Here is a 57,671-nt window from a genome sequence, read left to right on the forward strand (position 1 = left end):
TGCGCCTTCATGCTGTGCTCCTTGCGCTGTAGAGGTGTGCTTGCCGGTCGTCCGGGGCAGGGCCCGGCTGTCGCACCGGCGGATGTTCGCCGGTCAATCGGGTTGTCCGGCAGCCCAACGGGCCATCAGCGAGTGGCGGCGAGGCCGATCCGGGCTTCGGCGTCACTCCTTGTTCCGTCGGCCGGCCGCCGTCGTCCGTGCACTCCCCAACGCGGTGCACGAACCGGACGGCTGCCTGAGGCGAGTCTCGGTCTGCGTGATCTTCCTTTCCAGGGTGTGGACGTGCAGATAATTGGGCCGTCGCTGCCGGTGGGTGCGCGCGTCCGCCGCAGGGGGCGGTGGACCCCTGTGCGCGTGCACGGCACGACTTCTTTCTCGTCGTGGCGGGCCGCAGGACGAAGGCGTGGCACTTCTTCGACCCGCACGTGCCTGAAGACCTGCACGGCACGGCATGGCATGGCACGGCACCGCCCTGCCGATCGCCCCCGAGAGGACGTCCCAGGTGGCGATGCCCGAATCGCCGGATAATCGGTTCACCCAGACCCGCCACCGCTGCACAGAGCCCGACCGGAAGGCACACGGATGCTGCTCCCTGAAAGTGACCGAGACTGTCTGCAGCGGATCCTGAAGGAGCGCCGGGCCGCCCTCGACCCCGTGACGATGGGGTTTCCCGCGCGCAGATCCGGACCCGGCAGGCGGACGGCTGGGCTGAGCCAGGAGCAGATGGATGAGCTTCTGAAGAGGACCCAAGGTACCTACAACCGGTTCGAGAACGGCCGCATCGCCAGTCCGAGCACCGAATTCCTGACGGCGGTGGCGAGGGTCCTGCAACTGAGCCAACATGAATGGGCGTTCCTGTGGCGGTCGACCCGCAAGGAGCTCCCGCCGGCACCGCTGCATCCGCTCACGGACACAGCCGTCGTCGGGGGAGCATGGCAGCACGCGATCCGACGGATCTCGGGCGCGGCCGCGTACATCCACGACGTGGAGTGGAACGTCATCGCCCACAACGACGACTTCCGGCGCCTGTTCCCCGGCGAGCGCGCCCCGTCCAACATGATGCGCTGGCTGCTCCTGGATCCCGCGGCCCGCACGGAACTCATGCTGCAGTGGGAAGCCCGATGGGCGCCCGCCGTCATGCCCCACCTCAGGCACGCGGCAGGTCTGCATCCTCAGGTTCCCGGACTCGCCGGTCTCGAGCGCGACGTCCTCGACGACCCGGTGGCGGGCCCCGTCTACCGACGGTGTGCCTCGGGCCCGGTTCCCCATTTCGACGGTGAGGAGCTCCCCTTCCGGCACGCCGTACACGGGCCCGGCCGTCTCATCAACTGCCTTGCCGAACCCGTGTCTTCACCCGGCGGCCGACTCATGATCGCGTTCTACACTCCGGACGCACCCCAGGTGTCCGGCGGATCGACGGACAAGGCGAAATCACCGGCGCCGTGACGACCGGCCGGACTTCGCCGTGTGGGCGGCGCCGTACTGATGCTGCCTCGGGAGCTTTGCTCCGGGGCGGTGACGGGCCTGGGTGTGTCGGGCGTGTCGGGCAGGCCGGGAGGCGTCGGGCCGAAGGATGGTGGCGGCCGCGGGACCGGCCTCGACGACAATTCCGACCTCCAAGGTGAAATGGGACGTGGTGTGGCCAGAAGACACAAGGGACACCGGGGTTTCGCCACTGTGGGTGTGGCCGTAGCCCTCGTCTGGGGCTGTGGCGCCGCTGGGTACGCCCGACCCTCCGACGCGACCCCCGGCGGCTTCGAGCGGGCGGCCGAGCAGGCGGCAGCAGAGTTCGGTGTGCCGACGGAAGTGCTTCTGGGCGTCAGCTACGAGTCCTCGTGGTGGGAGGGCCATCACGGCCGCCCCAGCACCAAGGGCGGCTACGGTCCGATGCACCTGACGGACACGACGTCCGGGAAGACGTACGCCCACCGCCCGGGCGAGGGGCCGGTGGACGCCACGGGCACCGACGACCCGTCCGAGCACACGTTGCAGGCCGCCGCCGCGATGCTCGGCGTCGCACCCCGGACGCTCGAGCGGGACGAACGGCAGAACCTCCGGGGCGGCGCTGCTCTGCTCGCCTCGTACCAACGGCAGATCACCCGTGACATCCCGACAGACCCGGGTAGCTGGTACGGGGCCGTGGCGCGCTACAGCCAGGCCGCCGACACCGCCACGGCCGGACGGTTCGCCGACGGCGTGTTCACGGTGATCCGCACCGGCAAGCAGCGGGTGCGCGAGGACGGCCAGACGGTGTCGCTGCAGAAGAGACCGGCCGTCCGTCCGGCGAGGTCGCAGCTCGCGTCCCTGAGGCTGCGGGCGCCGGCAGGGGCGGCGGTGCCGGAGTGCCCCAGCGAGCTGCACTGCCGGTTCGTTCCCGCTGCCGCCTCGAACTACCAGGTGTCCACGCGGAAGTCGAACGGCATGGACGTCGACTTCATCGTCATCCATGACCTGGAAGGGTCCTACGACGGGGGAGTCAGCTGGTTCCAGGACCCCGTCAGTGGGGTCTCCGCGCATTACGTGATGAAGGCCGACGGCAGTGAGGCGACGCAGATGGTCGCCACCAAGGACATCGCTTTCCACGCCGGAAACTACTGGGTCAACCTGCACGGCGTCGGCATCGAACTGGAGGGATACGCTGCCCAGGGGCCCACGTGGTTCACTCCGGCCCAGTACAAGGCCACGGCAGCGCTCGTGGGCTACCTGGCACGGCGCTTCGACGTCCCACTGGACCGAAAGCACATCATCGGCCACGACAACATCCTTCCACCGAGGCCGGCCCGCGCACCGGACGCACACTGGGACCCCGGCCCCTACTGGGACTGGGAGAAGTTCATGTCGCTCCTCGACGCCGATCACCGCCAGGATCCCGAGACCGAGCGGGGCGCGACGGGCGGAAACGTCGGGATCGGGCAGGCGGTCACGATCGCCCCGACGTACGGCGAGAACGCGCAGACGGTGACGGTGTGCGCCCCGAAGTGCCGGACTCAGACGCAGCCTTCGAACTTCCTCTTCGTCCGCACGGAGCCCCGTGACGGTGCCCCGCTCGTCTCCGACCCCGCCCTCCACCCGGACGGGTCGGCGGGGACCGACCGCATCGACGACTGGGGAGCCACCGTGGTGTGGGGGCAGGAATTCGTGGTCGCCGACGTGCGAGGGGACTGGACGGCCATCTGGTTCGGTGGGCGGAAGGGATGGATCCACAACCCGGCGGGTGCGCACACCCGCCCCGCCCCGAACGCGCGGGTCATCCGTCCCGCGAGCGGGACGAAGTCGGTGTCCGTCTACACGACGGCCTACCCTCGCGCCGACGAGTACCCCCGGGGAGTGACCGCTTCCGAACAGACGCGGTTCAACATGTACACGTTCCCCCAGGGACAGGCGTACGTGGCCGCTCGCACACCGGTGGCCGCCGACGACTTCTTCCCCGCCACGCCCACGCGCCCGGAAGTCGTGGTCACGGGTGACCAGAAGTACGAGGTGATCCAGTACAGCCGCCGCCTGGCCACCGTGAACACCGCGGAGACGCGCCGATGACCTAGGCTCCCCCTGCGGGCCGTCGCGGCAGTGCGCCTTCGTCCACCCCGGCCATCGCAATCTAGCCCGGCCGGGCCCCTGCGAGGGGCCGGCGCACCGGCGCCCGGGGCCTGGTGGACGGCGCGGCATGACGGCGAGTTCGTTGCCGGGTCCGACGCTCCACCACAAGGCCCGCCAGGAGACTCGGGCGTCCTCTGACGGCAAGGCCACACACGAGGCGGGGGCGCCAGGCGTCGTCGGCATCAATCCTGCCTCCTGACTCCAGGCCCTGACGCCGGCCCGAAGGCGCGCTACGGGGCGGGTCGGCGGTGTGGGGAAGCATGTGACGCGCGTCATAGCGCTTGTTCTTCTGATTCTCGTTATCCGGCCCCGGGTGTCGGCTCTCCCATGCGTACGGGTTTTCACGAGAGGTACGGAAGGGCGTGCGGCGTGCAGCGAGTTTCGGTATTTGAGCGGTTGGCGGATGTGGAGCTCATACGGGCGGCGCAGTACGGGGACAGCTGGGCGCGCGAGCAGCTCATAGGCGGTCACGAGCCCGTCGTGCACGCGCTCGCTGCCCGTGCCCTCGAGGGCCGTCCCGGTGCCGACGCCGCGGTGCGCGCCATCGTGAGGGACACCCTGGGGCGCGCCGAGTTCGCACTCGGCACCCTCGCCTCGCCGGACGCGTTCCGACCCTGGCTCATCGGGATCGGCGTGGCGAGCACCCTCGCTCACGCGGCGGGCCTTCCGCTCCAGGCCGCGCCCGGCGCCGGTGTCGCCGACGCCGCGTGTTGGCTCGACGTGGAGGACGCGGTGCTGGCGGCCCTGTGGTCGCTGGAGCAGGACGGGGTCGTGGGGCGCGACGAGACGGCGGCGGCGCTGAACTGGTCCTTGCAGGACACGGCGCTGCGCTTCGAGGCGATGCGCGTACGCGTGGACGCGGCCCGGTCGGTGACCATCGCGCTCGCCCACGCCCCCCGCTGCCCCGTCCTCGATGAGCAGGCTGCCGGCTGGGACGGCTACCCCGGCGCCGCGTGGCGTGACCAACTGGCCCAGCACACCACCTATTGCGGTCACTGCGCCACCGGGTTCGCCGGGACCGACGGCAGCCGGCGTCCTGCGTACGCGGCGGCCGTCCCGGACGCCGGTGGCCCGGACGCCTGGGCGCTGGGCGCCGCGGACCGCTCCGACCCGGCCGGTGTGGCCGCCCCCTCCGGTGTGGCCGGGGCCGCAGGCATGGCCGGACCCGCCGGTGTGGCCGGGGCCGAAGCCCTCGCCCCGACCGAGACGTTCGGGGCCGTCCCGGTCGATGCTTCGGGCCACCACGTGCCCGAGGGGCGGGACGCCGTCGTTGCCGCGGGTGGACGGCGAGGTACCAGGGCTGATCGCCGTAGGCGTCGTCAGGCCGACGAACGTACTCGGCGCCGTGTGGCGGTCGCGGCCGGTCTGGCCGTCGTTGCGGTCACCGGCGGTGCCTTCGCCCTGAACACGGGACGCGGCAGCGGCGACCTCGTGGAAGCCAACCGGGCCGCCGCTCCGGACCTCGACGGCAGCCTGACGAACGAACCCGGCGCCCTCACCGCGTCCGCGTCCCCCTCCACCCCCACCTCCGCGTCCGCCTCTGCGGCCCAGACCCCCGGCGCGCCGAAGACGGCCACCACCCCCAGCAAGGCTGCCCGGCCCACCACGGCGACCGGCTCCCCGAAGTCCCCGACCACACCCGCCACCGCGTCCCCTGCCCGGCGGAAGGCCACCGCCACGCGCGGCACGGACGACGGGCAGGGCGGCGGCACGAAGCAGGGCTCCGGTCAGTCCTCGCTCGCCGATCAGGTGATCGCCCTCGTCAACGCCGAGCGCGCCAAGGCCGGTTGCGGCGCCCTCACCGCCAACGCCACTCTCACCAGGGCGGCCCAGGGCCACTCCGACGACATGGCCGCCCGCGACTTCTTCGACCACACCAACCCCGACGGCGCGGGCCCCGGCGACCGCGTGTCCGCGGCCGGCTATCCGTGGTCCACGTACGGCGAGAACATCGCCATGGGCCAAAGCAGTCCCGAGCAGGTCATGGAGGCCTGGATGAACAGCCCGGGTCACCGTGCCAACATCCTCAACTGCGACTTCAAGGAAATCGGCGTCGGCATCCACAACTCCGGCGGCCCGTACTGGACCCAGGTATTCGGCGCACGCTAGCCCCGCCCCGGCGGAGGCAACGTCAGAAGTCAGAAGTCAGAAGTCAGGACGCGATCAGGCCGTGACACGGCGGGGCCACGCCCACCGGCCCCGCCGGCCACCGCACGTCGGTCGGCCTCGATGGCGGCCGAGACTCGCCCCGCCGAGGACCCTGGCCCGGTACACGCGCGACACCGGCCCCGCCCGCGCCGTGACCCCGCCCACGCCCCCTCCGGCCCCCCAAGTGTGCGACGCCCGCCTGCTGTTCCTGCTGCCTGCGACGTTCGACGATGCCACCCGGCCCCGAGAGACCGGTCCGAGGTCACCGGTCCGTGGCGCCGGAGTCAGGCGCGGCGCTCGACCGGACCTCGGCGACGAGGTCCCTGACCATGCCGTAGAGCTGCTGGACGTGGACGCCGATCTTCCTGGCTGTGTCCAGGGCGCGCTCCGTCTCCGCGAAGATCTCCTTGCCCTTGCCGGCCAGGTCGGCCACAGCCGCGAGCCGGGCGAAGAATTCCCCGCCCTGCTTCCGGGAGTTCGGGGACTGGGCCGCCCGGTCACGTGCGGTCCGCGGCCTGCCGGGCGGGGCCGGCCGCTGCGAGGATCGGGGGCGGGAGCGGGGGCGGGGGTTCTGGTCGTCGCGCATGCCCAGAGAACGACGACCGGCACCGGCGAGCAACGGCCTGCCGGCAGCGCGTCGTTGAGGGTGGACTCGGGCGCCGCGGCCTCGGCGACCGGGCCTGAGGGAGATGGCGCTGCACTCACGAGTGCGGGAGGCGAGGCGCTGTGGTCGGTGACCGTTCGACGCTGCTCCCGAACTCACTTGCGCGTGGATGCCGGACCTGCGACCGTCCCCGCGTGACCGTGGTTCCTGGACGCATCCTCGAAGACCTGGTGGCCGACCTCGGCGGCAGCTCCTAGAACTTCTCCGGGCAGGCCGACGGCGGGGCCTCCGCTGTGACCGGCTGGTACGGATGTCACCGCGCCCTCTGTTCGGTGACTCCGCACCGGGTGGGCGCCGTTGCGGGCCTCCTGTGGGTCATCCGTCCGCCTGTGGGTGCCCCTGTGCCGTGTCGCTGAGGGATCGCTCGGCCTTCCAGCGGGCACGCAGCGCTCCGTCGCCGTCGGGCATGACGGCGGAGAGCAGAGGGAGACGAGCATCGGCGTAGACGGGCAGAACCGCTGCAGCGTGGGCACCGGCTGTCCGGGCGGCCAGCTCCGGGTACGCGTCCTCGTCAGCGACGGCGCTGTGCATCTGGCCGTCCCCGTCTTGCCAGACGACCTCGACGAGGCCCTCGGAGGGGAGGGCCTCGAGGACGGCAGCGGTGTCGGAGGACAGGTTCGGCCACACGGCGAGACGGGCACGGGGAGCGAGTCCGGCGCGCACCGTGTCGATGGTGTCGCCGGTGAGGCGATGCCATCGCGAGGCGTTCTGGAGGTACCCCTCTTCCAGGAGTCCCGCACGGCCGCAGGCGACTGCCTGGCGCAGAGCGGCCCAGAAGGCGTCGTCGCCCGGTCGTAGGACGCCGTCCTCGTCGGGCTCGAAGTCGTAGGGGGAGACGTCCAGACGTTCAGGGAAGAGCCCGAGGTCGCGGGTGCGGGCAAGTGCCGCGTGGCAGGGCCGGCTGCTGCCGACGTAGACGTACTGGTCCCATCCGACGTGCACGGCGAACGCCGCCTCCCTCTCCAGTCGGCACCAGGCGCCACTGTCGCGCAGCATGAGCCGCACCAGCTCCAACCCGACACCCAGCGGCACCTCGGCTCCGTCGTGAAAACCGGCAAGACCGCTCGGAAAGAGCGTGTCGAGACCGCAGCCGTCCAGAGGTGGCTCAAGGCCGAAATGGGCGAGCGACGTGCCCCCCGGCTCGCGGACGGACAGACGGTCGACGCCGGTATCCGCGGCGAACGCCTGAACCGCCAGAAGGTAGGCCGCCTCGACCTCGCCGTGGTCGCTGGTGGTGTCCTCGGCGCCGGTGTAGTGCCCGTGATCGTCACGGTCGGCGGGGTCGTACTTACTGACGCGATAGACGTAGGGGAGCTGCACGCCGCCATCCTGCAGCGCTGGACGCGGAGATGCCACGGATGTGAGACAGGGCCGTGTGATCAGCCAGGTACGGAGGAGCCTGCTCACTTCATGACGTGCGACAGGTCGTCCCGATCGTGCGCGAAGTGGCCGGCCATGCCGCCCTCTGCCGGATGCGAACTGCTCTGCGACCGCTTCTCCTGGCCTGACGCCCCAGACGTCACCCGCGCGCGTAAGCAGAGAAGGGCCGCACGCCCCAGCCCCACCGCACGGCGACGACCGCGTCCTCGTGGGTGAGCAGGCCCGCGAGTTCGCGGGTCTTGTGGTCGAAGTCGGCCCCGGTGTCGCGGGCCTCCCGTTCCTTGCCGGTGGCCGCATCGAGGACCAGGAGCTCCTCACTGCCGTCATGCCTGCGGCCGAGGCTGCGGGCGAGGACGGTCACCCGGCCGCCGGCCGCTTCGAGTGCGAGGCCGCGGCCGGACTCCAGGTCGTGCCGCCACACCTCGGTGCCCTTCGCAAGGTCGAAGGCGACCACCCGGTTCACGTACTCCTTGCCGCGCTTGGCCTCTGCGGCGGCGTACAGCCGCCCGTCGGCGACCGCCACCAGCCCGGGCCTGTGGGACGGGATGGCGCCGTGACCACCGGTGGACTCGATCCGGCCCAGGGGCGTCCCGTTCTCGCCGAAGGCGAGGTAGGCGCCCGGCACGCCTTCCGCGGTGCCGCCGACCTGCGCGACCACGGGGTCGGTGGACAGCAGCGTCACCTCCGCGTCCGTGCCCGGAGTCGGACGGCCACCGAGCGGCGCCGACCACAGCGCCTTCCCGTCGGCCTTGTCGAACGCGGCCAGCCGTAGTTCGGTGCGGCCGCAGGTGAGGACCGCGAGGACCTGTCGCTCGCCGGCGGCGACGCGCTCGGGCACACAGCCCGCGGTAACCGCTGCCTTCCAGCGCGGGGCACCGGTCACCAGGTCGAAAGCACGCAGGGCCTCCGATCCCTGAACAGCGGGCCGGACGGTCTCGAGGACCCATCGGTCGTCGCCGTCCCGCAGCACGGCGAGCCCGCCCCCGGCTGCGACCATGTCGGTGAGCGACTCCGTGAGATCGGCGGGGACGCGCCGGACGTGCCACAGCTCCCGGCCGGTCGTGAGGTCCAGCGCGGCGACGGTCGCACAGCCGTGACCGCCCGGGCCCCGGCCCCCCCGGGCGAGCAGGAGGACGGAGCCGGCCTCGCGGCGACCGACGGCGCACACGTGGTCCTGACCCGGCGGTGCGTACTCCCACCGTCGGTCGCCCGACGCGGCGTCGAAAGCGGTGACGGCGTCGTAGCGACTGCGGACGAGCGTGTCCCCGACGAGCCAGGCACCGTTGCCGTAGTCCCGGGCATTGTCGTCGACCGGAGCCTCCCAGACGACGCGCATCGATCCCCCGGGGGCTGAGCAGCCGGTCGTGAGGCCGACGAGCAGCGCAGCGACCGCCGAGAGCACGGGGCGGAGCCGCCGCGCTCCCTCGGGGGGCGACAGTCACCCCTCCCGTCCCGGTCCCGTGTCACCTGTCGTGCGCACTGCCATACGGATCCCCACCCCTGGATCGAAACGATCAAGACTCCGTCAGACTGGAAGAGACGTGATCACCCGCACAGCTCGTGCCGGTGCGGAGCCGTGACGGTTCGTCACCGCTCCACAGGGCTTGAGGCGGAACCGTCATTCGGCAACGAAGCCAGCCGTCCGAGCGCGCACGTTCTTCGCCCGTGGGGGTGGACACCTTCCGCGCCGGAAAGGGCCGGTCTCATGCCTCGGACGGCGCGCCACCGCCATCGCGCTGCCGCTGGCGGTGTTTGCGCATCGACACCTGGGAGCCGCAGCCGGTACTGCAGTACAGCCCTGCCCCATTGCGGGTGCGGTCGAGGAAACCGAAGTGGCACGGGGGATTCCGACACGCCTTGATGCGCCCCCAGTCGCTGCTCTGCGCGAACGTCGTCACCGCGGCGAGTACGGTTCCGAACACGCGAGGAACCCCCGCCTGCGGCGAGGCCAGCTCCACACCCCCGGCCGTGACCACCGTCGCCAGCGGGTAGAGCGAACCCACACGCCGCAGGTGCTGCTCAGCACGTTGCAGGGGCTCACCCAGAAACTCCTCGTCGCCCGAGTGTGCGAGCAGCACGGTCACCAGGGCATCGCGCAGCTCGCGCGCGACCGCGGCGTCGGCGTCGGTCACCACGGTCTCGCCGCCGAACGCTTCGTGCTCCGCCAGCCACGCCGCGAAGGATTCCCCGTCCCCGAACAACTCGCGGCGACCCGACCCGTCCGCGCGCGTGTTCACGAACGCGAGGACGGTCTCCACCGTCGGCGTGACGGCGCGAGGGCGGGGTGTGGGGGGTCCGGCTGCGGCAGTGATCATCCTTCCACCTTACATCAGTGCGAGCGGTGCTAATCCAGCTAGTGAGCAACCTTCCTGGCGATATGAATTGACGCGTTGCGAGCTAACGCCTTACGGTCGCAACATGACTGGAACACTCAATCACCAGGCCCACCTCCGCACATGGCTGATCACCGGCGCGACGTCCGGCATCGGCCGCGAACTGACGCTCCAGGCGCTGGAGAACGGCGACGCCGTCTCGGCCCTCGCCCGCGACACCTCCTCCCTGGACGAACTGGCACAAGCGCACGGTGAGCGCCTGCTGCTCATCCAGGCGGACGTACGTGACGAGCAGGCCGTCGGGGACGCAGTGGAAGTCACGCTGGCACGGTTCGGCCGTATCGACGTCGTGGCCAACAACGCGGGATACGGACTGTTCGGAGCCGTCGAGGAGGCCTCTGACAAGCAGGTCCGCGCCGTCTTCGACACCAATGTCTTCGGCGTGCTCAACGTGCTCCGCGCGACGCTGCCGGTGCTCCGCGCCCAGCGGTCCGGCCACATCCTCCAGGGCTCGTCGGTCTACGGGCAGTCCGCCCACCCCGGCGTGGGTCTCCTGGCCGCCACCAAGTACGCGGTCGAGGGACTGTCGGACGCGCTCGCGGCCGAGGTCGCACCGCTCGGCATCAAGGTCACGATCATCCAGCCCGGGATGACCGCGACTCCGTTCCTCGCCAACCTCGATGTCGCGGCCGGCCTGGCCGACTACGACCAGACCGTCCGCGAGGTCCACAAGGGCATCGGAGAGCTGCCGGCGTCCGCGTTCTCCGCCGCGGCGCGGGTCGCCGCGGGCATCCGGACCGCGGTCGACAGCCCCAACCCTCCACTGCGCCTTGCCCTCGGAGTCTCCAGCGCGACGGGCATGCGCCCCGCTCTGGAGGCGCGGATCGCCGACCTGGACGGCTGGCATGCTGTGACGGACGCCGTCGACGAGCAGTAGGGCCCGCATCCCGCCGGGAACATGGTCATGGCAGACGCGGCCCGGCCCGCCGCACCGGCCGGCCATGACCAGCGAGAGAGGAGAGTGCCCGGCGGCCGTCCCGTGCGTGGACGCGACGGCCGCCGGTGCGGGTGGCCTCGGCGGAGAACGTCGAAGACCTGCTTCTCGAACTGCCGCAGCTGGTTGAACCGCCGCCGCAGCCGAAGCCCGGTGCGTCCCCACCCGCCGACTGCGGTCAGAGGTTGTCGAACCGGCTGAGCCACCGCCGGAGTGCTACGTGGGTGGTGTCGTCCAGGGTGCAGAGTGCCTCGATGGCGTCGCGGTCGCCAGGCGAGGGGGCGATGCCTGCGGTGGTGAGGGCGGCGTGCAGCTCCAGGCGGCGGCGGTCGGCCGGCTGGAGGCTGTCGGACAGGTTGCTCGAGGGTGAGGGCGCGGGTGCGGGCGTGGCCGCCGTCAGCCCGTAGTCGCCGAACGGGAGGGAGACGCGGGCCATGGACATCTCGTCCTGTCGGTCGTCGATGAACGCGGCAGGGAAGCGGTACGGGTCGAGATCCGTCATGGCGATCGGAGTCGTGGCGAATGCCTGAATCCCAGTCATGAGTGCCTCCTGAGTCGTTGCTTGACTGCAGAGGACGACGGCCGTGGAGCGGACGCCAGTTGCGACCTCGGGGGATGTCCACCCGGATGCACCCTTGGCCATCTCGTCACATGAGAGATCAACCGACGGACGCCACCTCCCGGTCGGCAAGCGGTCCAGCCCTGCCCCCGGACCGGACCGCTCACCGCGTCACACTGCCCGCTGGGCCGCGTGGCCCGCCGGACGGAAGTTGATGCGTTCACGCGTGACGGGGAAGCCGGCCTTGGCAAAGTTCGCGGCCATGGGGAAGTTGGCCTGGTCCGTCGCACCGCTGATGAACTCCGCGCCCTGCTCGACGAGGAAGCGGGTGCACTCCGCGAGGAGGTCGTAGGCGTAACCGCGGCCACGTTGTTCCGGGATGACGCCGATGAAGCCGATGGTCGGGCCGGAGGGGTTGTGGGCCGGGATGTGTATGCCGGCCAGTTCGCCCTCGGGCGTGTGCGCGGTCTGCCACCACTCCCGGGGGGAGGGGCACCAGTGGAAGAAGTCGAGTTCCTCCTGGGCGGCCCGGTCGAGGCCGCCCTCCTCGATGGCCGTGAGCGCGTGGGCGTCCAAGGTGGCGGAGTGGATGCGGCGCAACGCGTCGAAGAAGACGGCGTCGTCGGGCTCGGCGCCGAAGCGCAGGCGTCCGGGCCGGTCGGGCAGACCTCGCTCCGGGGTCCAGCGGTACAGGAAGCGTTCCACCAGGAGTTCGTACCCGGCGGCTCGTGCGGCGGCGAAGCGTGTTTCGGCGGCGGCCCGCAGGTCGGCCTTCTCCCGCCAGCCGCCGGGCAGGTTGATCTCGAGTTCGACCGGCCAGGGAGCGGAGCGCAGGAGTTCGGCTCCGGCTGCCTCCTCACCCTCGGCGACGTCGAACCAGTTGACGTTGACGGGCTCCGAGTCGTCGGGGCCGCCCCACCACGCGCCGCGTGCGACGACCTTGCCGTCGCGCAGGGCGACCCGCTTCCAGTCGTCGCGGAACCGGGTGCGCCGATGGCTCTCACGGGCGCCCAGGGGGTCGGGGAGCCCATCGAAGAGATGAGCGTCGCGCGCGGAGAGCGCGCGGATGACCAGATCGGTCATGGATTCCTCCGGGATACAGACTGCTTGGAGCGCTCCCGGTCAGAACTGACGAACCACGCCGGGACAGCGGAAGATGGAGCGCTGGAAAAGTGTGGACTGCACGGCACTCGCCTCCTTCCGTCGATCTCAGGGCGTGAAGACATAAGGTACGTGCTCTCCCGGAGGTTCGTCCACGGAATTGCGTGCCCCTGAAGGATGTGAGGTCCGGAAGGTGCGGGACGCACCCCGAAGCGCCAACCGATCGATGCCCAGCGGGACTTCGAGCAGTCCTGCCGCCCTCGGACATCGACGGGGCGGGCTCGGCCCGCTGCGTGGACGATTCTGGCCCCGAGTGGGGCGAAGCAGTCACACAGGCCAGACTTCCCGCCTACGCTGGCGTGTGTGACCGAGCGCCTGCTGCTGAGGGTGACGGCGTCGGGCCTGCTGGAGGTCTCGGCATGGCCGGCCGGCGAGTTGCTGCCCAGCCCGGTCGGCGAACCCGTGCCGATCGACTGGCCGCTCGACGAGGAGGCACTGGCGCAGCTGCGCTGGTATCTGGAGGAGTACCTGCAAGCGCCGTTCGGCGTCTACAGCGAACGCGGTCCCCGGATCGCCGCCCGGCTGCCCGTGTGGGGCGCCCGTATCTTCGACTCCGTCTTCGGGGCCGGCCCGGCCCGCGACGCCTATCAGCGTGCCAGGGCCGCCGGCGGCCCCTTGGAGATCGTCCTGATGTCCGGGCATGCTCAGACCTTGAGCCTGCCCTGGGAGCTGATGGCCGACCCGGATCGGCCCGGCCCGCTGGCCCTCGCCCCCGACATCGCCCTCTCCCGCGGCCTGCCGACCGCGGACCTGGCCCGGGTGTTCACGGTCCCCGGCTCGCGGCTGCGGGTGCTCATGGTGATCTCCCGCCCGAACGGCACCGCCGACGTGGCCTATCGCATGATCGCCCGCCCCCTGCTGCACCGGCTGGAAGCGGTCCGCGGCAGCGTGGACCTGGTCGTGCTCCGGCCCCCCACTCTGGACCGGCTGCGAGAGGTGCTGCGCGAGGGCCGGGAGCGGGGCGAGCCCTTCCAGATCGTCCACTTCGACGGCCATGGGGCCTTCGGCGAGGAACCACCCGGCGGCACCGGCCGGGACCCGCGCACCTACGACGGGCCGGGCCCGCAGGGAATGCTCGCCTTCGAGCGTCCCGATGGTGCCGGTGCGGACCACGTCCCCGCCGCACGGGTGGCCCGGGTGCTCGCGGAGGCCCAGGTCCCGGTGGTGGTGCTCAACGCCTGCCGGTCCGCGGTGCTCGGGGCCCGAGTGGAGGCGGCCGTGGCGACCCGTCTGCTCCAAGAGGGCACGGCCGCGGTGGTGGCCATGGCGTACTCCGTCTACGCGGTCGCGGCGGCGGAGTTCATGACCGCCTTCTACGAGCGCCTCTTCGCCGGGGACCGGCTCGTCGACGCCGTGGCCGCGGGCCGCCGCAGGCTCGCGGACCGCGACCACCGCCCCTCGCCCAAAGGCCCGCTCCCGCTCTCCGACTGGGCGGTGCCGGTGCTGTACGCACGCAGCGAAGTCCGCTTCCCGGGGCTCGTCCGGGCCGCCGCGAAGGAGGGCCGACCCGGTCTCGACGCCATCCTGGACCGCATCGCCGCGCACCCGACGGAGTCCAGCGGTCAGCCCGACGGAACACAGGACCTCGTGTCCGTGGGGGAGTTCGTCGGCCGGGACGCCCTCTTCTACGAACTGGAAGCGGCCGCCCGGCACCAACGGGTGGTCGTCCTGCACGGCCCGGGCGGCACCGGGAAGACCGAGCTGGCCAAGGCCTTCGCCCGCTGGTACCGGGACACCGGCGCGGTGGACGAACCGGAGTGGGTGTTCTGGCAGTCCTTCGAACCGGGCCAGGCATCGTCCGGCCTGCCCGGAGTGCTCGGAACGATCGGACTGCGTGTCTTCGGTGCCCGCTTCGCACTGCTCGACGAAGCCGGACGCCGGGCGGCGGTCGATGAGTTCCTGGCCACCCGCCGCGCCCTGCTGATCTGGGACAACGTCGAATCCGTCCACACCATGCCGGCCCCGCCGTCGGCGACTCCGCCGCTGACCACCGCCGACCTGGCCGAGCTGAGGGAGTTTCTGACCTCGGTCGCAGGTGGCGGACGCAGTGCCGTCCTGCTGACCAGCCGGACCCGGGAATCCTGGCTGCCCGAAGGACCGGCCGGGGCCCGCCGGATCGAGGTCGGGGGGCTGTCCCGGGAGGAGTCGGTGGTGTACGCCGACCAGCTGCTGGCCCCCTACCCCGCGGCCCGCCGCCGTCGCGCTGCCCGATCCTTCGGCGAGCTGATGCAGTGGATGGACGGCCACCCGCTGACCATGCGGCTCGTCCTGCCGCACGTGGACACCACGGACGCGGGCGTACTCCTGGAACGCCTACGGGGCACGGCGGAGGGCGTACGCGGGTTCCACGGGGACGAGGGAACCCCGACGGGCGACCGCACGGCCTCCCTCGCCGCCGGCATCACGTACTCCTTCGACCACCTGCCGGCGGACGAGCAGAGGGCGCTGGTGGCGGTGTGCCTCTTCCACCGGGTCGCCGACGCCGACGTACTGGAACTGTTCTCCGAGCACCCGCTCGTACCCGAACGCTTCCGGGAACGGACGGCACAGGCATGGCAGCAGGCCCTCGACAGGGCGGCGGACGTGGGGCTGCTGACGCGGATCGGCGCACGGACGTACCGCATCCACCCGGCGCTTCCCGGATACCTCGCCATGCGCTGGAGGGCCGAGGACCGTGCGAGGTACGGCGCGGAGCGCGCGGCGGCCGAGGCCGCCTTCCTGGGTGCCTACGCCGACTTCGGCCGATGGCTCAGGGAGCAGCTCGACCACGGGGAGGCCTCGGACCCGATCGCTCTGATGGCCGAGCACCAGGCAACCATGACCGCGCTGTTCGGTCAGGCTCTGGAGGCCCGGAGGTGGGAGCATGCCGGTGACCTGGTCTCGTGCCTGAGCGCGTACTGGAACGTCCGCGGTCCGGAGTCGGAGGCCCGGATCTGGATCGAACGAGGCCGGATCGCCACGGAGACCGACGACAGCGGTCCGCCCCCTCTGGACACCGCTGCAGGGCGTCTCTGGCTGTACCTCGTCGGCGTGGAGGCTTCACGACAATCGGCGTTCGGCCGGTTCGACGAGGCCGAACGTACGTATCTGACCGTTCTCGCCGCGTTGGAGGACCAGGAGCCGAGCCAGGAGCGGACCAGCCGCCTCGCCATCACCCATGGCGAGCTGGGACGGATCGCTCACGGGCGGGGGGACTGGTCGCGGGCCGAGGAGCACTACGGTCAAGCGACAGCCGCCTCGGAACAGGTCGGGGATCTCCGCCACCAGGCGATATGGATGAACGATCTCGGGACCCTGGCCGGTGACCGGGGTGCCTGGGACGAGGCCGAGAGCTGGTTCCGCGCGTCCCTCACCGTCATGGAGGAGATCGGCGACCAGTCGCTCATCGCTGTTCTCTGTCAGCACTTGGGCATGGCGGCCCGCGGCCGACGCCGCTATGGAGAAGCAGCCGCGTGGCTCGACCGTGGCCTGGGGATCGCGCGGCACCTCGGCAGTCACAGGACCGCCGCCGTGATCTCCTACGAGCTGGCCAACCTCGCCCTGATCCGAGGGGACGCGGCGGCCGCGGAGCGTCTCCTCCGCGACCTCCTGGGAACGGCCGAGGAGATCGGCGACCGGCGCCTTCGGTGCTCCGCCGCTCTGTCCCTGGGGCGCGTGGCCGGCATCCGCGGGGACCCCGACGAGGCAGAGGCGTGGTACCGCCAGTCCCGGGAGCTGGCCTCCGAGGCCGGTGACCGCACCGGCATGGTGTACGCCTGCGAGGGGCTCGCGACCAGCCGTGAAGCGCAGGGAGATCTGCCGGGCACGCTGGAGTGGCGGGTCAGGGCGGTGTCCTCGTTCGAGGAGTTTCCCCATCCCGTGACGGAACCGATCGCCCGCAGTCTGCGGAAAGCCACAGCCGAAGGCGGCCTGCCCGCCGTCGCAGCAGCGTGGCGGGCCGTGACCGGACACGTGCTCCCGCCCGCCGTACGGGCGTACCTGACCACCCCGCCCCAAGGAGAGGACCAGCCGTGAGCCACGACGACACCAGCGTTGTACCCGACCCTGCCGACCCCGTCGCTCGGGTGGCCCGGGCCGCGGCCCGACGCTTGCCGGGAGAGGGACTGGCGGCGGACGTCGAGGCCGCCCTGCATGGACGGGACGGGGCGGCCGGTCGCGCGCCCGAGAGGTTCCTGGACCCGGTCTCGCTCGGCTCTCTGGTCGTCGCCGTCGCCGGCCTGGGCTGGACCGTCTACACAGATCTGCGTCGCCGTACGGCCGAACCGGATAGGGACGCCGTGGTCCGCCGCGTGCGGGTGCAGCTCGACCGGGCGGACGAAGCCCCTGCCCTCGAACCGGCAGAACGGGACCGGATCATCGAGGTCGTCGTCGAGGAGATCTGCGCGTCCGACGGCGCCGCACCGGACGGTGAATCCGCCGGGGACGACGGGCAGCACCGACGCTCGACTCCGCAGGCCGGCCCTGGCGCTCACGAACTCTGACCGTCGAGAAGCATCCGCCCACATCGCCGTACGGACACGAAAGGGGGCCAGAGGGGGCAGTCCAGCGGCCGGCGGCAGGGCGCGTCGCGCCCTGCCGCCGGACGGCGATCGCATGTGGGCACCGGAACTCGTCGCACCGGCCGCGGTGCGACCCTACGCCCCCGCCGGCCCGGACCCTCTCCGTCCGGACCGGCGGCCGTCTCCCGGGACCTGCGAATCCTCCCGGGACCTACGAATCCTGCTTGGCCCGGACCCCCTCGGTGATGCGCTTGCCGAGGTCCGCGTCGGTGTTCTTCCAATAGGTGAAGGCCCGTTCGAGAACGGGCTCGCTCACCCCGTCGAGGAGGTGACCGACGACGTTGTCCACGAGGCGGTCGCGGGCCGCGTCGTCCAGGACCTCGCGCACGAGGGTGCCGGGCTGTCCCCAGTCGTCGTCCTCCGGGTGCGAGACGTAGGCCGTCCGGGTGATCTCGCCATCGGCGGTCCAGCTCGGCGGAGTGCCGTACCGCTCGGTGTCGGCGGCGGGTCCGCCCTTGGAGTTCGGCGCGTAGACCGGATCGGAGCTCTTCCGATAGGCCATCGCCCCGTCCTTGGAGTACGTGTGGACGTCGACGACGGGCGCGTTCACCGGAAGCTGCTGGTAGTTGGTGCCGAGTCGGGCCCGGTGGGCGTCCGCGTACGAGAAGAGCCGCGCCAGCAGCATCCGGTCCGGGCTCGGCCCGATGCCGGGGACGAAGTTGTTCGGCTGGAACGCCGCCTGCTCGATCTCGGCGTGGTTGTCGGTGGGGTTGCGGTCCAGCGTCATCCGGCCGACGGGAATGAGCGGGTAGTCGCCGTGCGGCCAGACCTTGGTCAGGTCGAACGGGTTGAACCGGTACGTCGCCGCGTCCTCGTACGGCATGACCTGGACGTGCAGCGTCCACGACGGGAAGTCCCCGTCCCGGATGTGCTCGAACAGGTCCCGCATGTGGAAGTCCGAGTCGGCTCCGGCCATGCGGTCGGCCTCGTCCTGGGTGAAGAACTCGATACCCTGATCCGTCTTGAAGTGGTACTTCACCCAGAACCGCTCGCCGGACGCGTTGATCCACATGTATGTGTGGGAGGTGTAGCCGTTCATGTGGCGCCAGGTCCGGGGAATGCCCCGGTCACCCATCAGCCAGGTCACCTGGTGTGCGGACTCGGGCGACAGGGTCCAGAAGTCCCACTGCATGTCGTGGTCGCGCAGGTTGTTGTCGGCCCGGCGCTTCTGGGACCGGATGAAGTGCTGGAACTTCATCGGGTCCTTCACGAAGAAGACCGGCGTGTTGTTGCCGACCATGTCGTAGTTGCCCTCGGACGTGTAGAACTTCACCGCGAAGCCCCGCGGGTCCCGCCAGGTGTCCGGGCTGCCGCGCTCACCCGCCACCGTCGAGAAGCGGGCGACCAGATCGGTGCGGGTCCCCGGCTGGAACAGCGCCGCCTTGGTGTACCGGCTGACGTCATGGGTCACCTCGAAGCGGCCGAACGCGCCACTGCCCTTGGCGTGCGGCTGCCGCTCCGGAATCCGCTCCCGGTTGAACTGCGCCATCTGCTCGATCAGGTAGGCGTCCTGGAGGAGGATCGGACCTCCTGGGCCCACCGTCAGCGAATGCTCGTCGCTCTCCGCCGGGGCGCCCGAATCGGTCGTCGTCGCGGGTCGGCTCTCGGTCATCGTGGCCTGCCTTTCGTTGTCGCGCGCACGCCCACCCTCTTCTGCCTCGCCCGAAGCCGCGACCCGAGGCAGCCGCCCACTGCGGGACGGGACACTCGTCCCGCCCTCGGCCGAGCACCGACCTCGTCATGTGCGGATCCTGCTGCCCGCAGCGCAGCGGAACCCTCCTCGGCCTCGCGATCGCTGTGGCTCGCTGCGCCTCGATGCGATGTGGCTCTATGTGGCTCGCTGTGACTCGCCGTGTTCCTACCCCCACACCGGGGCGAAGGCCTGGGCGTGCACCTGGCCGTCGTCTACCCAGCCGGTGCAGATGTACGTGCAGCGCTTCGAAGCGCGGCTTCGTCGAGCGGTACGCCCTCCGCAGGGCTGCCAGGCCGCCGCCGGCCCCAGCCCCCAGGAGAGGCCCGGCGGCCGCAGTGGCCACCGGTCCTGGCCTGCCCGCGGCGTCGGCGCCACACCGTGCCCGACCATCCCCGCCTTCGTACGGCTGCCGCGGACGCGGCATCTCCGGTGACCACCGGAATCCCCGACGTCTCACCGCCTACCGTGCACGAGCTCGCTACACCGGGCCCTCGGACGGGGCCAGGCCAGGCCACGCCCCGCGGTCCACCAGGTCGAGGACGAGGGCGGCGATGTTCCACGCGTCGTCCTCGCCCCGATGATGGCGCCCCTCCAGGGGAAGCCCGGCGATCCTCAGCGCGCCCGCCATCCCGGGCCGCTTGCGCAGCCCGTACGCCTCCGTGAACACGGCCTTGGCGTTGGTGTGCCCGCGCTCCGCCGGCCGACCGAAGGGGTACGGCGCACCGGCGGCCGCGCACTGCCGCTCGAACTGCAGACGGTCGTAGTCGCCCCAACTCGCCCAGGGCCGCCGTCGCGCGTCGTACGCGTCCGTGAGCAGCCGGCAGGCCTCGTCGAAGGGGACACCCGACTGCACCTCCGCCGGGGTGAGGCCGGTGAGCTCGGTGCAGAAGTCGCTCACCGCGGACCGCGCCGGCCGTACCAGCACCCGGTGCCGGGAGATCCGACGGCCCGCCGCCAGGTCGACGACGGTGAGCCCGATCTCGATGATCTCACTCACCTGACCGGCCGGAGGCTGCCCCTCCCAACAGGTGGCCTCGACGTCGACGACGTTCAGAAGTACGGTCCCGCTTCCGCTGTCCATAAGGGCAGCCTAGAAAGCCTCCCAGCCAAGATCACCCGATTTTCGTCACGGCCCGTGTCCCTCCCCGGGCCGAAACCGCTCTCGCACGGGCCTGATCGGCAGGCACGTGCACCCTGCCGCAGGACGCCTGGCGGACCCGGGCCCTCGATACGCACGGCGAGGGGGGTGGGAGCCGATCACCGTCCGTGACCGGTCCAGCTCCTCGGCCGACCGCTGGTCCGTCAGCAGGTGGCGTGGTGCCGTTGCCGCACGTCGGGCCCCTCCCAGCCGACGGCGGCGGGCCGGCCGTGCTGCTCGCCGACGCGGCATGCGCCGTGGTCCGTCGGACCCTCACGGCCACCTGAACCGCGTTTCGACTCGTGGGTGGCCTGGTGGCGGAAGCACCATAGTGAGGTGGGCGACTCCGCGTGCGGCGCCACGGAGGGAGCTGGGTGATGGAACCGGATGAACCCGACCGGCCCGGCGGGAAGGCACGAACGGACGGCTCGCTGCCCCCGGGCGGGCTCCTCGATCTGCTGAGCGTTTCCGCGGTGGTGCTGGACACCAACGGACGCATCGTGTTCTGGAGCCCGCAGGCCAACGACGTCTTCGGCTACACCGCGGAGGAGGCGCTGGGCAGGTACGCGGCCCGTCTGCTCGTCCGCGAGGAGCACGCGGACGTGGTCAGCCGGCTCTTCGCCGAGGTGATGGGCACCGGGGCGAGCTGGGCAGGAGCCTTCCCCATCCGCCACAAGGACGGCAGCACGCGGCTGGTGGAGTTCCGCAACATGCGGCTCCAGGACGACCTCGGCGACGTCTACGCGCTGGGCATCGCCGCTGACCAGGTCACCTTGCAAGGCATCGAAGCCCAGCTCGCGCTCTCCGACCGACTGGTGTCCCAGTCACCCATCGGCGTCGCCTTCTTCGACACCGAGCTGCGCTACCTCATGGTCAACCCCGCGCTGGAGCGCATCAACGGCATCCCGGCCGCCGACCACATCGGCCGCCGACCACGGGACATCCACCCCGCCGCCGGCATCGACACCATCGAATCGGCGCTGCGGCAGGTCCTGCTCACCGGCACGCCTCTGATCGATCAGTACGTCGTGGGCCGCACCAGGGCCGACCTCGATCACGACCACGCCTGGTCCGTGTCGTACTACCGGCTCGAAGGCGCGAATGGGCGGGTCCTCGGCGTGGCGAACTCGGTCGTCGACGTCAGCGGACGCCACCGCGCCACCCTTGAAGCGGACCGGGCCCGACGCCGCCTGTCGCTGATCGCGGAGGCGTCCGCCCGTGTCGGAACCACCCTGGACGTCGAAGAGACCGCCCGTGAACTGGCCCAGGTCGCCGTCCCCGACCTGGCCGACCTCGCGGCGGTCGACGTCCTCGACGCCGTCCTCGCCTTCCGCCGTACCACCGGCTCCCACGAAGGACCGGAGCTCTTCCGCGCACTCGCCGTCGCCGGCGCGCACCCGACGGAGGCCCTCGACGCCGCGGACGCGGTCGGCGACCTGGCCGCCTACGGCCCGGACCGGCTCATCACCCAGTGCGTCCACACCGGCCAGCCCGTCGTCGTCGCGCACGCCGGACCGGACGACCTGCTGCGCATCGCCCCCGACGCGGACGCCGCCCACGCGTTCGCCCGGGCCGGCGTCCACTCGTACCTCGCCGTCCCGCTGATCGCGCACCACGAGGTCCTCGGCGCCTTCGACCTGATGCGCACCCGCAACCCCCTGCCCTTCGACGACGACGACGTGATCCTCGCCGGGGAACTCGCCGCGCGCGCCGCCGTCGCCATCGACAACGCGCGCTGGTACCAGAGCGTGCGCAACTCCGCCGAAACCCTCCAACGCAGCCTGCTGCCCGGCCGTCTTCCCGCCCTGGCCGGCCTGGAAGTCGCCTCGTACTACCAGCCGGCCCAGGCATCCTCCGAGATCGGCGGCGACTGGTACGACGTCATCCCTCTGACGGGCGACAAGACCGCACTCGTCGTCGGCGACGTGATGGGCAGCGGCATCGACGCCGCCGCAGCCATGGGCCGCCTGCGGACCGCCACCTGCGCGTACGCCGGTCTGGACCTCGCCCCGGACCAGGTCCTGCATCACCTCGACAAGATCACCAGTGGCCTCGAGCACTACATCGCCACCTGCCTGTACGCGATCTACGACCCGCACCGTCACCGGTGCGACATCGCCAATGCCGGACACCTGCCACCCGCCCTGGTCCGCGCCGGCCAGCCGCCCGAACTCCTCGACCTCCCCACAGGGGCCCCGCTCGGGGTGGGCGGCGTCCCCTTCAGCACCGAGTCCTTCGCGCTTCACCCCGGCGACCGCCTCGTCCTGTACACCGACGGACTCGTGGAGACCCGCCACCACGCGATCGACGAACGCCTCGAAACCCTGCTGCGAAGCCTCGGCGAAGCGCACCGCCCGCTGCAGGAAACCTGTCAGTGGCTGCTGGACGCCCTGCGGCATCCGGACGACCACGACGACGTCGCCCTCCTCATCGCCCAGGCCGGGCCCCTTCCTGCGACGGGCCGGAAAGCGACAGCGTGACGAGCCACCAGCAGCTCCGACACAGCTGACCCTCACGGCAGTCCTGACGATCTTTCTCCGGCCGGCCGCAACCGGCGCCCAGCCGCAGCGCGTGTCGTCGGGAGGAGAAGTTCACAAGACGTCGTCCGCCGTGGACGTGCGGAATCGAACCGCGCGGCCCGAAAGATCAGGAGCCCTTCCGTGTCGGACAACATCACGCTGCGCCCCGTCACCGCCGATGACCTCGACGTGTGGGAGCGGGAGTTCGACGGGCCGGAGGGCTGGGGCGTCCACCAGTGGTTCGGCCACCAGTCGACGGCGGACCTGCGCCGCCGCTTCGCCGAGAACGGCCTCCTCGGCCCCGACGGCGGGCTGTTCTCGGTCGTCGAAGGCGACATGACGGTCGGCCGGGTGAAGTGGTTTCCCGGCACCTGGGGGCCCGCGGACCTGACCAACTGGAGCCTGGCCATCGGCCTGGTGCCCTCCGCCCGCGGCCGGGGCATAGGCACCCAGGCACAGCGGCTCCTCGCGGACTACCTCTTCGAGCACACCAGGGCCGACCGGATCCAGGCGTGGACGGACGTGGCCAACCTCGCCGAGCAGCGCGCCCTGGAGAAGGCCGGCTTCGTCAAGGAAGGCGTCCTGCGCTCCGCTGTGTGGCGCGGCGGACAGTGGAACGACTCGGTGATCTACTCCATGCTCCGCGCGGAGCGGCCCGGCAACGCGCAGCTCTGAGAGCCGAAACACCGTAGGCCACACGCCCGACGCCCGACGCCCAACGCCTCAGCGGGCCGGCGCCGCCCTCGAGGAAGGAAGCGCCGGCCCGTGGGGAACAACCGATGCGAGCTCACGGATGAAGCACGGATCTCCGCCGTGAGGAACACGTGCGTCGAGCCGCGGTCGGATGACCGACAGGAACCAGGCGCCCGTCCGACGATGATCAGGAACGTCACCAGCGTGAATCAGGACCGAGTGCTCGAAGCCTTTCGTCAGGAAGCCAGGGCCCTGACCGATGCCGTGTCAGGGCTTTCCCCGGCCGAGTGGGACCTTCCGACACGCTGCGTCCCCTGGACGGTGCGCGACCTGCTCGGGCATGTATGCGTGGTGATCGACTGGCTACCGGACATGCTGGACGCACCGGCCCCCCATGAGCCGGAGATCTCGGCCGCGGAGTACTACCGCCCCGATGAGCGCTTCTCGCCCCGGACCAACGACAGCCGGATCGCACTGGCCCAGGACCGTGCGGCCCGGTCGGCCGACGGAGCCGCCTTCGCACAGGACTTCGCCGCCACCTGGCAGCGGGTCGACCAGCTGTGCCGAGTCCAGCAGGACGGCCGGACCGTACGAACGCGTCACGGCGACGCCATGCTCCTTTCGGAGTTCCTCCTCACCCGCGTGGTGGAGGTCGCCGTCCACGGTCTCGACCTCGCCGACGCACTGGGACGCAGCCCCTGGCTGACCTCGGCAGCCGGCGACGTCGTGACGGAGCTGCTCCTCGGCACGGAACACGCCATGGCCACCGACGAGCTGGGGTGGAGCCGGAGTCGTTTCCTGCGCAAGGCCACCGGGCGGGAGCCGCTGGACGAAGCGGAGACCGTACAGGTCGAACAGCTCGGCATCCGCTGGCTCGCCCTGGGCTGACCTCGGCGCCTGCCCGTGACCCCGAGAATCCACGACATCGGCGGTCTGGGCGTCGAAGTGGCTGTGGGCGCCATGGAGGGCCTGCCCCTCGAAGGTGTGCTGCGCTTCGCGTTCCCGCGCCCGGGCTTCACCCCTCGTACGTGGCTGACCACCGTGTCACGGGACGACCTGATCGAGCCGGCAGGCGTCGTGCCCGCCGCGAAGCTCGGCGAGATCGAGGATGCCGTCCAACTCGCCGAACAGCCCCAGGAGCGGACCCCGGAGACGACCGCGAAGCTCCGCGAGATGAGGGACGCCCTCCGGCTCGGGGACCTGGGGTAGGCGGAGAGGGAACGGAGAGCCGTGATGGCGCCGTCGCCTCGTCGAGGCGACGGCTCTGTCAGGCCCTGACGACCCAGCAAGTCGATCCCGTCCGCACCCCTCCTGCGTGGTGACGCCGAGCCGAAGCCGGAAGGCTGGGGCCCGGGCACGTCAGTGTCCGGTCGCCGGGGGTGCGAGCCTGCGGGGCAATCGCACCCCCGGCACCGACTCAGTAGGTGACCACGATCCGGCGTGACGGACCGTCCACCTGGATTCGTCCCCCGACGGGGATCACGAGTTGAGGGTCGGTGTGACCGAGGTCGACGTCGAACACCACCATCATGTCGGGGGCGTACTGCTGGACAGCTCGCAGGACGGCCTCACGCTGCCGGCGGCGGTAGTGCGCCCTTTCCTCGGCGTTGAACCGGTTCTCGAAAGACCAGCTCTTGGCCCGGCCCATCAGCAGTGCGGGGAACTGCCGCAGAAGCCCGCGCTCGCCCATGTTCCGCAGGATCCGGTAGACCTCGTCGGCGCGCGGCATCTCCTCGGAGGTCTCCAGGAAGAGCACGTCACCGGCGTACGCATCGACCGGCAGCACCGCGCGATCGGCCATCAGGAGCCAGGAGAGGATCTCCAGGTTGCCACCCCAGCCGAGCCCTTCGACGACCCGGTCGCCGTTGTGCCAGAACCAGCCGTCAGCCGGCTCCATTTCAGGTTCGGACTCGAAGGTGTGCGGGTCCTCCCAGGGCCGGTTGACGTCCCCGCAGGTGCTTGACGGAGTGAGTGCGTATGCGCCTGACGTGAGCAGCGCCGCGCGGAGGGAATCCGCGGTCGACGGGTGCATCGCTCCGGGCCGACCGAGTTCGACCATCACGGAGCTGCCGTGATAGCTGACGATGCCCAGGTTCCGCAGGAACAGCAACAGGTTGGTGTTGTCGCTGTAGCCGAAGAACGGCTTGGGGTTGGCGCGGAGGAGATCGTGGTCGAGATGGGGCAGGACGGTGATCTGGTCGTCGCCGCCGATGCTGGCGATCACTGCCTTGATGTCAGGGTCCGCGAAGGCGGCGTGGATGTCCTCGGCCCGTTCCTGCGGCGTCGCCCCCATCTTCCGCGTCGTCGGGTACTCCACCGTCTTCAGTCCGAATTCCTCGTGGAGCCTGCGCAGCCCCAACTCGTACGGCAGAGGGAAAAGGCCGGGCAGGCCGGACGCGGGGGACAGCACCGCGACCCGGTCTCCGGGGCGGGGCTTGGTGGGGTAGATCGGATCCGTCATCCGGAGATCATAGGAGTGGGTAGGTCGGCGGTCGCACGATTTTGTCGCCCATACGGCGAGGCGGGGGCGCGGTTCGGAGCGCCGCGAGCAGGAGGACCGTCCCCCACCTGAGCGCAGGGTGGGCCGGCTCGGTGAGCGGGCCGACCAGCCGCGCGCGGACGGCCGGTTGAGGCGGTAGGGGCCTGTCAGCGGGCGGTGGCAGGATCACCGGCATGGTCTTCGTACGCACTACTCCGCCGCGGCCCGTCGACGTCACCGCGATCTTTCCTGAGTTGGCCCCGTTGGCGCGCACGGCGATCCGGCTGCATCCACGCCTCGGGTCGCCCTCGGTGCGGGACAGTTCTGTGGGTGGCCCGTTGCTGTGGCCCGCTGAGGAGCCATGGCCGCACTGCGAAGCCGTGCATCCGGGCACGGGACGGTGTAAGTCGCCCGGAGAGATACGCCTCGAGAGGCGTCGACAAGCCCGGCTCCACCACGATCCCCGAGGTCCTCACTACACGCCGGAGGAGACGGAGATGCATCTCCGCAACGCCGCGACGTTCATGGAGCGCCTCGATGCCGGCCCTCCCTGGCCCGCGGAGAGTCCGGTCCCCATGTTGCCCGTCGCCCAGCTGTACGTGCGCGATGTCCCTCTCCTGCGGCCGCCCGGGCAGGCCGACGTGCTCCAGGTGCTGTGGTGCCCCTACGTCCACGAACCGGACGCCAAGCCCGCGACCGCTCTGTTCTGGCGGTCCGCCGCGGACGTCGGCGAGGTCCTCACCCTGCCGCCGGAACCGTACGAGGCGGACTGGGACGGCTATGTGCCGGAGCCGTGTCTGCTGGCACCAGAAGCAGTCACCGAGTATCCCCACAGCCTCGATCTCAGCCTGCGGATGCGTCTGGCGGTGGGGGACTGGAGCAGGTGGCAGGCAGCCGGTGCCGGCCTGGACAGCTCGTACGCGGACTGTCCGACGGAGTTCTACGACGGCAATCTGGCCGGCGCCCCCGGCTGGAAGGCCGGCGGCTGGCCCCCGTGGGGCCGCACCGACCCGCATCCCCGATTCTGCGCTGTCTGCGACGTCCGGATGGTCCCGCTGCTGACCATCGCCTCCTTCGAATGGGACGAGGGCACGCGCGGCTGGGCGCCGCACGAGGACCGAGCGGCCGCCGATGCCGACGGTCATCCCGCCGGCCAGGACCCGGCGCAGCCGACCAGGGTAGAAGTCGGCAGCGCCGACAACATGCAGCTCTACGTCTGTCCGACCTCCCCCGAGCATCCGCACGCCGACCTGATCCAATGAGTCCCGGTCCGTGATCCTTGCGCAGCGGGTGGCAGAGGTGATTCCGAGCGCGGCGTGTGACACGTCGGCACCGTCCGCGTCCCGCGTGCGGGAGCTCCTTCCGTGTCCGTGAGGGCAGGCGGCGTTCGGAGTCCGACGTCTCCGCCGCGAAGGCGGGCGCCCCTCTTGCATCCCGTCGGGGGAGCGGGTACACCGAGCACGTGACTGATCGGTAGTTCAGTAGGGGTGGGCCGCGTCAGGTCGTCGGGGGCGGACCGAAGGTAACTCGATGCTTGCCTTCCGAGCCGGGGTGAATCCCGCTCGGGCGCACTACGCTCCTCTGCATGCCAATCATGAACATGTCACTTCGGGGCGCCCGTCCCGGCGCGGCCCCACGGTTCGGATCAGGCTCGGCCGAGACGACGTCCTCTCGGGGAACCGGACGACTCACCGTCTCGCTCCTCCTCCTCCTCCTGAGCCTCCTTCTGGGCCTCTTGGCGGCACCGGCCCTGGCGAGCGCGGCTCAGCCCCCCACGCCCGCCCGTGCGGTCACGGGAACCGCCGCTGCCGCGAACGGATCCGCCGTGGCCCAGGCGCGGGCCCGCTGGGGCGACCGGCGACTCGACGAGGTCTCCTTCCTCGCCACGCACAACGCCTTCACCAACTACGAGGACTCCCGCTGGAGTTCGGTGTCACAGTCCGAATCCATACGCCACCAGCTCGACAACGGGGTGCGTGGCCTGAGCCTCGACACGCACTGGTACGAGCACAGCCGGTGGCTGTGCGTCATCAGCTTCGGCAGCGACTGCTACCCGAGCGACGTCTACCTGTGTCACGGCGAGTGCAAGACCTTCGCCGGAGCCACGTACGCACTGCCACGACAGTCCTTCCAGAGCAGCATGCAGACGGCGGTGGACTTCCTCGCGGCCAACCCCCAGGAGGTGGTGACCGTCTTCCTGGAGGACTACGTCACCGCGCAGCAACTGGGAAACTCGCTCGGCCGCGTCCGCGGCCTCGACCAGCTGCTCTTCAGGCCCGACGCGTGGAACGTGCGCCGGCAGGGGTGGCCGAGGATGACCGACCTCGTCAGCTCCGGGAAGCGCCTGCTGATCTTCAGCGACGCGGGCGACCGTGAGCACCTGGGCGTCATGCACGACAAGGCCTGGACGGTCAGCAACTACTGGAGCCTCGGTGACCTCGGCGATGACGTCTCCTGCGTCACCCGGTGGGCGGACGTGCCGCTGGACCGTCAGGAGCCGGGCTTCCGCAGGCTCTTCACGATGAGCCACCACCGGAACGTCCCCACGCTCATCAACGCCGCACTCGACAACGGGACCAAGCTGCGGGACCGCATCGACCAGCAGTGCCGTCCGGCGGCCGGGGGCCGCGACCCGAACTTCGTCTCGGTCGACTTCCACCGGGTGTCCGACCGCAGCGGCCACACACCGGCCTCGATCGTCGCCGAACTCGACGCCCGGAACTGACCCCCCCCCTCCCGGGATCCGCGGGCGGCCCGTCCGCACCGGCCCGCACCGGCCCGCGCCGCCCCGCGCCGCCCCGCACCGGCCCGCGCCGGCCCGCGCCGGCCCGCACCGGCCCGCGCCGCCCCTTCCCGGGCTTCGTCGCGGTCTCAAGGGGCTGCCCTCGGTGGAGGAGCCCACGCTGGGCGGGCCGCCGCAGGCCCGAAATGGCCACGCCGGCGGCCCGCCCCCCCCGGTGCTCCCGCCATGGGCCTGGAGCGGCTGGAGCCGCCCAGGCCCGTCGGGCGCGCGACCGCGGGGGCCTCGGGGAGGGTCAGCGCGTTCGGGGGTCACGCTGCCGCGGGCCTGCTGGCGGGTCCGGCCACCGTCAAGGGGATTCCGAGGCCTTCGCACAGGCGGCGGGCCCGGGCCAGAACGCTGAGAGACGCCCGTGACGGGTCGCTGGTCGACAGCGTGATCCGCACCTGCTCCGGCCGGTGCGAATGGAGCAGCGTTTCGATCTGCAGGGCGGCAGCTGCCCGGCTGGAGACGTCCAGGTCGCCCAGGAGCGCCACGCGCAGAACGCCGTTTTCGACTGTGTGCCGGACGAGCATGCTTCCTCCCGCTTGCTGAAAGGCCGCCCCTGCCGTCGGTCGCCGCAGGTGCGCATGACAGAGGGGGGCGTGCCCATTATCCGGGCAAAGTTGCTGATTATGCCGACCTGGTACGGCCTTTGCGTACCCGTGCGGGGCGGTCGCGCCGATGATGAAAGCCGAGAAGATCCGTTCGGCTCAACGAACTGGCGAGGGGGTACCGACGAAGCCGGCCACGCGGAGTCTGACCATGTGAGGATTTGATCGCCTGCAGACGGGCAGCCGCGCCGCAGAACCTCTCTCAAGGACGGAGGTCCGGATCATGGCTGGAAACTCCAAGTCTCCCGAACCCTCACGTCGCAGCGGAAGTCGTCCCAGCGACATGGACGGACATCACGGCTGGGCCCCGGACGTCGACGAGACCCGGCAGGAGGACAACCCCAGCGCTTCTCGTTCCTTCCACCCCCAGGAGCACGCACCCGCTCGTCGGAAGGGGCGGCAGGTGTCGAAGGAGGAAGACACCGGTGTCCCGGCGGACACCGTCACGAGCGACTCCCGCAGGGGAGAGGAGCACGCCCGCTCCTCCGAGAAGGGCAGGCACGACACGGGCGAGCGAGGGCGAAGCGGACGGCCCAGCGGCACCAAGGACGCCTCGGCGTTCACCGGCGTCGATCCCCAGGACGACGACTCGGGGCGGCGCCCCGGCTGACGGCGGCTGACGGCAACTGACGGCGCGAGACGATTGCGAAGGGGCCGCGGCACCTCAGACCGGCGGGGTCGAGGCAGTCCTACGCCCCACGCCGGTGGCCGCCGCCTTGCTCACGCCCGCGCCCGGGCCGGCATGAGCATGATCGTAGGGGGCGCCGTCCGATCACGTCGCCTTCCGAGCCAAGGCAAGAACGGCCGGCCGCCCCTCCCGAATGAAGTGCGCCGATAGCGGTGACTCGCAGGGCATGACCAGACGCCGACACCCACGCCCACCCGGGGCCCGACACCCACGCCCACCCGGGGCCCGACACCCACGCCCACCCGGGAACCGACACACAGTCCCACCCGGGACCGTCGTGGTGGTCACGGGCGCGTCCAGCGGGATCGGCCGCGCCGTGGCGCTCGCCTTCGCCCACCGCGGCGCCAGGATCGTGGTCACGGCGCGCAGCGCGGCCGCCCTGGGCGACGTCGCCCAGGAGTGCGAGGCCGCGCACGCCCGGGCCGAGGCGGTGGACGTACCCGCGGACGTCACCGACGCGAAAGCGATCGCCCGGGTCGCGGAGACGGCGCTCGACCGGTTCGGCCGCATCGACGTCTGGGTCAACGCGGCCGGCGTGGGCGTCCTCGGCCTCCTCGACCGGATTCCTCCGGACGAAGCGCGGCGCGTTTGGGAGGTGAACGTGCAGGGTGCCCTCCACGGGGCCCTGGCCGCACTGCCGACCATGCGCAGTCAGGGCCACGGTGTGCTGATCGACGTGTCTTCCATCCTCGGCGGCCGCGTCGATGCGCCCTACATGGGCCCGTACGCCGCTTCGAAGGCCGCCCTGGTCAGCCTCGACGAAGTACTCCGCCAAGAACTGGTGCTGACGGGCGAGCGGGGCGTCGCCGTGTGCACGGTGCTGCCGGGCGGCGTCGACACCCCCTTCTTCGCGCACGCGGCCAACCGCACGGGCCGCCGTGTGCGCTTCCTGCCCGCCCTCGCCACTCCCGAACGGGTGGCACGGGCCGTCGTGCGCACCGCGGCACGGCCTCGCCGGCACGTGTACGTCGGGCCCGGCGCGAGGCTCCTCCCCTGGGCCAACGACACGGCCCCCGGCCTGGTGCGGCCACTGATCCGGCACCGTACCGAGCACGGCTACCTCGGCGCGCCGGGCTCGGCGCCGGTCACCACCGGCACGCTCTTCACCCCGTCCGCGGACACGGCCTCCGTCACCGGCGGCCGCCACGGCAGGGCTCGCACCGTGCTGCGCCGCGCCTGCCTCATCGCCGCCGCGGCAGCCGCCACCGGCGCGGGCCTCCGCGGATCCCGCAGCCACGCACGCAGGCACGGCTGTACCCGCACGCATTCCTTCCCCCGTCCCCACACCTGAGGAGACCGAAGCCGTGGCACAGTGGAACCGCCTCATCGACACCCCGCCCGAGGCCGTCTGGTCGGTCCTGAGCAAAGGCCGGCTGTACGCCCTGTTCGTGGTGGGCACCCATGACTCCTGGCAGCGCGACGACCGGTGGCCCGCCCCGGGCGCGGAGCTCGGCTACACCCTGAAGCTCGGCCCATGGGCGTACCACGGGCGCACGATCTCCCGCCTGTGCGAACCACGACGCCGCCTCGAACTGGAGGCACGCACCCACGTCGGCAGCGCCCGCATCGCCTTTCGCATCGAGCCGTGGGGCAGCGGCACCCTCGTCGTCGTCGACGAGCACCCACTGAGCGGCGCCGCCGCACGGTGGCACAACTCGGCCGTCGACGTGCTCATGCGATGGCGGAACCGGCGGATGCTCGTCCGACTGGGCGAGCTCGCCGCCTCGGCCGAGGAGCGGTCCCGTGCCGGCTCCTGACGCGGTCGTCGTCGGCGCCGGCCCGAACGGCCTGGTCGCGGCCAACCTGCTCGCGGACGCGGGCTGGCAGGTGGTCGTGGTGGAGGCCCAGGACCGGCCCGGGGGTGCGGTGCGCAGTGACCGGGGCGTCCACTCCGACTATGTGCACGACCTGTTCAGCGCCTTCTACCCGCTCGCCGCCGCCTCGCCGGTGATCCGGGACCTCGCGCTCGACCGCTACGGACTGCGCTGGAGCCACGCCGCCGACGTCGTGGCCCACCCGCTCGCTGACGGGCGCTGTCCCGTGCTCAGCCGTGACCTCCGGCGCACCACCGCCTCTCTGGCCGGGTTCGCGGCCCCGGACGGCGCTGCCTGGGAGCGCCTGCACCGTCTGTGGCGCCGCGTGGGGGACGACCTGGTCGGTTGCCTGTTCACCCCGTTCCCGCCCGTGCGCGCGGGACTGCGGCTCGGCGCCAGGACGGGACCCGGTGACGGCCTGCGCCTGCTGCGCACCCTGCTGCTGCCCGCCCGTCACTTCGGTGAGGAGCATTTCGCCGGGGACGGAGGCCGACTGCTGATCGCCGGGAACGCGCTCCATGCCGACCTCGGCCCGGAATCTGCGCTCGGCGGAGGGTTCGGCTGGCTGATGTGCATGCTGGGCCAGGACCACGGCTTCCCCGTTCCCGCCGGCGGCGCGGGCCGGCTCACCGACGCCCTGGTCGCGCGGCTGCGCGACCGCGGTGGCACGGTGCTCTGCGGGCGTACGGTGACGCGCGTCGTGATACGCAACGGGCGTGCCGTCGCCGTCCGCACGACGGACGGTACCGAGATCCCCGCGCGGCGGGCGGTCCTCGCCGACCTGCCCGCCCCCCTGGTGTACGGGCGACTGGTGGGGGAGCGGCACCTGCCGGCGCCTCTTCGCGCCGACGTGCGTCGCTTCCAGTGGGACTTCGCCACGGTCAAGGTGGACTGGGCGCTGTCCCGGCCCATCCCCTGGGAGTGCGAGGGGGCGCGCGGTGCGGGGACGGTCCACGTCGCCGAGGGCGTCGACGCCCTCACCCGGTTCGCCGGGCAGCTCGCCATGCACCAGGTTCCGGACGTGCCGTTCACCGTGCTCGGCCAGATGACCACGGCGGATCCCGCCCGATCGCCTGCCGGCACCGAGTCGGCGTGGGGCTACACGCACGTCCCCCAGCACATCCGCGGAGACGCCGGGGAGGAGGACGTCCGGGGCCGCTGGGACGCGCACGAGAAGGAAGCGGTCGCCGACCGCGTCGAGGCGGGCGTCGAACGCCTGGCTCCCGGTTTCCGCGCCTCGATCCTCGCGCGGCGGGTCCTCGCACCTCCCGACCTCGAACAGCTGAATCCCTCGCTGGTCGGTGGGGCCGTCAACCAGGGCACCACCCAACTGCACCAGCAACTGGTGTTCCGCCCGCTTCCCGGCCTCGGCCGTCCGGAGACGCCGATCCGCGCCCTCTACCTCTGCTCTGCCACGACGCACCCCGGAGGGGGTGTACACGGAGCCTGCGGCGCCAACGCGGCACGCGCGGCGCTGAGAGCCGTCCGCGTACCCCGGCTGCGGCGCCGAAACGCCCGACCGTCAGACCCTGGATGAGGCGCGGGAGGCGCTCCGCTCGTCACCGCAATGCTCGTGACACGTGACCGGTCGCGGCGCTCCGCCGGGGTCAGCGCCGGGACGGCGTTCCGCCGGTTCAGCGCCGGGACAGGCCGCGGGCGCGATGACGTGCCCATACGGGAATGGCGAACCACCACACGGCGATCCACAACCCCATGCCGGCCACGAGCCAGAACGCCAGGGAGTCGTGCAGTGCGACACGCAGGATGAGCAGGAAGACCAGCACCATGGTGCAGAACAGCAGTACCAGCCCGATGAGCGTCATCCGGGAGGCGAGGGCGACCGTTTCGGGCTTGAGGCCCTTGCCGGAAACCAGCCGGTGCAGCGACACCGGGCCCACGAGCGCGCCGACCGTGGCCGCACCGAAGGCGACGGTGATCACGAAGATGGTGTGGTCGACGTCGTTCAGCTCCGTGAAGCGCGGTTGGAAGACCACCGCGAGCAGGAAGCCGAAGAGGATCTGCATCCCCGTCTGAGCGACCCGCAACTCCTGCAGCAGCTCCGTCCATCTGCGGTCTGCCCGTTCCGCTTCCGTCTCGTCCCGCCCGTCGCTGACCGCGTCCCGTCGAGGGTCCTTGCCGCCGTTCGTCGCCATGACCGCAGTGTGCCCCGACCTCGAAAGCGCACGCCCGCGTCGACACACGGACAGGCGACACACAGAAAACGCATATGGGCCGAGCTTCACAGCACCGAGGCCGTCGGACCTGCGGGTGGCGGATACCGATTCCCGTTGAGTGCCCCCTTTCGCTCCCCGCTCTGCCCTGGTGCCCTTCGGCCCTGGCTGGCGTGCCGCGCCATTTCACCCGGAAAACACATGGTTTGAGATGTGGTCTCGAGGGCAGGCGGGCGAGAGCGCCGTCGTCTGCGGATCCCCCCGAGTCGTGGGCGGCGGCGACCGGCTCGCGTGCAGCCTGGGATTTCCTCCCCTTCTCCCAGGCCGCACCGATCCGTGGTGGTGGATTCATGCGGACCCGCGGGGCCTGGGCGGGGACGCCGGGCGCTGGGGGTCTGCCCCCGGGGGCGTGCGCCCGTCGGTCTTCAGCTTGCGGTGTCCGGCCAGGGCAGGGACGTGAAGCGGGCGGCACTCAGCGCGGCGCTGACGGCGTCGCTCGAAGTGGTGTGGGTCTCGTCCGCGGCGCCGTGATCACGTCTGTCGGGGGATGGGGGTGAGGTCCGGCGGAGCGCCGGGGCGGGACTCGCTGTGGAGGGTGAACATCGGCCGGGTCCCGGTGATGTCCAGCAGGCGGGCGACGGGGCGGCTGAGCACGGTCAGGACGAGGCTCTTGCCGGTCTTCGCGGCCAGCCAGTGCAGGTCCAGAAGGATGTGCAGGCCTGAGCTGTCGCAGAAGGTGACAGCGGCGAGGTCCACGACGAGCCCGGTGGGGCTGGTCCGGAACGCGGTGAAGAGGTCCTCACGCAGACTGCGCGCGCTGTCCAGGTCGATCTCGCCGCTCACCCGGGCAAGCACTCGCTGCGGGCCGGATTCGAATACCACGGCGACGGTGGGCCGGTCCGGGACGCCGCCGGCGTCGTCCGGGGGCGTGGCGGGCTGGTCGTCGAAGTGGCTGAGCATGGCTTCTCTCCCTTCAAAGCCATGGAGTGCGATGGTGCGCCCTGGGTCTGCTGGTTCGCGGCTCGGAGCCGGTGGACAGACCTGGCTCCGGTGCCGTGCACGGCTCTCCGTGTCAGGAGTCGGCTTTCTGGCCATGACGGTTTCCGTCGGGGTGAGGCGGCACGCCTGCCAGGTCCTCGGTGATCGGGATCAGGATGTCCCTCGCGATCAGCGTCGTGATCGTATGTGCCGGAGTGTGGGAGAGCCCCTCCACCACAGGGTGAAGAGGCTCGGGCCGGTGAGTACCGGTCAGGGGCACTTCGCGATGCTGCCGGCCAGGATGCCGGTCTCACCGCCCGGGACGGTCGTGCCGTCGAGGCCGATTGTCGAGACCACGAACGTGCGGCTTTCGTCCATCCCCGGGTTCGCCGGCCCGCTGAGTGGGCTCAGGAGGCCGGTGTGGTCCGGCGCGGTGCGGGCACGGGGGCCCCGCCGTCAGCAGGCAGAAGGATGGCGTCGGCGCCGGTCAGGGTGAGGACGCGCAGCGGCTCTTCCCGGATGCCGGTGAGGACGAGGCGGCTGCTGTCGGCCGCGAGTCGGCGTTGGAGCATCAGCAGGAAGTTCAGGCCGGAAGAGTCCATGAAGGTCACCCCGGACATGTCCAGGCACAGCGTTGAGCCGCCGGGCGGCGTCACACGGGTGGCCTCTTCGAGAGCGGGTCGCGACGCGAGGTCCATCTCCCCGGACAGGGCGAGGACCGTGCCGTCGGGGTCCTCGCGTGTGGTGAGGGTGAGATCGCTCATGGTTCGCCCCTTTCCTACGGGGTCGAGCCCAACGCACCCCGATCGCGGGGTGCCAGGAGCGTGACGTGGGGTCACGCACAGACCAGCAAGACCACCCGAACCGCGTCCCGGCCCTCAGCAGAGAGCCTGCGCGGGCGGCTCGGGGTCTCCTACCAGACCAGGCTGGTGTCCTCACAGGCTCCCACACGCACCCACCGCAGACCAGGGCACCGTCCACGCCAACTGCCTTCACCCGTCAGCGCCTACCCCTCTCAGGTGGCGACACGGAGGTGCCGGCAGTGGACGACGTGCTGTGGACTGGGCGGCCCTGGCATCGACGTCGGGGCCCACCCGACGCCGCGCCGGGAAGGATGGCTCAGCCGGGGCGACGGCGCGGGCGGGCTGCGTGGCGTCACGGGGGCTGGGCGGTGAAGGGGGCGGCCGGCAAGGGGGCAGGCGTCGGGCCGCGCACCCCGGAGAGAACGCCGCCACCCCCACGTCCTCGGACCGGCGGCGTACGAACGGGGCGCGCCGTCGACGTCGTCGGCCATGGCCGACTCGGCCGGGCCCGATGCCTCAGCGGGTGGCCAGGACGATGCCGTACACCGCGAAGAACAGGGCGAAGACCAGCACCGCGAGCGCCAGGATCAGCAGGGGGCCCTTGGACCAGCCCGGCGTCGGCTTCCGGTACGGGCCCGTCCCGGTTCCGGTGCCCGTCTCGGCCGGAGGCGTCTTACCCGCCGGCACGCCGCCACCTGGTTCCAGTCCCGTCGTGGCACGGCGATCGGGGTCGGGATTGCTCGGGGTGGTCATGTCACTCACCTCCTCAGCGGCCGGATGTACGCCGCGTGTGACCGGCGCCTACCCATGCGCGAGCCCCGCAAGCCGAGCGTCGGCGGTACACCTCACGGGCTTGGGCCGGAGCGCCAAGGGGGTGCTGAGCTGAACGAAGAACTCTCGCTGGGTTTCCGCCGCCTCCGTTATGCGGGCTCGACTTCGGGTAGCCGCACCGCATGCCCCCTTTGGAGACTCTCATGGGGCCGTTGCGTGATGGCACGATCGGGGTTCTGGCCCATGGTTACGCCTGGCTTCCCGACAAGATGCGTTCCACCGACGGCACGACGTACCGGACCCGCCTGCTCGGTAGGCCCGTCATCGCCCTCCACGGCCCGGAGGCGGTGCGCTTCTTCTACGACGAGCGGAACGTCGTGCGCAGGGAGGCGCTGCCGGGGCCGGTCCTCGACACCCTCTTCGGGCGAGGGGCCGTGCACACCTTGGACGGCGAAGCGCACCGGGCACGCAAGGCGCTCTTCCTCGCCCTTCTCAAGGACGAGAGGGGCGTCGGAGACCTGGGCGCGGAGGTCCAGCGCCGGTGGCGCGAGGCAGCGGAGAGCCGGCACGGCGAGCGCGTGGTGGTGTTCGACGAGGCGGCCGACGTTCTGGCCCTGGCCGTCTGCGAGTGGGCGGGGGTTCCCTTCGCGGGGCCGGAGGTGGAGCGCCTGGCCCACGACTGCACGGCCATGGTCGACGGCTTCGCCACCCCGGGTCCACGCCATGTGCGTGCCCGCCATGCCCGGGCCCGGCAGGAGAAGTCCATGGCCGACCTCATCGCGTCCCTCCGCGAGGCGCCGCGGAGGCCGAGCGGTGAGGGGGCGACGGCGCTGGAGGCGGTGGCCCGGCACCGGGACGTGGACGGGACCCTCCTCGATCCGCACACGGCTGCGGTGGAGCTGTTGAACATCGTTCGGCCCACGATCGCGATCGCCTGGTTCGCCACTTTCGCGGCGCACGCCTTGCACCGCTGGCCGCACCACCGCGACCTGCTTCGCGCGGACGCCCGCGGCGTCCACGCGAGGGCCTTCGCCCACGAGGTACGGCGCTTCTACCCGTTCGCACCCTTCGTCGGCGGCCTCGCGGCGCGGGACCTGACCTGGCGGGGCGAACGGATTCCGGAGCACACCATGGTCCTCCTCGACCTCTACGGGCAGAACCACGACCCCGCCCTGTGGAACAACCCCTACCGCTTCGATCCCCATCGTTTCACCGGTGCGGCCCGTCGCCCGGAGAACCTCGTCCCGCAGGGCGGCGGCGACCCGGACCAAGGCCACCGGTGTCCCGGCGAGGACATCACCGTCACGGTCCTCGCGACCCTGGCGACGGAGCTCGCCCGGCTCGACTACAGCGTCCCCGACCAGGACCTCACCATCCCCCTGTCGCGGGTGCCGACCCTGCCCCGCAGCGGCTTCGAACTCGACCTCGCCTGACGATTCCGCGCATCCGGGACATCCTTGACCGTCACCGTGCGGGGGGGCCTTCCGGCAGCACAGGTACGCAGCCGGCGTGCTCAGGTGCCGGGGAGGATGCGGCGCGTTTCGTAGGCCCACATGGCGATCTCGACCCGGTTGCGGGCGCCGAGTTTGGCCATCAGGCTGGCCAGATGCGTCTTCACCGTGCTGAGGCTGATGTGCAGCGCATCGGCGATCTCGGTGTTGGTGAGCCCCCGAGCGACGGCGAGGAGCACCTGCTCCTCGCGGGCGGTGACGGGGGAGACCGGCTGGACCGCGGGCCGGCCGGCGGGCAGGTCGGCGAACGCCTGGAGCAGACGGACGGTGACGCTGGGCGCGATGAGTGCCTCACCGTCGGACGCCGACCGTACGGCCTGCGCCAGAAGGTCTGGTCCCGTGTCCTTGAGGAGAAAACCGCGGGCGCCGGCACGCAGCGAGCCGTAGACGTACTCGTCGAGGTCGAACGTGGTGATGACGACCACGACGAGCGGGTCGGCGACGCCCGGGCCGGCGATCAGCCGGGTGGCCTCGAGCCCGTCGAGCACGGGCATGCGGATGTCGAACAGGCAGACGTCGGGGCGCAGTTCGCGGGCCAGGTGTACCGCTTTCCGCCCGTCGGCGGCCTCGCCGACCACCTCGATGCCGGGCTGGGCGTTCAGCATCATCCGCAACCCGGTGCGGATGATCGTCTGGTCGTCAGCGACGAGGACGCGAATGGACACCGCTCTCGCTCCTCGCTCCCGGCAGTTCGGCTTCGACATGCCAACCCCGGTCGGCATCCGGGCCGGCTCTCAGTGTGCCGCCGAGCAGGGTCGCGCGCTCCCGAAGTCCGGTAAGTCCGTATCCGTCGCGGCCCCGGCCGGTGCGCCGGCCGTTGTCGCGCACGCTCACCCGCACCGTGTGCCGTCCCGCGGCGACCCGAACGACGAGCTCGGTCGCTTCGACCGCATGGCGCAGCGCGTTGGTCACCGACTCCTGCACGATCCGGTAGACGGCCGCGTCCACGGCCGGGGGCAGCGCGTCCAGTTCGCCGTCGAGCCCCAGGTCGACCCTGAGACGGCCCCCCGGGGTGCGCACCAGGCGCTCCAGATCCGCGACTCCGGCAGGGGGCGCCAGCTCGGCGCCGACCCCGCGGTCGCGCAGTGCGGCGACCATGGCGCGCATCTCCTCCAGTGTGCGCGCCCCTTCCTCCTCGACCCCCTCCAGCGCCTCGACGGCGGCGGACGGGTCGGTGCCCGCGAGCACCCGGCCCGCCTGGGCGATGATCACCATGGCCGACACGTGGTGGGCCACCGTGTCGTGCAGTTCCCGGGCGAGCTGCTCGCGTTCGCGGGAGCGCACCTGCTCCAACTGCCGCTCGCGAGCGGTCACCCGGAACCGCACGGCCGCCCCGACCACGCCGGGCAGCAGCAGGAAGGCGATGCCCACGACGTTCTCGACGAACGGGGTCTCGTCCGTGACGGAACACAGCGCGCCGGCCGCGAGGATCACCGCGCCGCCCAGCACGACCTCGCGCCCCGATCCCCACCGGGGCAGCGCGTACACCAGCACGAGCACGACCGCGCCGGTGTACAGGCCGACGGGCTCGCTCGGTGCGCCGACGAGCGAGGCCACCGGAAGCAGGACCACCGAGCCGAACGCCAGCGTCACCATCGCCAGCGGGCGGGTCCGGCGCCACAGGGGCAGCAGGCACAGCCATACGGCCAACACCACCGCCACCGGCCGCCACACGACGTTCTCGCGCAAGGTGGCCTCCAGCGCCACACCGGCAAGGCCCGCGGCGAGCAGCGCCCAGTCCCGCCGCACGCGGGCGGGTGCGTCGGGCGGCCGGGGTTCGGTCCACAGGGTTCGCAGGTCGTCTCGGAGCACGGTTCTCAGCGTAGGGAGCGCGGCGTGCCGCGCATCGGCCGAAAGGACGGTCGTCACTCCGCCCCGGGGCCGACGGATCCGCGGCCCGCCGGCCGATGCCGCGGGGCGCCGTGGCGACGACCCTCGGCATCGGCGGCCGTACACGGACGGCCGACGAGGTGGTTGGAGGACCCGATGCTCTCGAAAGCCCTGTTGCGCCTGGGCGCAAGCGCCGCCCGCCATCCCTGGCGGGTGATCGCGGCATGGCTGATCGCCGCCACGCTCACCGTCCTCGCCGCCGTCGCCTTCGGCGGGCGGACCGCGGACTCGATGACCGCTCCGGGACTGGACTCCCAACAGGCTGCGGAACTGATCGAGCGGGCAGGCACCGGCCAGGAGGGGATGACCGCCCAAGTGGTCGTCACCCCCCTCGACAACGGGGCGACGTTCTTCGACGACGGCGGCGCGCGCAGCGCCCTCACCCGGCTGCAGACCGAGGTGAAGCGGCTGCCGCACGTGCTCGGCACGAGCGACCCGGCGGAGGCGCTGACCGCAGGCAGGGAGGCCGCCGTGCGCGGCGGCCTCGTCTCGGCCGACGGGCGGATCGCAGTCGTCCGGGTGCAGTACCCCGACCAGAGCCGGCTCTCCGCCGACGACCTCGACGCCCTGGTCGGTCTCGGCGACCGGCTGCGCGCCGAGCTGCCCCTGCGCATCGAGATGGGCGGGAACCTCTTCTACGCCTTCTCCGACCCCGACGGCGGCACGAGCGAGCTGATCGGCATCCTCGCAGCGGCCGCCATCCTGTTCCTGGCGTTCGGCTCGCTCGTCGCCGCCGCGCTGCCGATCGGCATGGCCGTCTTCGGGCTGACCGTCGGCGTCGCCACGATGACGGTACTCGCGGGGGTCACGGACGTCCCTGCCTTCGCACCGGTCCTGGGCAGCATGGTCGGGCTCGGAGTGGGCATCGACTACGCGCTGTTCGTGCTCGCCAGGCACCGGGAGTACCTCGCGTGCGGGCTCGCCCCCCACGAGGCGGCCGGACGGGCGGTGGCCACGGCGGGCCGGCCCGTGGTCTTCGCCGGTGGCACCGTCGTCGTGTCGATCCTCGGCATGGCGGTCGCGAACGTGCCGTTCATGACGGTGGGCGGGCTCGCCGTCTCGATCGTCGTCCTGACCATGGTGCTGGCGTCGGTGACGCTGCTGCCGGCCTTCCTCGGCGCGGCCGGCCCGCGTCTGGGCCGGGCCGGTCGTATCGGCCGGGCCCTTCGGGCCAGGAGGGCGGGCCGCCCCGGCCGACGGCAGGACACGACAGCGGGCGTCGCCCCCGCCGACAGGTGGAGGCGCTGGATCGGGCACGTCGGCCGGCACCCGGTGCTGTACGCGGTCGGCGCGGCGGGGCTGCTGCTGACGGCGACGCTGCCCGTGCTCGGCCTGCGCGTCGGCCTGCCCGACGACGGCTCACTGCCTCCCAGCCGTACCGAGCGACGTGCCTACGACCTCGTCGCCGAGGGGTTCGGCCCGGGCGTCAACGGCCCCCTCGTCATCGCCGCGGACCCCGCCGGCGATCCAGGGGTGCTGGACCGTCTCGTCGGGGCGGTCGCCGCGGATCCGGGCATCGCGTCCGTCGCGCCGGCGCACACCGATCGGGCCACCGGCATCGCGACCGTCGTGGTGTTTCCGACCACCAGCCCTCAGGACAAGGCCACGGCGGACACCATCGCCCGGCTGCGCACCGAGGTGCTGCCCGCGGCGATCGGGCACGGCCCGGCCAGGGCGCACATCGGCGGCGCCGCCGCGAGCCTGTCGGACGTGGGCGAACGCACCAGCCGGCGACTGCCGGTGTTCGTCGCCGCCGTGCTGGCGCTCTCGTTCCTGCTGCTGATGGTGGTCTTCCGCTCGGTCGTCGTACCGCTCAAGGCGGTGCTGCTGAACCTTCTGAGCATCGGCGCGGCCTACGGGTTCATGGTCGCGGTCTTCCAGTGGGGCTGGGGAGGCGCACTCATCGGGCTGGAAGCGACAGTTCCGGTCGTGTCGTTCATCCCGATGTTCCTTTTCGCCATCCTCTTCGGTCTGTCGATGGACTACGAGGTGTTCCTCCTCTCGCGCGTGCGCGAGGAGTACGTCCGCACCGGCGACAACGGCACGGCGATCGTGGAGGGCGTCTCGGGCACCGCCCGGGTCATCACCTCGGCCGCCCTCATCATGGTGGCGGTCTTCCTGTCCTTCGCCGTCGCCGAGGACCCCTCCACCAAGATGTTCGGGCTCGGCCTGGCCACCGCGATCTTCATCGACGCCACGGTCGTACGCATGGTGCTGGTACCGGCGACCATGACACTCCTCGGCCCGGCCAACTGGTGGCTGCCGAACTGGCTGGACCGGATGCTCCCCCGAGCCCCGGTCGGCATCGACGGCGCCGACGACACCGAAGCCACGGGGGAGGCCCCCCGTCCACGGCTGGTCGACCGTTGACGGGACTCCCCGTTCGCCCTCGGCGTCCGGCCAGGAACCCCGGGCGGTGGCAACCCGGCTACGACCGGCGCGGTGATGTCCTTCTCGGTACCGTCACCGCGGCAGCCGCGGCCGTCTGGCCTCGAACCCGAGGCCTTCTCACAGCGCGAAGGGCCGGTACGCCAGAGCCTGCTCGACCACCTCGTCGGCTGTCGGCTCCGGCCCCTTCGGCCGCACAGTCCACGTCCATGACCTTCTGCACCGTCGCGACGGCAGCCTCGCGAGCCATCACCACCGCAGTCCCCCTCTCGCACGAAGGGGAGCCCAGCGACTCACATGAACGGCCGGACAGCTTCCAGGAGGCGTCCATGACGTCGCGGCCCCACGCACGTGCTTCTGCCGTCCCCAGAAGGCCGGTCGGAGGACGAACCACTCGGCCGGCAGCTCGTTCCGCCCGGCCGGACCGGCGATCGTACCCTCCGCTTCCCCGACCACCCGCGAGGTCACACCATCCAGTGGCCGCCCACGCTCCAACCCAGGAACCGGCGGGCCGGCCCGCCCCGTGCCGTCCCGTCCGGCCCGAACGCGCCGCCCGAGGCCACGAGCCGCAGCCCCGCCACCGCCGGGCCGAGCCGGGCGGCCGCGTGCCAGGGCTGGCGGGCGGCCTCGGCGGCCACCCACTCCACGACCGCTGCCTGACGGTCGGGCGGGCACAGCGACAGATGGAACAGCATCTGCCGCCACGCGTACGCGGCGTCCTTCACGATCCCCAGCGGACGCGGGTGCCCGTGCACCCGCGCGACGAGCCGGCACACCGTGACGAAGCACGCGCGGGCCAGTGCCTCCCCGCCCGCGGCCGGCGCGATACCGGCCTGGCGCACCAGGACGGCCAGGTTGTGGGTGGTGAGGATCTGGGCCTGTTCGATCACCGTGCCGTTCACGGCCGGCGAGCCCCACCAAGAGCCCGTGCCATGGCCGGAACCGCTCGCCACGTCCGCGGAACCGCGGGCCCGTTCGGCGCACATCCGGCCGAACTCGCCCGCCGCCGTGGTCGCCGCCGTACGCGACGAGCCGGCGCGGCGCGTACGCTCCTCCGCCGCCTGGGCGACGACCAGACTCCGTACCGCCGCGCAGTCGATCCCGTAGTAGCGCGCGTACAGGCTCCCGTCGAGCAGCTCGGCGGCGGTGCCGGCCGAGTCGAGGAACTTGCGGGTGAACGTGCCCATGAAGATGTCCGCCGCGAGCTCCTCCACGAACGGCGCCGTGAGGTCCGCCTGCCGCGCCAGCTGGGACAGCTCGCGCACCAGCGTGTTCGGCAGCAGCGTGCCCGGGAAGGTGCCCACCGCCAGTCCGCCGAGCTCTCGCAGCGCCGCACCGGCCGCCGCCCGTGCCCGCGCGTCCGCGTCCGCGTCGGTGCCGTGCCCGACGACCGCCCGCACCCAGGGGAGTTCGTCGACCCGTACCTGGTGCTGCAGGTTGAGGAGCAGCAGCGAGCGCCGGTTGCGGAAGGCGCGGTACGTGGCCGCCGCCAGTGTGCGCAGCGCGGGGTCGGTGAACCGCCGGGCCGTGGCCTCCGCCACCGTCTGCGGAACCAGGGTGGCGAGGACCTCCGCCGACGGGACGAGGCCGCGTTCGACCAGCGTCGCGAGCGGGGCGCTCAGGGCCGAGCCGACCGTCTTCCGCAGCCGCACGGGGACGACCGTGCCGGCCGGCAGCCCGGTCGCGGCGGCCTCGACGGCGGTCACCGGCACGACCGGCGATTCGACGTCGGCCGTGCCGGCACGCTGGTCCAGGCCCGCCAGCCGACGCACCACGAGCGCGGCGATCCGGTGGTGCGAGGGCGCCGCCGCCTGGCGGGCCTGCGCACGGCGCAGCGCGCTGTGCTCGGGCGAGCCCGGAAGGCCGCGCTTGGCCACCATCGACGACACCGCGTGGCGCACCAAGCCGGCGAGCCGCGGCGACACCGTCCGCCCCGCCGCCACGTCCTCGAGGGCGCGCCGCAGGATGCCGGCGTTCGACTTCGGGTCACGGTGCTTGCCGCACAGCCGATGAGCGGCCGCGAGCTCCTCGTACCGCCCGAGCAGCGCGGCGGCTTCGGCCCGGCGGCCCGGGCCGCCGGGGGCGGCCGCGTGGGGTCCGGGGGCCCGGTCGTCGGGCGCGGAGGCTTCGCTCCGGCGGTGCGGCGCACCGGCCGGTGCCGGACGGTCTCGGCCGTCCGCAGCGGCGGCGTCGGTTCCGGGGGCCGCGCTGTCGGGTCCGGGGGATCCAGCCCGGCTACCCGGAGCACCGGCCGTCGCTCGGCAGCCGCCGCCGTCCCGGGTCGGGCGCCCGGCCCCGTCGTCCGCACCGCGCGACGGCCGCGGGACGGCGCGGCCCGACGCCTTCGGCCCGTCGAGGGGATGGCGCAGCCAGTACGCGAGGAGTTCGTCCTCGAAGGGCCGCCAGACGGCGAGCGCCTCCCGCTGGGCCTCGATGGCCGATTTCGGCCGGCGGGCGTTCAGGTCGGCGGCCACCTCGCCGACGCTGCGACGGTGCATCACGCCCGGCGCGGCGGCCGGACGTTCGGCGGGGCGGGGCAGGAAGCGGAGCCGCTCCGCGTACGGCTGAAGCTCGGCGACCAGCGCCGCGGCCGCTTCGATGTCCCCGGCCCGTACCAGCCAGGCGACCGTGAGCAGCGCGGTCTCTTCGGGCAGCACCGCCTCGTACCGGCCGCTGTCCAGCAGCCTCCACAGCCGGCCGAGGCCCTGCTCGGACAGGGCGTGGGCGAACAGCGCGGCCCGAGTGGCGGGTACGCCGGCCTGCCGGGCGACCTCCTCCTCGTACGGGGCGAGCGGACCGCCGGCCGCGGGAGTACCGGTCGCGAAGCCCCCGCGCACGATCTCGGGCGTGACCCAGGCCGGCAGCCCCGCCACCGGGGTGCGGGAGCCGACGGTGAGCCTTCCGTCCGCGATTCCGGACAGGACCTGCCGCCACTGGCGCATCCGGCCCTGCGCGCGGTCGCGCGCACCGGCGTCCGGATGGGTCAGGTGCGTGCGCAGCGCCCGGCCCAGCTGGGCTGAGGCGTACGCGGGATCGGCAGTAGTCGTCGGGAGCTGCTGGTCAGCGATCTCGTCCATAAGCCGGCGTGGCAGGATCCGCCCCTGCGCCCCCCGGGTCCCAAGCCCGGTGCTCTGGCTGACTGAGCTACACGCCGTCGATGCCGAGACCTTAGGCAAGCGGTCGGGACCTCGGCAATCGATTTCGTACGGCCGCCCCGGCGCCGTACGACCGGCTGACAGCACGTCACGTGCGATCGCCCACCGCAGCAGCCGTCCACGCCCCGGCGGAAACGGCTGGGGCGCAGCCGTGTCCGCCTGGTGCCCGGTGATCTACCACCCTGTGGCGGGGGCGAACCGTTCACCTTCTGTGTTCGCGGGCCCGTGCCAGTCCAGGCACAGGGCCGTGGCGTCGTCCTTCGGCGGGCGGCCGCGGTAGGCGTCGGTGACCGCGCCGACCAGAGTGCGCACCACCTCGCGCGGATGCTCGGTCGCGGTCATGCGCAGGAGGGCCGGTAGGTCCACCACTTCGGCATCGCGCTCCTGCATGCCGTCGGTGTGCAGCAGGAGACGGTCGCCGGGGCGCAGGTCGAGTTCTTGTACCTGGTAGGCGCCTTGCGAGGGGATTCCGAAGGGCATGTTCACGGTCAGGGTGAGTTCGGTGACCGCGCCGTCGCGCAGCAGGTACGGCCAGGGATGGCCGGCGTTGACGAGCTGGGCCATGGTGCCGTCCAGGGCGATGCGCAGCAGCTGGCCGGTGGCGATGCTGTGGCGGCCGTGGTCCAGGAGGGCCTGGTGGGTCTGACGAGCCTGTTCCGCGAGGCCGACCCCGGCACGGCGGGCGCCGCGGGAGGCGTTGACCAGGAGGGTGGCCATGAGCGAGGCGCTGACGTCGTGGCCCATGGCGTCGGTGATCGACAGGTGCAGGGTGTGGGTGTCGAGGCTGTAGTCGTAGGTGTCGCCGGCGATGTCGGAGGCGGGGACCAGGGCGCCGGCCAGGGTGAACTGGGCGGCCTCGCAGCAGGAGGCGGAGGGCAGGAGCTGACGCTGGATCTCCGCCGAGAGGCTGACCGGACCGGTCCGGTTGCCCCAGTGGTAGAGGTCGGTGAAGCGGCGGTCGGTGACGATGATGTACGCCAGCGCGTGTGCGGCCTCCTGGATCTGAGCGCCTATCTCCGGTGTGACCTGGGTGAGGAACAGCTCCAGGACGCCGATGGTGTCACCGCGGTTCGTGACCGGGGCCAGCACCCGATGCCCGCTCTGGCCGTCCGTGGCCACCACGAGCTCCTGGCTGCGCAGCACGTCGTCGTAGACGCCACTGCCCGCGAGCGGGACCTGTTCGGCAGGCAGCTGCCCCGGCTCGGCCGCGGTGTCGTGGACGCGCAGCAGGCGCCGCCCGACGACATCGATGAACAGGAACGACACGGACCTGGCATCGAACCGGTCGCGCAGGTTGCGGGCCACCACATCGAGCGAGCGCACGGGCGCGGCGCTCTCGGCTGCTGCCAGCACCTGGCTCAGCCCGAGACGATCACCTGCCGCGGCAACCTCCGGGAACTCGGACTTTCCTCCCTGCAGGGCGGCGGTGGCGGGCCAGCCTCGGACGGTCAGCAGCCGGTGCATGCCGCTCTGGCGCAGCAGGCGGGCGACCGGCCGGCTCAAGGCCACGAGGACGACGGACTTACCGGCCTCCATGGCCAGCCGGTCCAGGTCCAGCAGGAGGTGCAGACCGGTGGTGTCACAGAAGGTGACGGCGGACAGATCCAGGTCGAGGCCGCCCTGGCTGGAGTTCAGAGCCCCGACGAGGTAGCCGCGCAATCCGTCGCCGCGTTCCCCGTCGATCTCGCCACGCACGCGGGCAAGCATCCGCTGCGGCCCCGACACGACGGCGACGGCGACGGCAGACGGGTGCGTGGTGCCGCTGCCCTGCTCCGCCGCGACGGGCAGGTGGTCGGGAAGAGAGGCCATCGCCTGCTCCCTTCGCAGCCCCGAGAGTCGGGAAAAGCCTGGTGGGGCGGTGGCGGCGACCTTGTGCCGCACCGGTGCGAGGGCCGGCCACGCGGTTCGCGCTCACGGTGGTCACCTTCGGAGGGAAGGGGGCCGATCGCCGGCCGGCGGGCCGAGGCCGACCAGTAGGTGCAGGAGGTTCGCGACCTCGTGGTGGCCCTCGGCCGGGTGGCGGAAGAGGGTCCCGGGCGTGACCTCGTAGTGGTTGCGTCGGCCGTGGCGTACCCGGGTGAGGTAACCGGCGTTCTCCAGATCGCCGACGATGGCTCCTGCCGCCCGTTCGGTGAGCCCGCAACCGTCGGCCAGGTCGCGCAGCCGGACCTCTGGATCACGAAGGACCATGGCGAGGATCCGGGCGTGGTTCGTGACGAACGTCCAGCTGGTCCGGGGCTCGACCTGCTCCATGACTGAAATTGTACGATTTGCGATTCCGGTTTCGCCAGCCCGTGACGCGGGGCGCCCGTCCGTCGCCACCCACAGCACAGAAGCGCGCGGGCCCCGCCTTCGACGGAACCCGAGCGACGAACCAGCGGGCGCCGGCCTTCCTGTCCCGTCCAGGTGGCGGAACACATGGCTGCTGCGGGCGGGGGAGGACCCACCGGCGCCGGCCGCCCCGTCGACGGCGGGAGAAGCCCTGAGGCCGGCGCAGGCGGCCACGGCAGGCAGCCGGTCACCTGATCCGGGCCGCGGGGTGACGTCAGTCGTCGAACCAGACGACCAGCCGGACATCGTCGTCGCCGTGCAGGTCGGCGAGGGTGCGCATGACGGTCCAGACGGGGCCCCACTCGTCGTCCGGCACGGTGTCGCGGCGCCTGAGGCGCTCCACACGGAACATCTGATCTCCGTCGATCCATTGGGAGCCCTCCGGGAAGTGCTTGCTGGGCCGGACCGCGATATGAGCCGGCTGTCCGCAGAGGTCGACGAATCGCTGAGGAACGGAGTAGTGCCGCCGGAGGAACTGCCAGTCGCCCTGCGGATCACGGTAGTACTCGCGGACGTAGGCATCCGGCCAGGCGGACTCCTCATCCCAGTCGACCTGCTTGATCTCTGCCCAGCTGACCCAGCTCGCGCTTCGCCCTGCCGTCGTCCCATGCCCGTCGCGAACACGGTTCGACGCGTCGGCAGGCAGTCCACGGACAGGAGCCACCGGCACGAACTGCTCGTTGTCGCAGACGCCGAACAGAGAGCCGAAGGTCTCGTAGTTCCTCGGCACCTTCAGGTGGTCCAAGTCGATGGTGGCGTGCCAGAACGAGTCCGCCTCATGGTCTCGATAGTCACGGTGGCACTCGATGAAGCCCCAGATGTCCTTGCCCATGCCGCGATGATGCCGGGCTGGCGTCCACCAGACCAGGCATTACCCTCCCCGCCTTGATCCAGAAGACACTCCCCAGGTCACCAGGGCCGGCGTCGCGTCGTACGCGCCAGTGGCCGAGGGCCGTCCGGCAGGGGGCGACGACCGGCCGGGTCCCTGTGTGCAGGTGATGAACGGTGCGGGATCGCCGGAGCTCACCTGGCCCACCGCAGGCCCTCGACGGCGGAGGGAGGCACCGCCGCCGGGGGACCGGTACGCGTCCGCGGTGCTAGACGTCGGTCGGCGCATAGACCTCGAACTCGTACAGAGAGAAGCCGAACTGCGTCGCCCGCGCCGTTCCCTGCATACGGACGTAGCGGCCGGATCCGGAGAGTCCGGTCAGGTCGTCGGTGCCGCCGTCACCTGCGGTCGTGGTGTAGACGGTCGTCCATGTGGTGGTGTCGTTCGACGTCTGGATCCTGTAGCCCGCGGCGAACGCCGCCTCCCAGAACAACCTGACGCGCCCGATCTGCCGGGGCGTTCCGAGATCCACGGTGATCCACTCGTTGTCGGTGTAGTCGCTGGACCAGCGTGAGAAGGAGTCACCGTCCACCGCATTCGCGCCGAGCAGGTTCGCCGTCTCGGCGCTGGAGACGGTGACCGGCTTGTTCGCTGCGAGGTTCCCGGCCTGGACCGATGTCGTCCAGGCGGGGTTGCGGCCGATCGTGTTGATCACCGGGACGAAATTCGACCAGGGGGTCACCAGCTTCGGCGAGCCCCACGTCTGTTGGGCCAGCATCCGCAGGCCCTGCTTGATGTCAGAGGCGATGCGCTCCTCGGTTGCCACCTCGGGGTTGTCGCACCAGACGTGGATCTTCGAGCCGAGGTTCCTCGACTTCGATGCGCTGGTGATGGCCTGGTTGCCCTCGAACAGATCGGGGTTCCACGTGTCGTAGCCCCACTGGCTGGACGGGCCGCCCGGGCCGCCGGCATAGAGCACGTAGTACGTGGGGGTCCAGCTCTCGTTGGAGATCAGGTGTCCGGCGTCGACGTGCGCCTGTGGCGATTTGCCGTAGTCGTACCAGAACTCGACGATGACATCGGTGTGGACGGTGACCGCGACGCCTCCGCCGATGCCGTCGTTCCAGGCGCGCGTGGTCTTGCCGGCCGCGCGGACGATCCCGTCGGCCCAGTTGATGAAGCCGAGGTAGGCGTCCTTGCCGATGGCGTTCGCGCCGAAGGTGGTCTTCGCGTACTGCTCGAGCTGCGGGTGGGCGCTGTAGTCGATGTGGTACTCGTCGGCGCCGATGTGGAAGTACGGGCCGGGGAACAGCGGCAGGTACTCGTCGTACAGATCCTTGATCAGCGCGTACGCCGCGGGCTTGGCCAGGTCGATGTACGAGTCCTGCACCACGCCGGTGTCGCTGACCAGCTTCAGCTCGGGGTGGGCGGCCAGGATCGGGGTCATGTGGCCCGGCGCGTCGATCTCCGGCACGATCGTGATCTTGTACAGCGCCGCGAGCGCGATGAGGTCCCGCACCTCCTGCTTCGTCAGATGTTCCGCCGACACGATCTCCGGGTGCGAACCGCTCTCGATCCGGAAGCCCTTGTCGTCCGACAGGTGCAGGTGGAAGTAGTTCATCTTCAGGTAGGCCAGTTCCTTCACGTGGTCCCGAAGCCACCGCGGCGTGAAGTACTTGCGCCCGTTGTCCACCATCAGGCCGCGCTCCGGCTTGAGCGGCCGGTCCCGCGCCGTACCCCGCGGGATCGACGATCCCTGCTTGAGCAGTTGAAGCACGGTCCGGGTGCCGTAGAACGCGCCCCGGTCGTCACGAGCGCTGATCGTGATCTTGTCGGTGATGGAGAGTGCGTAGCCCTCGACGCCGAGTCGGCTGTCGGTCGAGCCGAGCGACAGGAAGATGTCACCGGGTCGCAGGTCGGCGGTGGTCCCGGCCGACCGGGCGACGGTGAGGCCGGTCAGGGCCCGCAGGTCATCGGCGAACACCTGACTGGTCGACGCCAGGGTGGAAGCGTGTGCGGTCGACGACACGATCCGCGTGGTGCCGGTGAACGTGAACGAGCCGGTACTGCCGGTCCACTGCTGCAGTGCAGGGATGGTCAGGGGCTTCGGATTCACCGCTTGCTTCGCGACCGCCGGGCCGGCCGCCGCCGAAACGGTGAGCCCAAGACCCATCAGCACGGCCAGTACGCCGCAGGACAACAATCGCAGGAGTCTCATCGGAACCTCGATGGGAGTAGAGAGGGGACCCGCCACAAGCAGAGTGTTGGTATAGACCAATGGTCTATACCACTCGACTCAGTGCACCGGCTTGCCGGGCTCATGTCAAGTGGTGGCCAACGAGACCGCTTGCGAGGCGGCCCCTAGGGGCGACTTCCGCTGTGGGCCGACGGTTCTCGGAGCGCCGGGCGGAGCGGGCGTCCGGCCACAGCGCGATGCGCCAATGTCGCACTTCCCCGACGGAGACCGCTCGATGAACGCGTACCCCTTGGCCGGCCCGGGGCTTCAGGCTCTGCCGCCGCTGTGTGCGCACCATTGCATCGGGACAGGCAGGCATGATCACGACATGGACAAAGCGGAGCAGTTGACCAGAGCGGCGAAGGGTGGCGACGCGGCGGTGGTGGCACGGTTGCTGAGCGAGGGCGCCGAGGTGGACACCCCGAACGCGGCTCGGCGTACCGCACTGGATCTCGCGGCGCGGGAGGGGCACGCCGAGACCGTCCGGCGGCTGCTTGCGGCGGGGGCGGACCCGCAACAGCAGACAGGCGAGTACGGCGAGACGACGCCTCTGTGCCAGGCGGCGATGTACGGGCACACGGAAGTGGCGAGGGTTCTTCTGGAGGCCGGTGCCCCTACCTGCGCGCAGGGCCGGACGGGTTGGGTGCCCATGGTGCTGGCGGCGACGTCCACGGACCACGGCCATCCGGAGACGGTGGACGTGCTCTTGGAGCATGGGGCGGACATCGATGTGGCGGCGATGAAGGGCAGGACGCCCCTGGAGTGGGCGGCCCTCTTCGGACAGGTGCGGATGGTGCACCATCTCCTCGCTCGCGGCGCTACGCCGACAAGGAGGGCTCTGGGGGAGGCGCAAACACGCGCGAACGGGTCCCTGAAGGCCGCGAAGCGGTACGCGCTCGTCATCGATGCCCTGCAGGCCGCCGGTGTCGCGAGCTGAACCTCCCGCGGTCCGACCTGGCCGTCAATCGGTCCAGCTTCGACGTCGCAGAACAGTCGGGTCCCTGCCCGCGCCGGTGCTTCGGCCGCGCCCGGGCGACGCACGCAGAGCGCGTCGGTCCGCAGACAGGCCCGGTAGCGGCCGGCAGGCTTCGAGCCCGGCCGTCGCGGTATCGGGCCTCTTCGGTCTGCGGCGTGGGGGGCGTTCGTCAGTCAAGTGCTCGTAGACGGGGTCTTTGGAAGTGGCCCAGGGTTCCATCCGTCCCGATCCGCTCCGGGGACAACGGGGTCTCGCCGGTTCTCTCGTCGATAGCGGTGCCGATTCGTACGGCTTCGCCAACGGTGCTCGAGTCCGCGGCGACGTCGCGGCCGGCGGGCTTCCGCCTCGGGTCGCCGGCCGCGTTTCCTGCGTCAGGGGGCGTTGGTCGGAGGCCCGCCGGAGTGATGCGCGGTCGGCTACCGGTCGGGGAGCGCGGGTTCTGGGTCGGGCACGGGGCGGCCGATTTCGGATGACCAATGGGGGCGGAGCTGTGCGACCGAGGCTGCGAAGTCGTTGCGCAGATAACGAGATTCGCACGGCATCAGCCGGATCTGTTGGCGGCTGTCGGCCCACCAGATCTTGAAATCGGTAACCGTTCCTTGTGAGGGCCAGTCCTCGATCTCGCCTGGCAGCCACAGTGCGTCGACGAACCCTCCGACGCTCAGGCCGATGTCCACGAAGATCCCGATCGTCCCGGGCCGGGGAACGCGCACCACGGTGCCCTGGAAGACTTGCCCGAAGCGCAGGCCCCGCCGAATCCGAGCCCACTCGGCATCTGTCACCACGAGAGGATCATCGCACCTGCGTCCGGATCCTGCGCAGTGGGGACTCAAGGGGGAACGGCGAGCAGTGTCCGTCGCCACCTTGCCGCACGGCATTGCCGTCACGTCTCACGAACATCCACAAGCCGTGCGTGACGGTGATCAACTGCTGCTGCATCGCGTGACCCCATGCTGCTGCTGGAGGGGAAGGAGGCAAGCGACGCCGACACCTGTCGAAACGTCCTCGGTCGAGGAGCGGTTGCCGTGGGGAGTGGGCCGTTGTCCGTGAGCACCAGGAGGCTTTGCTGCCCCGGGAGGAAATCCTCACCGTCCCGCGCCACCCGCAAGCCGGACTCCAGGCCCTCCCGGCCCGCGCAACAGCCCCCCGCTGCCATACCGACGACGCCCGCGAGAGCAACCACGCCCACCACCCCCGGCCTGCCACACCACCACGACGGCCCGGGCCTGGAGGAAGTCACCGCCTTCCTCAACCAGGTACCCGACTTTCAGCAGCGCACCGCCTCCTCGCTGAGAGCCGCCTTCGACAGCGTTCTCGACGGCCAAAGGACCGGCCGCTACGACCTTGCCTCGCTGGGAAGGACCGAGAAGGCCTACCTGGGCAACAGGGTGGCGCACTTCCTGTGGGGAGCCTGGGGGCTCATCGGACACGGTGCGGACCGTGGGATGCGTCAGGTGCCGCTGTGCTTCACCTGGACCCCCACCTGGGTGCTGGAACCGGAGCAAGTGGGGCGCGTGTGCCTTGTGATGCGTGTCGACGAAAGCGAGTCCCGCTGGAGCCTGGGTGTCCTGGACGTGCTACCCGAGCACCTCAACAACCGCACATCCAACCGAGACGGGAAAAAGACCTTGTCTGCCGCGGGGAAGGCCGCGATCCACTGGCTCGTGAAGGACGCGGCACTGCCGGAGAACACCTTGCTCCACCTCGACCGGGCCACCCTATCCGAGGTCCTGGCTCCCGCAGAGGACGCATCCGCGAGGCACCCCCAGCGCCGCATCAACAACCTCTTCCGGCTGGTGCAGGGCCGGCTGATCGACCGCGGTGCTGTCAGAACCGTGGCGATGGCCGAGGACTACGGGAGACGAGTGCGCCAGGCCAGAGGGGACCTGCTGGCCGAAGGCATCCTCATCCTCGGCCCTTATGAGAACCAACGACGGGTCGCAGCTGCGTTGGAGCTCCCTGAGCCGGAGTCCGGCCAGTGGATAAGCATCAGGGTCGTCCGCCGACGCCCCGGCGCGGACGAAGGCCCCTTCGCCGAGATCAACGGCGACCTGTGGAGAGTTGCCGCACCTGAGGATCCTGTCGAAGCCGCACCGGCGGTGCGTTAGCGGGGTTGGCCCACTCGCGGGACACCGTTGCGAGGACCGCGTGCTGCGGGGCGGCAGCCTTTGTGGCCTGTCTCGTTGGCCGCCCTGTGGCTCTGCCTCGCCGTGGCGGCCGCTTGGCGTGGGGACGAAGCTCGTCGACCTTGCGCGCGGAGACGTGCGATGCGGGACCCTGGACGAGCGGCATCTGTGGAGGAACCCGGGCACCTGACGGCTGTCCGCACTGACCCGTCTCAACGAACTTTGACTGCGTCTCAACGAAATGTGCCCGGCTTGGTCAGCTCTCGGGCTCAGCTGGCGGAGCCGACGGCGTCGCGGGCGAAATCTGAGCGACACACCGCAATCGGCATGGGAGATCATGCAGGGTATGACTGCCGAACTGATCACCTGGCTGCACGAGCAGATCGACGCCGACGAAGTGGCAGCCGCAGACCAGCCACCCATGTCATGGCTTCCCGAAGGGCTGTCCCCCGACAACCCGCTTGCCGCGCTCTACTCACCCGCCCGCACCATCGCCATGCGCCGCGACTTGCTCGCCGCCTGGCGCGACCCCGAGCACGCCGATACCCAGGACCACGACAGCCACAGCATCGACTGGTCGCTGCGGGTCCTCGCAACAACCGCCTACTCCGATCGCCCGGGATACCGCGAAGAGTGGGCTCCTGCCAACGACGAGCCGACCTGACACCGTCGACACTGTCCACCACCCACACCCGCACCCCAGGCGGCACACTCCACGCCAGCGCCCCCAAGACCAACACCGCCTTGGCGCAACTGGCCGTCACCGACCAGCACACCGATCTGGTCGCAGGCCTCAACTCGGCATCCCGCGCCTACGACCCCTTCGGCAAGGCCACCGAACGGTCGCGGTGTCGGGGGTGTTCCAGGTGGCGGGGTCGCCGAAGACGAACTCGCCGCCGTGCCGGGGCGGGCGGCCCCGGGTGTCGGCCTCGCGGGGCGGGACCCTGCGGCGCAGGACACGGCCCGAGCGCATCCGGCCCAGCACCTGCACCGGGAGATCCTTCAGCAGGAAGGCCAGGCGGGCACGTCGTATCCGGCGTCCACCACGATCAGGATCTCCGGGTCGCCGTCTCTCCACTGCCCGGCACTGACGAGCCGCTCAACCAGGTCGCGCATCTGCTGGCGCGGTGACCGTGGCGGCGTGGTCGCCCCGTGCCAGGCGCAGTGCGTCCAGCGGCGCGGTCCAGGAACCGCGGCCCATCTCCAGTGAGCAGATCACTGACTACGGCCAGCCGAGAACGGGAATGCGCTGGTCCTTGCCCCGGCCGTAGGTGTGGCACAGGATCCGCTGCGGTGAAGTTGTGCGTCGGGCAGCAGGTGATATCGGCGGCCAGGACCAGCCGTCCGTCCGCCGCCCGGGGCAGCGGCACCGCGGCCAGGGCCCGCCGCAGCCGTGCGACCTCCATCTGTCCGGCGGCCAGGGCGTCGTAGAGCCCGCCGTGCCATCGGCGATGTTCGCCCACTAGCGACAGTTCCACCAGCGACCAGACCGGGGCCATCCGCGCACAGCACCGTGTCCGCGAGCTCGAATAGCGCATCCGCACCCCTGGTCAGGCAGGAGTAGAACTCACCTCGGAAGCGTGACAGTTCTGCGAACGAATCCTGCCAGACAGCGTGATGCACAGTGGCATCGCGCGAACGTGCGATGCCAGGGCTCTGCCCCGCCCCGGAAAACCATGTCCGGTCTGTGACCTCGGCCGCCTACAGTGAACCCGTTCAAGGGGAGGGAACCCGCAGGTGAAGCACCGCATTACGACCGACCGCACCATCTGGGCCACGCTCGCGTCCGCTGCCGTCGTCGCAGCCGCCACCGGCTGCGGCCCGACTACCACCGACGCCGGCGCGAAGGACACCAAGGCCACCAGCCCGTCCCCGGCCAAGCCTAAGGACGCCTTCGACAGCCTCACCGGAAGCCAGATCAGCAGCAAGGCGCTGGCCGCCCTCAAGAGCGCCTCGTCGATGCGAGTCAGCGGCACCGTTCCAGCTGACGACAAGACCAACCAGTCCATGCAAGTGAACGTCGCCATGGACACCCAGGGCTCTTGCCGTGGCTCGCTCACCCTCCCCGGCACGGTCAGCCTCGAACTGCTCAGGAAGGGCAAGGGCGCCTTCTACATCAAGGGCAACGAGAAATTCTGGCGGGCCATGCTCACCGAGCTCGCCAAGGACGGCGAAGGCCTTACCCGCAAACAGGCCAACGCCGCCGTCGACATGCTCAAGAGCCGCTGGGTCAAGGCCGACGAGAAGTCCGCCAAGGACCTCACCGCCACCAACTTCTGTGACATGGACAAGCTGCAGGATCTCGGCGGCCACAGCGATGTCACCCGCGGCGCCGACGTCGTTGTTGCCGGCAGGCCCGTCGCCGTCATCTACGACCGCGAGGACTGGCGGGTCACCACCGTCCACGTCGCCAAGACGGGCAAGCCCTACCCCGTCCAGATCACCACCACCGACAGCAGCAGCGCCGCCCCCGACACCCTGGTTAAGTTCAGCGAGTTCAACAAACCCGTTGACACCACCCTGCCGCCTGCCGACCAGATCATCGACGCCAACAACTTAGGCTGACCCCACAGCGATGGTGGTACGGGGCCGCAGCACCTGTTACCCCGCTTCCCCTTCCAATCCGAGCGCGGCGAGCGTCTGGAGTCGTTCGGTGGTGAGTTTGGTGCCGTGGGTCGGAGGTTTGGTGGCGGGTTCGGTCTGCGGGTGGTGAAGATTGTGGCTTGCTCAGTTTCTTGGGGACTGGCCGGGAGTAATGCTCAAGACCTGTGGATCGGCCTCGGGTTGGCACGCGAAGGGCGTACCTTCCCCCGAATGATCCTGTGATGGTCATTGAGTAGGCCGACGTCCGTTGCGTCGGTCGGGAAGGCACGCCCGTGCTCACGGTAGTCAACGATGACGGAACGACGCCGTACGGCTCCCTGATTTACGAGATCGTCCGCGAGGGCGCGAAGCGGATGCTGGCCGCTGCCCTGGAAGCAGAAGTCAACTCCTACATAGCCGAGTTGGCCGATCAGCGAGACGATTCCGGCCGGCGCCTGGTCGTGCGCAACGGCTTCCACCAGCCGCGGAAGGTGACGACCGCGGCCGGGGCGGTCGAGGTGAAGGCACCCCGGGTCAACGACAAGCGCGTCGACGAGGCCACCGGCGAACGCAAGCGGTTCTCCTCGGCGATCCTGCCGCCCTGGGCCCGTAAATCCCCGAAGATCAGCGAGGTGCTGCCACTGCTCTACTTGCACGGCCTGTCGTCCGGTGACTTCGTGCCCGCGCTGGAGCAGTTCCTCGGTTCCTCCGCCGGCCTGTCGCCCGGACGATCACGAGGCTGACCGCGCAGTGGCAGGCCGACCACAAGGCGTTCATGGACCGCGATCTGTCCGCCACGGACTACGTCTACGTCTGGGCCGATGGTATTCACTTGCGCATACGCCTGGAAGAGGTGAAGGCCGCTGTGCTGGTCATGGTCGGCGTGCGGGCCGACGGCACCAAAGAACTGATCGCGATGACCGACGGCTACCGCGAGAGTCGTCCGAGGCATGGGCGGGACTACTGCGGGATTGTGCCCGCCGGGGCATGCGGGCCCCCGTCCTGGCCGTCGGCGACGGGGCGCTCGGCTTCTGGAACGCGTTGAACGAGGTGTTCCCCGAGACCCGCCACCAGCGGTGCTGGGTGCACAAGACGGCCAACGTCCTCGACG

Annotated in this window: 44 protein-coding genes, 1 tRNA gene and 3 pseudogenes (1 of these 48 running past the window's edge); 23 read left to right on the forward strand and 25 right to left on the reverse strand. The window is 71.2% G+C overall.

Translation table 11 applies throughout. The annotated features are described in order from the left end of the window. Nucleotides 1-660: 660 nt before the first annotated feature. The 3 genes from AB0M16_RS34865 (at nucleotide 661) to AB0M16_RS34875 (ending at nucleotide 5,706) form a co-directional block, all read left to right on the forward strand. The gene (locus AB0M16_RS34865; RefSeq protein WP_365350379.1) at nucleotides 661-1,446 is read left to right on the forward strand and encodes a helix-turn-helix domain-containing protein; all 786 of its coding nucleotides are present in this window, start codon (nucleotides 661-663) and stop codon (nucleotides 1,444-1,446) included. Nucleotides 1,447-1,683: 237 nt separating this feature from the next. Next, complete coding sequence (locus AB0M16_RS34870; protein WP_365350292.1) at nucleotides 1,684-3,537, forward strand: N-acetylmuramoyl-L-alanine amidase; 1,854 nt, start codon at nucleotides 1,684-1,686, stop codon at nucleotides 3,535-3,537. A gap of 465 nt (nucleotides 3,538-4,002) precedes the next feature. Beyond that, nucleotides 4,003-5,706, forward strand: coding sequence for a CAP domain-containing protein (locus AB0M16_RS34875; RefSeq protein ID WP_365350294.1), 1,704 nt, complete (start codon nucleotides 4,003-4,005; stop codon nucleotides 5,704-5,706). Between the two features lie 301 nt (nucleotides 5,707-6,007). Here the strand turns inward: AB0M16_RS34875 and AB0M16_RS34880 are convergent, their stop codons facing one another. The 4 genes from AB0M16_RS34880 to AB0M16_RS34895 all read right to left on the reverse strand — a co-directional run bounded on the left by AB0M16_RS34880 (nucleotide 6,008) and on the right by AB0M16_RS34895 (nucleotide 10,104). Continuing rightward, nucleotides 6,008-6,331, reverse strand: coding sequence for a hypothetical protein (locus AB0M16_RS34880; RefSeq protein ID WP_365350296.1), 324 nt, complete (start codon nucleotides 6,329-6,331; stop codon nucleotides 6,008-6,010). A 393-nt stretch (nucleotides 6,332-6,724) separates the two neighbouring features. After that, the gene (locus tag AB0M16_RS34885) at nucleotides 6,725-7,729 is read right to left on the reverse strand and encodes an RNA-binding protein (protein ID WP_365350298.1); all 1,005 of its coding nucleotides are present in this window, start codon (nucleotides 7,727-7,729) and stop codon (nucleotides 6,725-6,727) included. A gap of 199 nt (nucleotides 7,730-7,928) precedes the next feature. Then, nucleotides 7,929-9,125: a PQQ-binding-like beta-propeller repeat protein gene (locus AB0M16_RS34890; RefSeq protein ID WP_365350300.1), complete on the reverse strand. Its 1,197-nt coding sequence runs from the start codon at nucleotides 9,123-9,125 to the stop codon at nucleotides 7,929-7,931. Nucleotides 9,126-9,492: 367 nt separating this feature from the next. Next, a complete protein-coding gene (locus AB0M16_RS34895) occupies nucleotides 9,493-10,104 on the reverse strand; it encodes a CGNR zinc finger domain-containing protein (protein ID WP_365350302.1) in 612 nt (203 codons plus the stop codon). Between the two features lie 103 nt (nucleotides 10,105-10,207). Between AB0M16_RS34895 and AB0M16_RS34900 the strand changes: the two genes are divergently transcribed. Then, nucleotides 10,208-11,059: an SDR family NAD(P)-dependent oxidoreductase gene (locus AB0M16_RS34900; protein WP_365350304.1), complete on the forward strand. Its 852-nt coding sequence runs from the start codon at nucleotides 10,208-10,210 to the stop codon at nucleotides 11,057-11,059. A gap of 235 nt (nucleotides 11,060-11,294) precedes the next feature. Here AB0M16_RS34900 and AB0M16_RS34905 read toward each other — a convergent pair whose 3' ends face one another. Further along, entirely contained in the window at nucleotides 11,295-11,657 is a 363-nt protein-coding gene (locus AB0M16_RS34905; protein WP_365350306.1) for a hypothetical protein, read from the reverse strand. Between the two features lie 189 nt (nucleotides 11,658-11,846). Next, entirely contained in the window at nucleotides 11,847-12,758 is a 912-nt protein-coding gene (locus tag AB0M16_RS34910; RefSeq protein ID WP_365350308.1) for a GNAT family N-acetyltransferase, read from the reverse strand. Between the two features lie 381 nt (nucleotides 12,759-13,139). Here AB0M16_RS34910 and AB0M16_RS34915 point away from each other — a divergent pair, with 381 nt between their 5' ends. Together AB0M16_RS34915 and AB0M16_RS34920 are read left to right on the forward strand one after the other, a co-directional pair. Beyond that, on the forward strand, nucleotides 13,140-16,850 hold the full coding sequence (locus AB0M16_RS34915; protein ID WP_365350310.1) for a CHAT domain-containing protein: 3,711 nt from the start codon (nucleotides 13,140-13,142) through the stop codon (nucleotides 16,848-16,850). Then, nucleotides 16,847-17,317, forward strand: coding sequence for a hypothetical protein (locus AB0M16_RS34920; protein WP_365350312.1), 471 nt, complete (start codon nucleotides 16,847-16,849; stop codon nucleotides 17,315-17,317). Before AB0M16_RS34915 ends, AB0M16_RS34920 begins: the two co-directional genes overlap by 4 nt. Before the next feature lie 229 nt (nucleotides 17,318-17,546). Here AB0M16_RS34920 and AB0M16_RS34925 read toward each other — a convergent pair whose 3' ends face one another. Both AB0M16_RS34925 and AB0M16_RS34930 read right to left on the reverse strand, forming a co-directional pair. Further along, complete coding sequence (locus tag AB0M16_RS34925; RefSeq protein ID WP_365350314.1) at nucleotides 17,547-19,007, reverse strand: catalase; 1,461 nt, start codon at nucleotides 19,005-19,007, stop codon at nucleotides 17,547-17,549. A gap of 559 nt (nucleotides 19,008-19,566) precedes the next feature. Beyond that, nucleotides 19,567-20,169, reverse strand: coding sequence for a 3'-5' exonuclease (locus AB0M16_RS34930; RefSeq protein ID WP_365350316.1), 603 nt, complete (start codon nucleotides 20,167-20,169; stop codon nucleotides 19,567-19,569). A gap of 434 nt (nucleotides 20,170-20,603) precedes the next feature. On the opposite strand from AB0M16_RS34930, the gene AB0M16_RS34935 reads away from it, so the two are divergent. The 4 genes from AB0M16_RS34935 to AB0M16_RS34950 all read left to right on the forward strand — a co-directional run bounded on the left by AB0M16_RS34935 (nucleotide 20,604) and on the right by AB0M16_RS34950 (nucleotide 24,647). After that, a complete protein-coding gene (locus AB0M16_RS34935) occupies nucleotides 20,604-22,706 on the forward strand; it encodes a SpoIIE family protein phosphatase (RefSeq protein WP_365350318.1) in 2,103 nt (700 codons plus the stop codon). Between the two features lie 180 nt (nucleotides 22,707-22,886). Further along, on the forward strand, nucleotides 22,887-23,420 hold the full coding sequence (locus AB0M16_RS34940) for a GNAT family protein (protein WP_365350320.1): 534 nt from the start codon (nucleotides 22,887-22,889) through the stop codon (nucleotides 23,418-23,420). A 201-nt stretch (nucleotides 23,421-23,621) separates the two neighbouring features. Continuing rightward, nucleotides 23,622-24,326, forward strand: coding sequence for a maleylpyruvate isomerase family mycothiol-dependent enzyme (locus AB0M16_RS34945; protein WP_365350322.1), 705 nt, complete (start codon nucleotides 23,622-23,624; stop codon nucleotides 24,324-24,326). Nucleotides 24,327-24,335: 9 nt separating this feature from the next. After that, nucleotides 24,336-24,647, forward strand: a complete 312-nt coding sequence (locus AB0M16_RS34950; protein WP_365350381.1) for a hypothetical protein — start codon at nucleotides 24,336-24,338, stop codon at nucleotides 24,645-24,647. 208 nt (nucleotides 24,648-24,855) lie between these two features. Here the strand turns inward: AB0M16_RS34950 and AB0M16_RS34955 are convergent, their stop codons facing one another. Continuing rightward, complete coding sequence (locus tag AB0M16_RS34955; RefSeq protein WP_365350324.1) at nucleotides 24,856-25,899, reverse strand: S66 peptidase family protein; 1,044 nt, start codon at nucleotides 25,897-25,899, stop codon at nucleotides 24,856-24,858. A 212-nt stretch (nucleotides 25,900-26,111) separates the two neighbouring features. On the opposite strand from AB0M16_RS34955, the gene AB0M16_RS34960 reads away from it, so the two are divergent. Both AB0M16_RS34960 and AB0M16_RS34965 read left to right on the forward strand, forming a co-directional pair. Next, nucleotides 26,112-27,179 carry a hypothetical protein gene (locus tag AB0M16_RS34960; protein ID WP_365350326.1) on the forward strand — a complete coding sequence of 356 codons (1,068 nt, stop codon included), beginning with the start codon at nucleotides 26,112-26,114 and terminating at the stop codon, nucleotides 27,177-27,179. 563 nt (nucleotides 27,180-27,742) lie between these two features. Beyond that, entirely contained in the window at nucleotides 27,743-28,642 is a 900-nt protein-coding gene (locus tag AB0M16_RS34965; protein WP_365350328.1) for a PI-PLC domain-containing protein, read from the forward strand. A gap of 326 nt (nucleotides 28,643-28,968) precedes the next feature. Here AB0M16_RS34965 and AB0M16_RS34970 read toward each other — a convergent pair whose 3' ends face one another. Then, on the reverse strand, nucleotides 28,969-29,232 hold the full coding sequence (locus tag AB0M16_RS34970) for a hypothetical protein (RefSeq protein ID WP_365350330.1): 264 nt from the start codon (nucleotides 29,230-29,232) through the stop codon (nucleotides 28,969-28,971). 481 nt (nucleotides 29,233-29,713) lie between these two features. On the opposite strand from AB0M16_RS34970, the gene AB0M16_RS34975 reads away from it, so the two are divergent. The 4 genes from AB0M16_RS34975 to AB0M16_RS34990 all read left to right on the forward strand — a co-directional run bounded on the left by AB0M16_RS34975 (nucleotide 29,714) and on the right by AB0M16_RS34990 (nucleotide 33,349). Continuing rightward, the gene (locus tag AB0M16_RS34975) at nucleotides 29,714-29,920 is read left to right on the forward strand and encodes a hypothetical protein (RefSeq protein ID WP_365350332.1); all 207 of its coding nucleotides are present in this window, start codon (nucleotides 29,714-29,716) and stop codon (nucleotides 29,918-29,920) included. A gap of 355 nt (nucleotides 29,921-30,275) precedes the next feature. Next, nucleotides 30,276-31,289 carry an SDR family NAD(P)-dependent oxidoreductase gene (locus tag AB0M16_RS34980; RefSeq protein WP_365350335.1) on the forward strand — a complete coding sequence of 338 codons (1,014 nt, stop codon included), beginning with the start codon at nucleotides 30,276-30,278 and terminating at the stop codon, nucleotides 31,287-31,289. Between the two features lie 13 nt (nucleotides 31,290-31,302). Further along, nucleotides 31,303-31,755, forward strand: a complete 453-nt coding sequence (locus tag AB0M16_RS34985; protein WP_365350337.1) for an SRPBCC family protein — start codon at nucleotides 31,303-31,305, stop codon at nucleotides 31,753-31,755. Then, the gene (locus tag AB0M16_RS34990; RefSeq protein WP_365350339.1) at nucleotides 31,742-33,349 is read left to right on the forward strand and encodes an NAD(P)/FAD-dependent oxidoreductase; all 1,608 of its coding nucleotides are present in this window, start codon (nucleotides 31,742-31,744) and stop codon (nucleotides 33,347-33,349) included. Before AB0M16_RS34985 ends, AB0M16_RS34990 begins: the two co-directional genes overlap by 14 nt. A 97-nt stretch (nucleotides 33,350-33,446) precedes the next feature. On the opposite strand, the gene AB0M16_RS34995 is transcribed toward AB0M16_RS34990, so the two are convergent. From AB0M16_RS34995 to AB0M16_RS35010, 4 genes are all read right to left on the reverse strand, one after another. Continuing rightward, on the reverse strand, nucleotides 33,447-33,965 hold the full coding sequence (locus tag AB0M16_RS34995; RefSeq protein WP_365350341.1) for a DUF6328 family protein: 519 nt from the start codon (nucleotides 33,963-33,965) through the stop codon (nucleotides 33,447-33,449). Between the two features lie 549 nt (nucleotides 33,966-34,514). Then, nucleotides 34,515-34,943: an STAS domain-containing protein gene (locus AB0M16_RS35000; protein ID WP_365350343.1), complete on the reverse strand. Its 429-nt coding sequence runs from the start codon at nucleotides 34,941-34,943 to the stop codon at nucleotides 34,515-34,517. 425 nt (nucleotides 34,944-35,368) lie between these two features. Beyond that, nucleotides 35,369-35,725 (reverse strand): STAS domain-containing protein, encoded by a 357-nt coding sequence (locus tag AB0M16_RS35005; RefSeq protein ID WP_365350345.1) that lies wholly within the window; start codon nucleotides 35,723-35,725, stop codon nucleotides 35,369-35,371. Between the two features lie 555 nt (nucleotides 35,726-36,280). Then, complete coding sequence (locus tag AB0M16_RS35010; RefSeq protein WP_365350347.1) at nucleotides 36,281-36,517, reverse strand: DUF6480 family protein; 237 nt, start codon at nucleotides 36,515-36,517, stop codon at nucleotides 36,281-36,283. Nucleotides 36,518-36,738: 221 nt separating this feature from the next. On the opposite strand from AB0M16_RS35010, the gene AB0M16_RS35015 reads away from it, so the two are divergent. After that, on the forward strand, nucleotides 36,739-37,968 hold the full coding sequence (locus AB0M16_RS35015; RefSeq protein ID WP_365350349.1) for a cytochrome P450: 1,230 nt from the start codon (nucleotides 36,739-36,741) through the stop codon (nucleotides 37,966-37,968). A gap of 80 nt (nucleotides 37,969-38,048) precedes the next feature. Here AB0M16_RS35015 and AB0M16_RS35020 read toward each other — a convergent pair whose 3' ends face one another. Both AB0M16_RS35020 and AB0M16_RS35025 read right to left on the reverse strand, forming a co-directional pair. Next, nucleotides 38,049-38,711 (reverse strand): response regulator transcription factor, encoded by a 663-nt coding sequence (locus AB0M16_RS35020; protein WP_365350351.1) that lies wholly within the window; start codon nucleotides 38,709-38,711, stop codon nucleotides 38,049-38,051. Beyond that, entirely contained in the window at nucleotides 38,686-39,858 is a 1,173-nt protein-coding gene (locus tag AB0M16_RS35025; protein ID WP_365350353.1) for a histidine kinase, read from the reverse strand. Before AB0M16_RS35025 ends, AB0M16_RS35020 begins: the two co-directional genes overlap by 26 nt. A 174-nt stretch (nucleotides 39,859-40,032) precedes the next feature. Here AB0M16_RS35025 and AB0M16_RS35030 point away from each other — a divergent pair, with 174 nt between their 5' ends. Continuing rightward, a complete protein-coding gene (locus AB0M16_RS35030) occupies nucleotides 40,033-42,306 on the forward strand; it encodes an MMPL family transporter (RefSeq protein ID WP_365350355.1) in 2,274 nt (757 codons plus the stop codon). Between the two features lie 482 nt (nucleotides 42,307-42,788). On the opposite strand, the gene AB0M16_RS35035 is transcribed toward AB0M16_RS35030, so the two are convergent. The 7 genes and pseudogenes from AB0M16_RS35035 to AB0M16_RS35065 all read right to left on the reverse strand — a co-directional run bounded on the left by AB0M16_RS35035 (nucleotide 42,789) and on the right by AB0M16_RS35065 (nucleotide 50,755). Next, the gene (locus AB0M16_RS35035; RefSeq protein WP_365350357.1) at nucleotides 42,789-45,401 is read right to left on the reverse strand and encodes a hypothetical protein; all 2,613 of its coding nucleotides are present in this window, start codon (nucleotides 45,399-45,401) and stop codon (nucleotides 42,789-42,791) included. Between the two features lie 3 nt (nucleotides 45,402-45,404). Continuing rightward, nucleotides 45,405-45,478, reverse strand: a tRNA-Pro gene (locus tag AB0M16_RS35040). A 175-nt stretch (nucleotides 45,479-45,653) separates the two neighbouring features. After that, entirely contained in the window at nucleotides 45,654-46,832 is a 1,179-nt protein-coding gene (locus tag AB0M16_RS35045; protein ID WP_365350383.1) for a PP2C family protein-serine/threonine phosphatase, read from the reverse strand. A 102-nt stretch (nucleotides 46,833-46,934) separates the two neighbouring features. Continuing rightward, nucleotides 46,935-47,288 (reverse strand): annotated as a pseudogene (locus tag AB0M16_RS35050) (STAS domain-containing protein); the annotation flags it as partial. A 111-nt stretch (nucleotides 47,289-47,399) separates the two neighbouring features. Continuing rightward, nucleotides 47,400-47,732: a MarR family transcriptional regulator gene (locus AB0M16_RS35055; RefSeq protein ID WP_365350359.1), complete on the reverse strand. Its 333-nt coding sequence runs from the start codon at nucleotides 47,730-47,732 to the stop codon at nucleotides 47,400-47,402. A 292-nt stretch (nucleotides 47,733-48,024) separates the two neighbouring features. Further along, complete coding sequence (locus AB0M16_RS35060; protein WP_365350361.1) at nucleotides 48,025-48,642, reverse strand: hypothetical protein; 618 nt, start codon at nucleotides 48,640-48,642, stop codon at nucleotides 48,025-48,027. Nucleotides 48,643-48,907: 265 nt separating this feature from the next. Beyond that, a complete protein-coding gene (locus tag AB0M16_RS35065; protein WP_365350363.1) occupies nucleotides 48,908-50,755 on the reverse strand; it encodes a family 20 glycosylhydrolase in 1,848 nt (615 codons plus the stop codon). 448 nt (nucleotides 50,756-51,203) lie between these two features. On the opposite strand from AB0M16_RS35065, the gene AB0M16_RS35070 reads away from it, so the two are divergent. Then, nucleotides 51,204-51,812 carry an ankyrin repeat domain-containing protein gene (locus AB0M16_RS35070; RefSeq protein WP_365350365.1) on the forward strand — a complete coding sequence of 203 codons (609 nt, stop codon included), beginning with the start codon at nucleotides 51,204-51,206 and terminating at the stop codon, nucleotides 51,810-51,812. A 455-nt stretch (nucleotides 51,813-52,267) separates the two neighbouring features. On the opposite strand, the gene AB0M16_RS35075 is transcribed toward AB0M16_RS35070, so the two are convergent. Then, the gene (locus tag AB0M16_RS35075; RefSeq protein ID WP_365350367.1) at nucleotides 52,268-52,633 is read right to left on the reverse strand and encodes a hypothetical protein; all 366 of its coding nucleotides are present in this window, start codon (nucleotides 52,631-52,633) and stop codon (nucleotides 52,268-52,270) included. Between the two features lie 168 nt (nucleotides 52,634-52,801). On the opposite strand from AB0M16_RS35075, the gene AB0M16_RS35080 reads away from it, so the two are divergent. Next, nucleotides 52,802-53,959, forward strand: a complete 1,158-nt coding sequence (locus AB0M16_RS35080) for a NaeI family type II restriction endonuclease (RefSeq protein WP_365350369.1) — start codon at nucleotides 52,802-52,804, stop codon at nucleotides 53,957-53,959. Nucleotides 53,960-54,323: 364 nt separating this feature from the next. Further along, on the forward strand, nucleotides 54,324-54,641 hold the full coding sequence (locus tag AB0M16_RS35085) for a DUF6221 family protein (protein WP_365350372.1): 318 nt from the start codon (nucleotides 54,324-54,326) through the stop codon (nucleotides 54,639-54,641). Nucleotides 54,642-54,827: 186 nt separating this feature from the next. Here AB0M16_RS35085 and AB0M16_RS35090 read toward each other — a convergent pair. Next, nucleotides 54,828-55,600 (reverse strand): annotated as a pseudogene (locus tag AB0M16_RS35090) (transposase); the annotation flags it as partial. 114 nt (nucleotides 55,601-55,714) lie between these two features. Here AB0M16_RS35090 and AB0M16_RS35095 point away from each other — a divergent pair. Next, nucleotides 55,715-56,542: a hypothetical protein gene (locus AB0M16_RS35095; RefSeq protein ID WP_365350375.1), complete on the forward strand. Its 828-nt coding sequence runs from the start codon at nucleotides 55,715-55,717 to the stop codon at nucleotides 56,540-56,542. A gap of 311 nt (nucleotides 56,543-56,853) precedes the next feature. Next, a pseudogene (locus tag AB0M16_RS35100) lies at nucleotides 56,854-57,671 on the forward strand (IS256 family transposase) (it continues 437 nt past the right edge of the window).

This window comes from Streptomyces sp. NPDC051921, from assembly GCF_040680975.1.
Classification (GTDB): Bacteria; Actinomycetota; Actinomycetes; order Streptomycetales; family Streptomycetaceae; genus Streptomyces.

Bases quoted from the DNA above. Each gene is read 5' to 3' on its own strand.
- AB0M16_RS34865 (WP_365350379.1), top strand. From the start codon at position 661: ATGGGGTTTCCCGCGCGCAGATCCGGACCCGGCAGGCGGACGGCTGGG.
- AB0M16_RS34880 (WP_365350296.1), bottom strand. From the start codon at position 6,331: ATGCGCGACGACCAGAACCCCCGCCCCCGCTCCCGCCCCCGATCCTCG.
- AB0M16_RS34890 (WP_365350300.1), bottom strand. From the start codon at position 9,125: ATGCGCGTCGTCTGGGAGGCTCCGGTCGACGACAATGCCCGGGACTAC.
- AB0M16_RS34895 (WP_365350302.1), bottom strand. From the start codon at position 10,104: ATGATCACTGCCGCAGCCGGACCCCCCACACCCCGCCCTCGCGCCGTC.
- AB0M16_RS34900 (WP_365350304.1), top strand. From the start codon at position 10,208: ATGACTGGAACACTCAATCACCAGGCCCACCTCCGCACATGGCTGATC.
- AB0M16_RS34905 (WP_365350306.1), bottom strand. From the start codon at position 11,657: ATGACTGGGATTCAGGCATTCGCCACGACTCCGATCGCCATGACGGAT.
- AB0M16_RS34910 (WP_365350308.1), bottom strand. From the start codon at position 12,758: ATGACCGATCTGGTCATCCGCGCGCTCTCCGCGCGCGACGCTCATCTC.
- AB0M16_RS34925 (WP_365350314.1), bottom strand. From the start codon at position 19,007: ATGACCGAGAGCCGACCCGCGACGACGACCGATTCGGGCGCCCCGGCG.
- AB0M16_RS34930 (WP_365350316.1), bottom strand. From the start codon at position 20,169: ATGGACAGCGGAAGCGGGACCGTACTTCTGAACGTCGTCGACGTCGAG.
- AB0M16_RS34935 (WP_365350318.1), top strand. From the start codon at position 20,604: ATGGAACCGGATGAACCCGACCGGCCCGGCGGGAAGGCACGAACGGAC.
- AB0M16_RS34945 (WP_365350322.1), top strand. From the start codon at position 23,622: ATGATCAGGAACGTCACCAGCGTGAATCAGGACCGAGTGCTCGAAGCC.
- AB0M16_RS34955 (WP_365350324.1), bottom strand. From the start codon at position 25,899: ATGACGGATCCGATCTACCCCACCAAGCCCCGCCCCGGAGACCGGGTC.
- AB0M16_RS34960 (WP_365350326.1), top strand. From the start codon at position 26,112: ATGGTCTTCGTACGCACTACTCCGCCGCGGCCCGTCGACGTCACCGCG.
- AB0M16_RS34970 (WP_365350330.1), bottom strand. From the start codon at position 29,232: ATGCTCGTCCGGCACACAGTCGAAAACGGCGTTCTGCGCGTGGCGCTC.
- AB0M16_RS34995 (WP_365350341.1), bottom strand. From the start codon at position 33,965: ATGGCGACGAACGGCGGCAAGGACCCTCGACGGGACGCGGTCAGCGAC.
- AB0M16_RS35000 (WP_365350343.1), bottom strand. From the start codon at position 34,943: ATGCTCAGCCACTTCGACGACCAGCCCGCCACGCCCCCGGACGACGCC.
- AB0M16_RS35005 (WP_365350345.1), bottom strand. From the start codon at position 35,725: ATGAGCGATCTCACCCTCACCACACGCGAGGACCCCGACGGCACGGTC.
- AB0M16_RS35010 (WP_365350347.1), bottom strand. From the start codon at position 36,517: ATGACCACCCCGAGCAATCCCGACCCCGATCGCCGTGCCACGACGGGA.
- AB0M16_RS35015 (WP_365350349.1), top strand. From the start codon at position 36,739: ATGGGGCCGTTGCGTGATGGCACGATCGGGGTTCTGGCCCATGGTTAC.
- AB0M16_RS35030 (WP_365350355.1), top strand. From the start codon at position 40,033: ATGCTCTCGAAAGCCCTGTTGCGCCTGGGCGCAAGCGCCGCCCGCCAT.
- AB0M16_RS35035 (WP_365350357.1), bottom strand. From the start codon at position 45,401: ATGGACGAGATCGCTGACCAGCAGCTCCCGACGACTACTGCCGATCCC.
- AB0M16_RS35055 (WP_365350359.1), bottom strand. From the start codon at position 47,732: ATGGAGCAGGTCGAGCCCCGGACCAGCTGGACGTTCGTCACGAACCAC.
- AB0M16_RS35060 (WP_365350361.1), bottom strand. From the start codon at position 48,642: ATGGGCAAGGACATCTGGGGCTTCATCGAGTGCCACCGTGACTATCGA.
- AB0M16_RS35070 (WP_365350365.1), top strand. From the start codon at position 51,204: ATGGACAAAGCGGAGCAGTTGACCAGAGCGGCGAAGGGTGGCGACGCG.
- AB0M16_RS35080 (WP_365350369.1), top strand. From the start codon at position 52,802: ATGCTGCTGCTGGAGGGGAAGGAGGCAAGCGACGCCGACACCTGTCGA.
- AB0M16_RS35085 (WP_365350372.1), top strand. From the start codon at position 54,324: ATGACTGCCGAACTGATCACCTGGCTGCACGAGCAGATCGACGCCGAC.